General features: G+C 49.9%; 46 protein-coding genes (2 of these 46 running past the window's edge). 27 read left to right on the top strand and 19 right to left on the bottom strand.

From position 1 onward, the window contains the following. The 4 genes in view from H8L47_RS05550 to H8L47_RS05565 are tightly spaced (at most 10 nt apart) and all read right to left on the bottom strand, a layout consistent with a single transcriptional unit that may run on beyond the window. Positions 1-656 carry the 5' portion of an FAD-dependent monooxygenase gene (locus H8L47_RS05550; RefSeq protein WP_186952228.1) on the bottom strand. It extends 526 nt beyond the left edge of the window, so 656 of the gene's 1,182 nt are visible here — the first part of the coding sequence; it begins with the start codon at positions 654-656; its stop codon lies off the left edge, out of view. Between the two features lie 10 nt (positions 657-666). Continuing rightward, positions 667-2,025 (bottom strand): Xaa-Pro aminopeptidase, encoded by a 1,359-nt coding sequence (pepP, locus tag H8L47_RS05555; protein ID WP_186952229.1) that lies wholly within the window; start codon positions 2,023-2,025, stop codon positions 667-669. Positions 2,026-2,027: 2 nt separating this feature from the next. After that, entirely contained in the window at positions 2,028-2,741 is a 714-nt protein-coding gene (murU, locus tag H8L47_RS05560) for an N-acetylmuramate alpha-1-phosphate uridylyltransferase MurU (RefSeq protein WP_186952230.1), read from the bottom strand. A 9-nt stretch (positions 2,742-2,750) separates the two neighbouring features. Further along, on the bottom strand, positions 2,751-3,815 hold the full coding sequence (locus tag H8L47_RS05565) for an aminoglycoside phosphotransferase family protein (RefSeq protein ID WP_186952231.1): 1,065 nt from the start codon (positions 3,813-3,815) through the stop codon (positions 2,751-2,753). A gap of 132 nt (positions 3,816-3,947) precedes the next feature. On the opposite strand from H8L47_RS05565, the gene H8L47_RS05570 reads away from it, so the two are divergent. The 4 genes from H8L47_RS05570 (at position 3,948) to rsmA (ending at position 9,661) form a co-directional block, all read left to right on the top strand. Further along, entirely contained in the window at positions 3,948-6,296 is a 2,349-nt protein-coding gene (locus tag H8L47_RS05570; RefSeq protein ID WP_186952232.1) for an LPS-assembly protein LptD, read from the top strand. Between the two features lie 148 nt (positions 6,297-6,444). After that, positions 6,445-7,839: a peptidylprolyl isomerase gene (locus H8L47_RS05575; protein WP_186952233.1), complete on the top strand. Its 1,395-nt coding sequence runs from the start codon at positions 6,445-6,447 to the stop codon at positions 7,837-7,839. Further along, a complete protein-coding gene (pdxA, locus tag H8L47_RS05580; RefSeq protein WP_186952234.1) occupies positions 7,839-8,882 on the top strand; it encodes a 4-hydroxythreonine-4-phosphate dehydrogenase PdxA in 1,044 nt (347 codons plus the stop codon). Before H8L47_RS05575 ends, pdxA begins: the two co-directional genes overlap by 1 nt. After that, positions 8,879-9,661, top strand: a complete 783-nt coding sequence (gene rsmA / locus H8L47_RS05585) for a 16S rRNA (adenine(1518)-N(6)/adenine(1519)-N(6))-dimethyltransferase RsmA (RefSeq protein ID WP_186952235.1) — start codon at positions 8,879-8,881, stop codon at positions 9,659-9,661. Before pdxA ends, rsmA begins: the two co-directional genes overlap by 4 nt. A gap of 3 nt (positions 9,662-9,664) precedes the next feature. On the opposite strand, the gene H8L47_RS05590 is transcribed toward rsmA, so the two are convergent. Next, complete coding sequence (locus tag H8L47_RS05590) at positions 9,665-10,105, bottom strand: response regulator (protein WP_222616422.1); 441 nt, start codon at positions 10,103-10,105, stop codon at positions 9,665-9,667. Positions 10,106-10,321: 216 nt separating this feature from the next. Between H8L47_RS05590 and pgi the strand changes: the two genes are divergently transcribed. Next, positions 10,322-11,968, top strand: coding sequence for a glucose-6-phosphate isomerase (gene pgi, locus H8L47_RS05595; RefSeq protein ID WP_186952237.1), 1,647 nt, complete (start codon positions 10,322-10,324; stop codon positions 11,966-11,968). A 272-nt stretch (positions 11,969-12,240) separates the two neighbouring features. On the opposite strand, the gene H8L47_RS05600 is transcribed toward pgi, so the two are convergent. Together H8L47_RS05600 and H8L47_RS05605 are read right to left on the bottom strand one after the other, a co-directional pair. Then, the gene (locus H8L47_RS05600; protein ID WP_186952238.1) at positions 12,241-12,660 is read right to left on the bottom strand and encodes a VOC family protein; all 420 of its coding nucleotides are present in this window, start codon (positions 12,658-12,660) and stop codon (positions 12,241-12,243) included. Positions 12,661-12,746: 86 nt separating this feature from the next. After that, the gene (locus H8L47_RS05605; RefSeq protein WP_329605432.1) at positions 12,747-15,116 is read right to left on the bottom strand and encodes a GspE/PulE family protein; all 2,370 of its coding nucleotides are present in this window, start codon (positions 15,114-15,116) and stop codon (positions 12,747-12,749) included. A 331-nt stretch (positions 15,117-15,447) separates the two neighbouring features. Here H8L47_RS05605 and H8L47_RS05610 point away from each other — a divergent pair, with 331 nt between their 5' ends. The 3 genes from H8L47_RS05610 to H8L47_RS05620 all read left to right on the top strand — a co-directional run bounded on the left by H8L47_RS05610 (position 15,448) and on the right by H8L47_RS05620 (position 20,316). Continuing rightward, positions 15,448-16,212, top strand: a complete 765-nt coding sequence (locus H8L47_RS05610) for a 3',5'-cyclic-nucleotide phosphodiesterase (RefSeq protein ID WP_186952239.1) — start codon at positions 15,448-15,450, stop codon at positions 16,210-16,212. A gap of 107 nt (positions 16,213-16,319) precedes the next feature. Continuing rightward, entirely contained in the window at positions 16,320-17,960 is a 1,641-nt protein-coding gene (locus H8L47_RS05615; protein ID WP_186952240.1) for a GAF and HD-GYP domain-containing protein, read from the top strand. An 88-nt stretch (positions 17,961-18,048) separates the two neighbouring features. After that, positions 18,049-20,316 (top strand): CHASE2 domain-containing protein, encoded by a 2,268-nt coding sequence (locus H8L47_RS05620; protein ID WP_230413603.1) that lies wholly within the window; start codon positions 18,049-18,051, stop codon positions 20,314-20,316. Between the two features lie 23 nt (positions 20,317-20,339). On the opposite strand, the gene H8L47_RS05625 is transcribed toward H8L47_RS05620, so the two are convergent. After that, on the bottom strand, positions 20,340-21,593 hold the full coding sequence (locus H8L47_RS05625) for a benzoate/H(+) symporter BenE family transporter (protein ID WP_186952241.1): 1,254 nt from the start codon (positions 21,591-21,593) through the stop codon (positions 20,340-20,342). An 88-nt stretch (positions 21,594-21,681) separates the two neighbouring features. Between H8L47_RS05625 and H8L47_RS05630 the strand changes: the two genes are divergently transcribed. Further along, positions 21,682-23,118, top strand: coding sequence for an aminotransferase-like domain-containing protein (locus tag H8L47_RS05630; RefSeq protein WP_186952242.1), 1,437 nt, complete (start codon positions 21,682-21,684; stop codon positions 23,116-23,118). Between the two features lie 44 nt (positions 23,119-23,162). Here H8L47_RS05630 and H8L47_RS05635 read toward each other — a convergent pair whose 3' ends face one another. Both H8L47_RS05635 and H8L47_RS05640 read right to left on the bottom strand, forming a co-directional pair. Beyond that, a complete protein-coding gene (locus H8L47_RS05635; RefSeq protein WP_186952243.1) occupies positions 23,163-23,789 on the bottom strand; it encodes a zinc metalloprotease in 627 nt (208 codons plus the stop codon). Between the two features lie 30 nt (positions 23,790-23,819). Then, a complete protein-coding gene (locus H8L47_RS05640; protein WP_230413604.1) occupies positions 23,820-24,749 on the bottom strand; it encodes a LysR family transcriptional regulator in 930 nt (309 codons plus the stop codon). 152 nt (positions 24,750-24,901) lie between these two features. Here H8L47_RS05640 and H8L47_RS05645 point away from each other — a divergent pair, with 152 nt between their 5' ends. The 4 genes from H8L47_RS05645 to H8L47_RS05660 all read left to right on the top strand — a co-directional run bounded on the left by H8L47_RS05645 (position 24,902) and on the right by H8L47_RS05660 (position 29,140). Beyond that, entirely contained in the window at positions 24,902-25,741 is an 840-nt protein-coding gene (locus H8L47_RS05645; RefSeq protein WP_186952245.1) for a phytanoyl-CoA dioxygenase family protein, read from the top strand. A gap of 7 nt (positions 25,742-25,748) precedes the next feature. Next, entirely contained in the window at positions 25,749-26,579 is an 831-nt protein-coding gene (locus tag H8L47_RS05650; RefSeq protein WP_230413605.1) for a sugar phosphate isomerase/epimerase family protein, read from the top strand. Positions 26,580-26,697: 118 nt separating this feature from the next. After that, positions 26,698-27,837, top strand: coding sequence for a hypothetical protein (locus tag H8L47_RS05655; RefSeq protein ID WP_186952246.1), 1,140 nt, complete (start codon positions 26,698-26,700; stop codon positions 27,835-27,837). Positions 27,838-28,039: 202 nt separating this feature from the next. Beyond that, entirely contained in the window at positions 28,040-29,140 is a 1,101-nt protein-coding gene (locus tag H8L47_RS05660; protein ID WP_186952247.1) for a hypothetical protein, read from the top strand. A gap of 29 nt (positions 29,141-29,169) precedes the next feature. Here the strand turns inward: H8L47_RS05660 and H8L47_RS05665 are convergent, their stop codons facing one another. From H8L47_RS05665 to H8L47_RS05675, 3 genes are all read right to left on the bottom strand, one after another. Then, positions 29,170-30,375 carry a hypothetical protein gene (locus tag H8L47_RS05665; RefSeq protein ID WP_186952248.1) on the bottom strand — a complete coding sequence of 402 codons (1,206 nt, stop codon included), beginning with the start codon at positions 30,373-30,375 and terminating at the stop codon, positions 29,170-29,172. A 100-nt stretch (positions 30,376-30,475) separates the two neighbouring features. Then, positions 30,476-31,033, bottom strand: coding sequence for a 2OG-Fe(II) oxygenase (locus H8L47_RS05670; protein ID WP_186952249.1), 558 nt, complete (start codon positions 31,031-31,033; stop codon positions 30,476-30,478). A gap of 73 nt (positions 31,034-31,106) precedes the next feature. Further along, entirely contained in the window at positions 31,107-31,784 is a 678-nt protein-coding gene (locus H8L47_RS05675; RefSeq protein ID WP_186952250.1) for a DarT1-associated NADAR antitoxin family protein, read from the bottom strand. A gap of 208 nt (positions 31,785-31,992) precedes the next feature. Between H8L47_RS05675 and H8L47_RS05680 the strand changes: the two genes are divergently transcribed. The 3 genes from H8L47_RS05680 (at position 31,993) to H8L47_RS05690 (ending at position 37,052) form a co-directional block, all read left to right on the top strand. Then, positions 31,993-32,745, top strand: a complete 753-nt coding sequence (locus H8L47_RS05680) for an NUDIX hydrolase (protein WP_186952251.1) — start codon at positions 31,993-31,995, stop codon at positions 32,743-32,745. 261 nt (positions 32,746-33,006) lie between these two features. Next, positions 33,007-35,958 carry a LodA/GoxA family CTQ-dependent oxidase gene (locus tag H8L47_RS05685; RefSeq protein ID WP_186952252.1) on the top strand — a complete coding sequence of 984 codons (2,952 nt, stop codon included), beginning with the start codon at positions 33,007-33,009 and terminating at the stop codon, positions 35,956-35,958. Between the two features lie 2 nt (positions 35,959-35,960). Continuing rightward, the gene (locus H8L47_RS05690; protein ID WP_186952253.1) at positions 35,961-37,052 is read left to right on the top strand and encodes a tryptophan 7-halogenase; all 1,092 of its coding nucleotides are present in this window, start codon (positions 35,961-35,963) and stop codon (positions 37,050-37,052) included. Between the two features lie 49 nt (positions 37,053-37,101). Here the strand turns inward: H8L47_RS05690 and H8L47_RS05695 are convergent, their stop codons facing one another. The 3 genes from H8L47_RS05695 to H8L47_RS05705 all read right to left on the bottom strand — a co-directional run bounded on the left by H8L47_RS05695 (position 37,102) and on the right by H8L47_RS05705 (position 41,963). Beyond that, positions 37,102-38,295 carry a trans-sulfuration enzyme family protein gene (locus tag H8L47_RS05695; RefSeq protein WP_186952254.1) on the bottom strand — a complete coding sequence of 398 codons (1,194 nt, stop codon included), beginning with the start codon at positions 38,293-38,295 and terminating at the stop codon, positions 37,102-37,104. Next, on the bottom strand, positions 38,292-39,677 hold the full coding sequence (locus H8L47_RS05700) for a pyridoxal-phosphate dependent enzyme (RefSeq protein ID WP_186952255.1): 1,386 nt from the start codon (positions 39,675-39,677) through the stop codon (positions 38,292-38,294). The genes H8L47_RS05695 and H8L47_RS05700 overlap by 4 nt, the downstream gene beginning before the upstream one ends. Before the next feature lie 963 nt (positions 39,678-40,640). Then, complete coding sequence (locus H8L47_RS05705; RefSeq protein ID WP_186952256.1) at positions 40,641-41,963, bottom strand: MFS transporter; 1,323 nt, start codon at positions 41,961-41,963, stop codon at positions 40,641-40,643. Positions 41,964-42,853: 890 nt separating this feature from the next. Between H8L47_RS05705 and H8L47_RS05710 the strand changes: the two genes are divergently transcribed. Together H8L47_RS05710 and H8L47_RS29665 are read left to right on the top strand one after the other, a co-directional pair. Next, the gene (locus tag H8L47_RS05710) at positions 42,854-44,191 is read left to right on the top strand and encodes a GH1 family beta-glucosidase (RefSeq protein WP_186952257.1); all 1,338 of its coding nucleotides are present in this window, start codon (positions 42,854-42,856) and stop codon (positions 44,189-44,191) included. A gap of 98 nt (positions 44,192-44,289) precedes the next feature. Beyond that, positions 44,290-45,033 carry a DUF6882 domain-containing protein gene (locus tag H8L47_RS29665; RefSeq protein ID WP_230413606.1) on the top strand — a complete coding sequence of 248 codons (744 nt, stop codon included), beginning with the start codon at positions 44,290-44,292 and terminating at the stop codon, positions 45,031-45,033. A 57-nt stretch (positions 45,034-45,090) separates the two neighbouring features. On the opposite strand, the gene H8L47_RS05720 is transcribed toward H8L47_RS29665, so the two are convergent. Together H8L47_RS05720 and H8L47_RS05725 are read right to left on the bottom strand one after the other, a co-directional pair. After that, positions 45,091-45,567, bottom strand: coding sequence for a cache domain-containing protein (locus tag H8L47_RS05720; RefSeq protein ID WP_186952258.1), 477 nt, complete (start codon positions 45,565-45,567; stop codon positions 45,091-45,093). A gap of 213 nt (positions 45,568-45,780) precedes the next feature. Then, positions 45,781-48,210 (bottom strand): TonB-dependent receptor, encoded by a 2,430-nt coding sequence (locus H8L47_RS05725; protein WP_186952259.1) that lies wholly within the window; start codon positions 48,208-48,210, stop codon positions 45,781-45,783. A gap of 396 nt (positions 48,211-48,606) precedes the next feature. On the opposite strand from H8L47_RS05725, the gene H8L47_RS05730 reads away from it, so the two are divergent. Together H8L47_RS05730 and H8L47_RS05735 are read left to right on the top strand one after the other, a co-directional pair. After that, the gene (locus H8L47_RS05730; RefSeq protein ID WP_186952260.1) at positions 48,607-50,187 is read left to right on the top strand and encodes a tryptophan halogenase family protein; all 1,581 of its coding nucleotides are present in this window, start codon (positions 48,607-48,609) and stop codon (positions 50,185-50,187) included. Positions 50,188-50,332: 145 nt separating this feature from the next. Continuing rightward, entirely contained in the window at positions 50,333-51,355 is a 1,023-nt protein-coding gene (locus H8L47_RS05735) for a LacI family DNA-binding transcriptional regulator (RefSeq protein ID WP_186952261.1), read from the top strand. Between the two features lie 119 nt (positions 51,356-51,474). On the opposite strand, the gene H8L47_RS05740 is transcribed toward H8L47_RS05735, so the two are convergent. Continuing rightward, positions 51,475-52,425: a phospholipase A gene (locus H8L47_RS05740; protein WP_230413607.1), complete on the bottom strand. Its 951-nt coding sequence runs from the start codon at positions 52,423-52,425 to the stop codon at positions 51,475-51,477. A 382-nt stretch (positions 52,426-52,807) separates the two neighbouring features. Here H8L47_RS05740 and H8L47_RS05745 point away from each other — a divergent pair, with 382 nt between their 5' ends. From H8L47_RS05745 to H8L47_RS05775, 7 genes are all read left to right on the top strand, one after another. Beyond that, complete coding sequence (locus H8L47_RS05745) at positions 52,808-53,212, top strand: DUF2946 domain-containing protein (RefSeq protein WP_268978038.1); 405 nt, start codon at positions 52,808-52,810, stop codon at positions 53,210-53,212. A 263-nt stretch (positions 53,213-53,475) separates the two neighbouring features. Then, on the top strand, positions 53,476-53,688 hold the full coding sequence (locus tag H8L47_RS05750) for a hypothetical protein (protein ID WP_186952263.1): 213 nt from the start codon (positions 53,476-53,478) through the stop codon (positions 53,686-53,688). 141 nt (positions 53,689-53,829) lie between these two features. Further along, entirely contained in the window at positions 53,830-54,756 is a 927-nt protein-coding gene (locus tag H8L47_RS05755; protein ID WP_222616424.1) for a porin family protein, read from the top strand. Between the two features lie 9 nt (positions 54,757-54,765). Then, positions 54,766-55,716: an MbnP family copper-binding protein gene (locus H8L47_RS05760; RefSeq protein WP_186952265.1), complete on the top strand. Its 951-nt coding sequence runs from the start codon at positions 54,766-54,768 to the stop codon at positions 55,714-55,716. Continuing rightward, a complete protein-coding gene (locus H8L47_RS05765) occupies positions 55,716-56,888 on the top strand; it encodes a methanobactin export MATE transporter MbnM (protein ID WP_186952266.1) in 1,173 nt (390 codons plus the stop codon). The genes H8L47_RS05760 and H8L47_RS05765 overlap by 1 nt, the downstream gene beginning before the upstream one ends. A gap of 17 nt (positions 56,889-56,905) precedes the next feature. Continuing rightward, positions 56,906-57,367: a copper uptake system-associated protein gene (locus H8L47_RS05770; RefSeq protein WP_186952267.1), complete on the top strand. Its 462-nt coding sequence runs from the start codon at positions 56,906-56,908 to the stop codon at positions 57,365-57,367. A gap of 57 nt (positions 57,368-57,424) precedes the next feature. Then, positions 57,425-57,671, top strand: partial view of a TonB-dependent receptor gene (locus tag H8L47_RS05775; protein ID WP_230413608.1) — the beginning only. Its footprint extends 1,673 nt past the window's final position; only the first 247 of its 1,920 coding nucleotides appear in the window; it begins with the start codon at positions 57,425-57,427; its stop codon lies beyond the right edge, outside the window.

Consider the following 57,671-nt stretch of genomic DNA (forward strand, 5'->3'; position numbering starts at 1 on the left):
TCTTCTTGCGGTAACAGAGCCAGCGGACCTTGCTCTGTGAAACGCTCAAAGGCGCGTCCGGCTATCTGGGCATCCGTATTCACATGGGCGATGATGGCAGTCTGCTGGTAATCATGACGCTGGCTACGCTGTTCCTGATCACCAAAAGTGCCACCCTCTGCCTGTATGACGATGCTGGCACTGATGTGGCTGATTTCTTCCGTCCCCGCTTTACATAAAGTGAGGCGCACATGGTCGTCGGCCTCTTCCAGGGCGGTGACGTTCATTGGCCTTTGAATATGTACTCCACTGCGGCTGATGGCTGCTTGAAGTGGCTTTATGATATCGCCATAGCGTGCGACATAACCCAGGTCAGGTACGGCATAGTCTGCAGCCCGCATCAGGCTGCGGCCAAAATGGCCACGGCGTGAAACATGGATTTCCTGGATGGCAGTTGACTTGACTGGCCATGTACCAGCGGCTTGCAGGATTTGCCTGCTGCCATAAGAAATAGCGATGGAACGGGCATCCTGTTCTGCCTGCTCAGCGGTCTTGGCATCGTAGAGTGCAATGCGTTCAGCCGCATAACCCTGCTGATACAGCAATAAAGCCAGCACCTGGCCTACCGGGCCTGCGCCACAAATCGCGATATCGACATCATTGATAGTGTGAGTCATCTTTTGCGCCCTAAGGCTTGGCCATTTCTGTTTCTATCTCTGCTACAGTTTTTGGTGTATCGCGGCTGAGGTTCACATGACCATCTGCTGTGATCAGGATATCATCTTCTATGCGTATGCCTATGTTCCAGTATTCCTGCGGCACATTTTCAGCAGGGCGAACATAGATGCCCGGTTCTATGGTGATGACCATGCCTGGTTGCAGTTGGCGATATGGCCGGGTATCTTCAGTTTTTTCAGCTACCGTGGACGCTCTATAGTCACCAACATCATGTACATCCAGCCCCAGCCAGTGGCCAGTGCCATGCATATAGAACTGGCGGAAAACCGCGTTGGCGATAGCATCATCAAGACTGCCGACCTTGTTTCTATCCAGCAAACCGGTATCAAGCATACCTTGGGCCAGCACGCGTACCGCAGCATTGTGACCGTCCATATACACAGAACCAGGGCGCGCGCATTCCAGTGCTGCTTGCTGTGATGCCAGTACGATTTCATACAGGCGTTTTTGCGCAGGGCTGAACTTGCCATTGGCGGGGAAAGTGCGAGTGATGTCTGAGGCGTAACTATCGAATTCACAACCAGCATCGATCAACACCAGGTCACCATCCTTGATCTGTGCGTGATTGCTCTGGTAATGCAGTATACAGGCATTGGCACCTGTGGCGACGATGGAACCATAGGCTGGTGCCTGCGCGCCATTGCGACGGAATTCATATAGCAGCTCAGCCTCCAGCTCATATTCAAATTTGCCCGGCTTGGTACTGCGCATGGCGCGTGTATGAGCTGCAGCAGAAATGCTGGCGGCACGCTGCATCAGGGCGATTTCTGTTGCATCCTTGAACAGGCGCATTTCATCGATCAGCTCGCGCACATCCACGCTAATGGAAGGTGCCTTGATGCCACTGCGGCCCTTATCGCGCACGGCTTGCAGGCTTTGTTGTACCTGGCTGTCGATATGCGGTTCCTGTGCGGCGCTGTAAAACAATGTGCGTGCATCACTGAGCAATTCAGGCAATTTTTCTGCCAGGCTGGCGATAGGGTAGGCCGCATCAAAAGCAAATTCTTGGGCGGCTGCCTCTGGGCCAAAACGAAAGCCATCCCAGATTTCACGCTCAGGATTTTTTTCGCGGCAAAACAGAATCGACTCTTGTTTGTCCTCAGTGGTGACCAGCACGATCACCGCTTCAGGCTCGTTGAACCCAGATAAATAGTAAAAATAACTGTCGTGACGGAAGGGGAAGTGATTGTCACTATTGCGTATCCATTCGCGCGCCGTTGGTATGACAGCTACACCACCACCTCGTGCCTGCATCTGCGCCATCAATTGCTGGCGGCGCGCAAAATAGTTGGTGGTGTTGATGCTCATGCTTATCCTTTGAAGTTCAATGGCGCGTTCAGCGCTTCAATTTGATCAGGTGTGCCCAGATTATGCCATTCGCCACGGTACAGTTCGCCACCGACCCGGCCTGCATCTATGTATTCACGCAGCAAGGGCCCAAGCTTTGCGTGATCACCTGGGCGTATGGAGGAAAACATTTCCGGACGATACACGCCGATATTGCCAAAGGTGTGGCGTGGTGTGCCTTCATTCGACAGGCCCATGAGTGTCAGGGCAAAATCACCCGTCGGATGAAAGCTGGGGTTCTTCACCATATACAACCAGGCAATATCGCGCTCATGTTCTGCATGCGGATTACCCCAGGGATCATTTTCTTCCAGGGTATTGAGGCATTCAGCAAAATTGAAGTGGGGAATATAGATGTCACCAGACACGACAATGAATGGATCATCGCCCAGCAAGTGCAGGGCTTTGGCGATGCCACCGGCAGTTTCCAGCGCCTGTTCTTCGGCTGAATATTGTATCTTTGCGCCAAAGCGTGAACCGTCACCCAGAGCATCTTCTATCATATGACCAAGGTGGGCATGATTGATGACCATCTCAGTGATACCAGCCTTGACCAGGTTCAGGATATGCCAGACGATCAGCGGCCTGCCGCGTACTTTGAGTAAAGGCTTGGGACAGGCATCAGTCAGGGGACGCATACGTTCGCCGCGCCCGGCGGCAAGTAACATGGCTTTCATGACCCAGCCTTAGAAGGTATAGCCAACTTGCGGCGCATTGTCTTGCAACTCGTCCAGCAGGCGCAATAGTGGGATCAGTTCCTTGTAGCGATGTGAAGTTTTGCGCACATATTCCATGACGGTCGGGATATCGGCGATGTAATGATGCTTGCCATCACGATGCGACAGACGCGCGAAGATGCCGAGGATTTTGAGATGACGCTGCAAGCCCATCCATTCAAAATCGCGGTAAAAGCTATCGATGTCCGGAGCTACCGGCAGGCCTGCGCGTCTGGCTTTTTCCCAGTAACGTATGGCCCAGTCAAGGACGATTTCTTCATCCCATTGCACATAAGCGTCGCGCAACAACGACACCAGGTCATAGGTAATGGGGCCATACACGGCATCCTGGAAATCGATGATGCCAGGATTGCCCTTGTCCATCCACATCAGGTTGCGTGAATGATAATCGCGGTGCACATACACTTGCGGCTGTGCCAGTGCACTTGCTAGCAAATGGTCAAATACTTTGTTTAGTGTGGCCTCCTGGGCATCCGTCAGGGTTACACCCAGGTGTTGGCCGATATACCATTCCATGAAGATATTCAATTCACGTTGCAGGAAGGCTCTATCGTATTCCGGCAAGACATCGGCCTGGCTTTGCGCTTGTAGCAAGATCAGGCTGTCTATGGCATCCATATACAGTTTGTGTGAATTATCACTATTCAAGATCTGGCCATAAGTATTCATGCCCAGATCGGTCACCAGCATGAAACCCTGCTCAAGATCGTGTGCCAGTACTTCGGGTACAGTCAGATTGATACTTTTCAATAAGTTTGCCATCTTGATAAAGGCAGCGCTATTCTCTGTCGCGGGTGGCGCATCAACGGCAATGAGGCTGTTACCGTCTTCAGTGTCAATTCTGTAATATTGGCGAAAGCTGGCGTCGGCAGAGGCAGTACGCATGCTGTCATGCTTCAGGGAGTGGCCGGTTAAGCCAGCAAGCCAGATTTGTAGCGACTGTTTGCGTTGTTCTTTTTCGGGGGAGATCGCTGCAGATGCTGCAGAATTTCCTGGGATTGCTGTAGAAGACATGTATAAATTTTAATGAAAGTTAGTTTGTCTGCATACTTCAAGTGGTTTTGCCAGCATTTAACCTATAATAGGCGACTGATTTCTGGCATATTGTCTGTATGATATCGTCCAGCATTGTTGGCAAAACGCTTAATGACCACTGAATTCATGCGCAGGAAACCCGTATTATCTCACTCACCGCTGTTGTTTCCTACTATCCCGGCGATTCTGGTGTCGGTTTTGGTGCCTGCCTACTTTTCTCAGGCGATGGCCCAGACTGTTACCAGCGATGCGCCAGATGACAATCAGGTACAAACTCAGCTAAAACAACTGCCAGATGACAAATCGACTCAAGAACCCAAAGAGGGCAAAGAAGCTAAAGAGGCTGCGCTCAGCCAGAAGCAACTGGAAAAGCTGAGCGAAAAGCAAAAGCAGGACGACAAGAATGCGCCAGTCACTATCACGGCTGAGAAATTCACAGGCAGGCCTGAGCGCTATATCAAGTTCGAACATAATGTCGAGGTTGTCAAAGGCGGCACCCGCATCAATGCAGACGAAGCCACGTACCGCAACCTGGAAGATGAAGTCGACGCCAGTGGCAAGATACGCATGCAACGCTATGGCGATTGCTATACCGGTGATGCCCTGCGTATGCAACTCGATGCCAGCGCCGGGTATGTCAGCAATCCTGTCTATAAACTCTTGCGCAATAATGCCCAGGGCCATGCTGCCCGCATTGATTTTCAGGATGAAGAGCGTTCCATCATTACACGCGGCACCTATAGCACCTGTGAAGGCTTGAACCCGGACTGGTATCTGGAATCCGACACCCTGAACCTGGACACCGGGCTGGACCGCGGCGTGGCAGGTAAGTCTGTCTTGTATTTCAAGGGTGTACCCATCCTTGCAACACCTTCGCTGACATTTCCGTTGTCGGGTGCTCGTCACTCCGGTTTTTTGCCGCCGATCTTGGGCGCTTCATCCAAAGGTGGGCCAGAGCTGACCTTACCGTACTATTTTAATATTGCCCCTAACCGTGACTTGACGGTTTACCCCAAAATGATCGCCAGACGCGGCCTGCAACTGGGTTTGGAAGGGCGTTATCTGGGTGAGACCTACTCAGGTGAAACCAGTGTAGAAGGCTTGTGGAACGACAGGGTAAGCAATAGCAACCGCTATGCGGTGGCTTCGATACATCAACAGCAACTTTTGCCACAGATGGTCTTGTCCTGGAATATCAATTCCGCTTCGGATGATGATTATCCCGCCGATTTTTCGCGCACCATCACCAAGACTGCCCAACGCTTGCTATTGCGTGAAGCCAGTCTGACTTATTATGGCTCGTTCTGGAACCTGGGCCTGAGAACGTCGAATTATCAGGTCTTGCAAGATCTGGCTGCGCCAATTGCCCGTCCTTACGACCGTTTGCCGCAATTGCAATTGCATGCAGAGCAGCATGATGTCGGCGGAGTGGACTGGTCACTGGATAGCATACTGACACGTTTCTGGCATCCTACCCTGGTGCGTGGTGATCGTATGGTCTTTAATCCCCAGGTTTCTTTGCCTCTGGTGCAGGCGGGCGCTTTTGTTATTCCTAAAGTGTCTTTACATGCTACCAATTATCATCTGGTGAACCCCGGACCTGGCAAGGAAACGGATTTTCACCGGGTAGTGCCGACATTCTCAGTCGATAGTGGTCTGGTATTCGAGCGCAAGACGACGATGTTCAACAAGGAATTGACGCAAACCCTGGAACCTAGACTGTTCTATGTGAATACACCTTACCGTGATCAGTCGCGCATGCCGAATTTTGATAGTGCGGTGGCTGACTTTAACTTTGCCCAGATTTTTAGTGAAAACCGCTTTACCGGCCAGGACAGGATAGGGGATTCAAACCAGATAACTGCCGCCTTGATTTCACGTTTTATCGAAGGCAATGGTGATGAAAGCCTGAAACTGGCGATTGGTCAGCGTTTCTATTTCAATACGCAAAAAGTGACGCTTGATAATACCGCCAGCAATAGCCGTTCTGACTTGTTATTGGCGGCGACGGGCAAACTTTCCTCTACGCTGAGTGGGGAGATGGCCTTGCAACTCAGCCAGACAGACAGGCAGTCCGTACGTGCCAACTACGGCATACACTGGCAGCCAGCACCGAAAAAAGTCTTGAATCTGGAATATCGTTACCAGCGCAATAGTCTGGAACAAATCGATGTGTCAGCACAATGGCCGATGGCAGACCGCTGGTATATGGTGGGCAGAAGCAATTACTCCATGATGGATAAAAAAATGGTGGATGGTTTGCTTGGCTTTGAATACAAGGCCGATTGCTGGTCCTTGCGCTTTCTCGCGCAACGTTTTGCCACCACCAGTATCAGTAATACATCCGGTTTCTCGGTACAACTGGAATTGAATGGCTTGGCCAGACTGGGCTTCGGTGCAAACCCACTGGATGCCTTGAGGAAAAATATTTCAGGCTACCAGTCTGGTAACGAGCGTTAGCTCGTTGCTGGTGAAAAATAATTTGCTGTATTAACAATAGCCATGTTCGCGCCCGCTGTTTGTGAAACGGGAACGAACGTGTATATTGCAACTTTTGCCCGTTTTGTAGCTCTATATCGGGAATGGCTTAACAGGATTTTGGACCAATATGCGACCTTTATTGCAAATGAAACAAAGTAACTTACTTACTAACTTACTTACCAAGTTATTCACTGCACTGGCAGTTTCCGCCGGTTTGCTCATCAGCGCAACAGCCTGGTCACAAGTCAAACTCAGCCCTGTAGTTCCGCCCAAAACGCAAAGCTCGGCACAAGTGGTGAATAGCATCATTGTGGTTGTGAATGATGAAGTCATTACACGCCAGGAATTGAATGAACAAATACGGGTAGTAGAAATGAGCCTGAAAAAGCAGGGTACGCCTTTGCCTGATCGTGCTGCCTTGCAAAAGCAATTGCTGGAACGCATGATTATTGACCGCGCCCAAATGCAACTTGCCAAAGAAAATGGCATGCGTGTAGACGATGTCATGCTGGACCGTACCATGTTGCGTCTGGCTGAGCAAAACAAAATGTCCTTGCAAGAGTTCCGTAATCAGATCGAGCGTGAAGGCACTTCCTATGCGAAGTTCCGTGAAGAGATTCGCGACGACATCCTCAAGCAGCGCATACGCGAGCGTGAAGTCGACAGCAAAATACAAGTATCTGAAACAGAAATCGATAATTACCTGGCGGCAGATGCCAGCAACAAAACTGCCAAGCAAGAGTTGAATCTGGCACATATTTTGATCAGCATTCCTGAAAAGGCCTCTGCTGAGCAAATTGCGGCACGTCGCCAGCGCGCTGAAGAAGTAATTGGTAAACTGCGCTCTGGCGCTGACTTTGGCAAAACTGCAGTAACATACTCAGATAGCTCAGAAGCCTTGAAAGGCGGCGACATAGGCTGGCGTGAACAAGACCGCTTGCCGCAATTGTTTGTTGATGCCATCAGCAAAGTCAAGGTTGGTGAATACTCTGACATCGTACGCAGCCCGAATGGCTTTCATATCGTCAAGGTCAATGGTAAGCGTGCTGCTAACGACAGCAAGGCTGCCGCTGCTGAGCAGCAAAGCCGTGCGCGCCATATTTTGCTGAAAGTCAGCCAGATCGTGACCTTGGAAGAGGCACGCCAGAAATTACTGGATTTCAAGAAAAAAATAGAAGCCAAGGAAGCCACGTTTGAAGACTTGGCCAAGGCGCATTCTGCAGACGGTTCAGCTTCCAAAGGTGGCGACCTTGGATGGTTGTATCCAAATACAACTTTGCCAGAATTTGAGCAAGCCATGGATAAACTGGCAATCAACCAGATCAGTGAGCCTGTCGTCACGCAATTTGGTGTCCATCTGATCCAGGTCACTGAGCGCAAGACTGATGAACTGTCCAAAGACAGGCAGCGCATGGCTGCCCGTCAGGCCGTGCGTGAACGCAAATCGGATGAAGCCTTGCAAGACTGGCTGCGCGAAATCCGTGACCGCGCCTATGTTGATTTCCGCCTGGAAGAAAAATAATGCCACAGCCCAGTTTGCCGGTCATCGCGGTAACCGTAGGCGAACCGGCCGGCATAGGGCCTGAAATTGCGATACGGGCTGCCTGGCAGTTAAGACATGAAGTCAGGTCAGTGTTGATAGGCGACACCGCTTATCTGTCCATGCTGGCAGCCGAGCTGGACCCTGCCATCAGTATGATGGGCGTGTCCCTGCAGGCCTTGCGTCATCAGGGCCTGCCTGCCTCTGGCAACGAGCGCCTGACTATCATTGATTGCCCCTTGAATGCCTTTGTCATTGCCGGTCAGCTGGACCCGCGTAATGGCCGTGCCGTTTTACAGACTCTGGATGTGGCAATTGAAAGTGTGCAGCGCAAATGGTGTGAGGCGGTTGTCACGGCACCATTGCAAAAAAGCACCATCAATGATGCCGGTGTCTCTTTCAGCGGTCATACTGAGTATTTCGCCGAAAAAACCTATACTGGCCGTGTCGTCATGATGCTCGCCAGCGAAGCCAATGCGCAACTGCCGCAAGCTTTGCGGGTAGCGCTGGCAACCACCCACCTGCCACTGCGCAAGGTCGCCGAAGCGATACAATTTGATGACTTATGGAAAACCATAGAAATCATCCATGCCGACTTGCGCAGCAAGTTTGGCATAGAAAATCCACGCATCCTGGTAGCGGGCCTGAACCCGCATGCGGGTGAGAACGGTTATCTGGGCATGGAAGAAATCGAAGTCATCACGCCCGTCATTAAAAAGGCGCAAGTGGCTGGCATGCAAGTCAGCGGTCCTTATCCTGCCGATACCCTGTTCCAGCAAAAATACCTGGAGCAGGCAGACTGTATATTGGCCATGTACCATGATCAGGGTTTGCCTGTGCTTAAGCATGCGAGTTTTGGGCTGGGTGTGAATATCACCCTTGGTCTCCCATTGATACGCACCTCGGTCGATCATGGCACTGCCCTTGACCTGGCAGCCAAGGGGACTGGTCACGCAGATATCAGCAGTATGCTGGTGGCTATACGTTGTGCCGCCAGCATGGTCAACAAGCAAGAAATACTATGAAACATATCCCTCGTAAACGATTTGGCCAGAATTTCCTGACCGATGAACTGGTCTTGAGCAATATCACGCGCGTCATCAATCCGCGCCCTGGCCAGGCCATGGTGGAAATTGGCCCGGGCCTGGCAGCCATGACACGCCAGTTGCTGGACGGCTTGACGCAATTGCATGTGGTTGAGCTCGACAGGGACCTGGTGGCCCGCCTGAAGAAAAATTTTTCGCCAGAAAAACTCATCGTGCATGAGGGCGATGCTCTGCAATTTGATTTTGCCTCCATCCCCGTGCCTGAAGGTCAAAAGCTGCGTGTCGTAGGAAACTTGCCTTACAACATCTCCAGCCCTTTGTTATTCCATCTGGCCGAGATCGCGCCGCTTGTGGAAGACCAGCATTTCATGCTGCAAAAAGAAGTTGTCGAGCGCATGGTCGCTGATCCTGGCAGCAAGACCTATGGCCGTCTGTCTGTCATGCTGCAAGTACGCTATCACATGGAATTGATGTTCATTGTGCCGCCAGAAGCCTTTGACCCGCCACCGCGGGTGGAATCTGCCATCGTGCGCATGATACCCAAGCCGGGCGCAGTGCCTTGCGATATCAGGAAACTGGAAGAAGTCGTCACCAAGGCCTTTTCCCAGAGACGCAAGGTAGTGCGTAATTGCGTTGCCGGACTGTTGTCTGAAGCCGACTTGCTGGCCTGTGGTGTGGACCCTCAATTGCGGCCTGAAACCATCCCCCTGGACGCCTATGTTGCCATGGCAAACTTGTTAAGTGGACGTTCTGCCTGATGCTTAAATTAGCCCGGAGTTCTTCCAGGCTTTCCTGCGATCTATCATGGTTTTCAACTGCTTTTGGGATTTGTTGACGGCATAATGCATGGATTGCAGCAGGGTGGCGGGGTTGAAGGGCTTGACAATAAAGCCGTTGGCCCCGGCCTTGATGGCCTTGACCACTGTATCCCGGTTATTGCTTCCAGTGACCATCAGGACGACGGTTTCGGGTGACACACTCTTGATATGCTCAAGAATTTCCAGACCACTGATATCAGGCATCATGACGTCCAGGCAAACAATCTCGGGTATGGTTTTTTCAAGCCAGTCTAGCGCGATGACACCGCTTGAAGCTTCGCCGATTACATTAAATGCTTCGCTGTTGAGGATATGACGCAGCATGGAACGACTGATATCGTTATCGTCCACGATCAAGATGCCTAAGTCACGTCTGTCTAACATGTTCATCGGTTTCCCCCTGTTTCTCGGAGTTACGTGTGCTTCAGTGCCTTGTTGTTTTCTGTTTCAATTTTTGTTAACCATAATTCCAGATGAGTTTTTTGTCTGCAAAAATCTGAATAACGTGGTTAATGTTTATTTTAGCAATAAATATGCTGACTGCATGCACAATTGAGTAGCCTATAATCAGCGGTAATAGAATTACCACATGGACAGAATATGAACATTACCCTGACCCCCGAATGGAAAGCTCTGCTGGCTCATCAGCAAAGATTGGAACAGCAGCACCTGCGTGATTTGTTTGCAGCCGATAGTGACAGGTTCAGGCATTTTTCGGTAGAGCTGGATGGCTTGCTGGTGGATTATTCCAAACAGCGCATAGACCAGCCAACGCTGGATAGCCTGATGTCCCTGGCGCGTCTGTCCAAAGTGGAAAGCTGGCGTGATCGCATGTTTGCTGGTGAAAAAATCAATATTAGTGAAGACCGCGCCGTCTTGCATACAGCATTGCGACATACCGATTTCACGCCCTTCCCGAACGAAGCAGAAGATGTCATGCCCAAAGTCAGGGCAGTGCGCAAACAGATGCGTGACATCGTCGAACGGGTACGCAGTGGCTTGTGGCGCGGCTTCAAGGGTGATGCGATACAGACTGTGGTCAACATAGGCATAGGTGGCTCAGACCTTGGCCCCAAGCTGGCGACGCGTGCCCTGTCGGCCTTCCAGCATCCTGGTCTGGCCTTTTACTATGTCTCGAACCTCGATAGTGCCCACCTGGCCCCCTTGCTGGAAAAGCTGGACCCGCGCACTACCTTGTTCATCGTTGCCTCAAAAACTTTTACTACGCAAGAAACCAGCATCAATGCCCAGACTGCGCGTACCTGGCTGATGGCAGCGGCGATGGAAGAGTGGGCCATCAGCAAGCATTTCATTGCAGTCACTTCCAGCCCTGGCAAAGCACATGAATTCGGCATCCCTGACGCGAATATTCTGGAAATCTGGGACTGGGTAGGCGGTCGTTATTCGCTATGGTCAGCGGTTGGTCTGTCGGTTGCCCTGGCGATAGGCATGAATGGTTTTGAGCGTCTGCTGGCCGGTGCTGAAACCATGGACAAGCATTTCTGCAACTCGCCGCTGGAAAAAAACTTGCCGGTACTGCTGGCCCTGATCTCGATCTGGAATACCAATTTTCTCGGGGCAGAAACCACGGCCATCTTGCCGTATAACGAGTCGATACGCCATCTGCCTGCCTTTTTACAACAGTTGGAGATGGAATCGAATGGCAAGACTGTAGGTCGTGATGGTGAAGCCCTCACTTGCCGCGCCAATCCCATTGTCTGGGGGGAGATAGGTGTGAATGGCCAGCATGCCTTCTTTCAGCTCCTGCACCAGGGCGGCTGGCTCATCCCCTGCGATTTTGTGGTGGCAGCTTCCAGTGATTATCCCTTGCCAGGTCACCAGGCACCTCTGTTGGCAAACTGCCTGGCCCAGAGTGCGGCCCTGGCCTTTGGCAAGACTGAGGCGCAGGCGCGTGACGAATTGTCGCAAGCAGGCCTCAGTGATGTGCATATCGGCAAACTATTGCCGCACAAGGTCTTTGCGGGCAATCAGCCATCCACCACCATACTCATGCCCAGTTTGGATCCTTTCCAGTTAGGCATGTTGCTGGCTTTATATGAACACAAGGTGTTTGTGCAGGGCGTGATCTGGGGTATCAACTCATTTGACCAGTGGGGTGTGGAGCTGGGCAAGCAACTGGCTAACCGCCTCTTGCCAGCGATTTTAGGTAACCAGGATTATGATTCGCATTTGGACACATCGACTAGCGGCCTGATTGCTTATTTTCGCAGGCATGGACATGTGTAAGGCTGTAAAGTGATTGAAAGAAATAGTTAAAACTCCTCGAAAGCATATTGTCAAAGTTGACGCAAAGAATCTTGCTTGATATAAAGAAACTTCTTAAATCAATTCAGGATGCGCCTATGTGGACAGGAATTTTGGGTGTTGTTTCAGTCGTCATCGTAGTGACCATGGTTGTATTGATACGTGCCATGAATAAAGAAGCGCGCCGCTCTGATCACCAGAATTGAATCAAAAAACGCAGACCAGGGTCTGCGTTTTTTTTATGCACAGGCTGATTACCAGCTACCTGTGTTTGGCATTGAGGCCCAGGGCTCAGCAGGTGCCAGCGGCTCACCCTGCTGCAGCAATTCTATCGAGACATTGTCGGGTGAACGTACGAAAGCCATATGACCATCGCGTGGCGGGCGGTTGATAGTGACACCGTGATCAGCCAGGCGTTGGCATAACTGGTAGATGTTTTCGACGCGGTAAGCCAGGTGGCCAAAATTGCGGCCGCCGGTATATTCTTCTGGATCCCAGTTATAGGTCAGCTCTACCTGAGCATCATGGTCGCCTGGTGCTGCCAGATACACCAGGGTAAACCGGCCTTTGGGATATTCTTTCTGGTGTACCAGTTCCAGTCCAAGTGCATCTCGGTAAAAACGCAGGGAAGCCTCAAGATCGGTGACGCGCACCATGGTGTGCAGATATTTCATGTTTGCTTTCAAAAAAATCCTGCCATGGAGTCGTATCTCCGTGACAGTACAGAAAATACCAGGATTCTAGCTGAATTTTCGAAATGCTATTTTATGCAGACTATTCTGATTTGCTTCATATCCGTAATCCCCGACAAGACTTTTTCTATGCCATCCATTTTCAGGGTCAGCATGCCATCTGCCAGCGCGGCAGTCAGCAGTTCGGAAACGCGGGCATGGTCTTGTATGAGTTTTTTGATGGTGTCATTGGCAACCATGAGTTCATGTAAACCGACCCGGCCTTTATAGCCTTTCGAGCAATGTTCACAGCCTACCGCTTTGTATAGAGTGAATTTACCAGTGTTGTCTGCGTACTGGCTTTGCCAGGTTGTGAACACTTTTTTCTTGGCTTCCACCGGGTTTTTGAGAAACAGCTCGGTATTCAGCAATTCCTGGCAGTATTCGTCCAGCAAAGCTACCAATTCTTCTTTCTCAGGATGGTAGACCAGTTTGCATTTGCCACACAGACGCTTGGTCAAGCGTTGGGCCAGGATGCCGAGCAAGGCATCCGCAAAATTGAAAGGGTCCATACCCATGTCGAGCAAGCGGACGATGGATTCTGGCGCGCTATTGGTATGCAGGGTGGCGAACACCAAGTGACCTGTCAGTGAAGCTTCCAGACCGATAGACACTGTTTCCTTGTCGCGCATTTCACCGACCATGATGATGTCAGGGTCAGCCCGCAAAAACGCCCGCATGACAGTGGCAAAGTCCATGCCAGCCTTGCGGTTGACCTGTACCTGGCGCAAGCCTCTTTGGGTGATTTCCACCGGATCTTCGGCTGTCCAGATCTTTGTCTCTGGCGTGTTCAAATGACTTAATACTGAGTGGAGGGTGGTGGTCTTGCCAGAACCGGTGGGGCCGCAAACAAAAAACAGACCATAGGGTTTGCTGACCACATTTTTCAGGCGTTCCAGGTTGTAGGGCAACACACCCAGTTTATCGATGGGAATAGGTTCTCCCGCTGCCAGAATACGCATAACGACATCTTCCATGCCGCCCGAAGAGGGGATGGTGGCAACACGCAGCTCTATATCAAAGGGCCCATATTTCTTGAACTTGATCTTGCCATCCTGGGGTTTGCGGCGTTCAGAAATATCCAGGTCACACATAATCTTGATACGTGCCAGCAGCGCGCTGCGGTAACTTGCCGGTATTTCGATGTAGGGCGACAAGGTACCATCCTTGCGGAAACGTATCAGGGTTTTCTCTTTGCCTGGTCGAGGTTCTATATGGATGTCAGAAGCACCTTGCTGATAGGCGTCGATGATGATTTTGTTGATCAGTTTGACCAACTCGTTTTCAACCGCAGCCGATACCTCGACGACGGCCTGGCCAGCATGTTCTTCATCTTCGTCTTCCATGCCAGACAGCAGTTCATCGACAGAACCGCCATCGTTGGCACTACCAAAGAACTGGTCTATGGTCTGGCGGAATTCTTTCTTGGTGGTGACCCGGTAATGGATTTTTGAAGTGGCAAAGACATGGTTGACGACATGGGTGGTATTGGTATGCTCAGGGTCTATCGCCAAGACTGTCAATCCATTCTGGTCTTCCATGATGGGCAGCCAGGAATTTTGTTCCACATATTGGCGCTTGAGTCTTTTGACCAGGTCAATCGGGATGATGCGCTCAGGCTTGTATTCTTCATATGGCACATTGAAATACTTGGACAAGGCTTGTCCAAGTATGCTTCGCTGTACCTTGAATTCATCTATCAACACATCTTCCAGGTCCAGCAGATTGCGGCGTGCCGAGCGGACAGCCAGTTCCAGTTCAGGAGCAGAGAGTATGGCTTCGGAGACCAGGAAATCAAATTTGGTGCGTGGTGTGTTGGTAGGTAACACCTTGCTCTTTTGTGAAAACGCAACAGCCAGGGTTTCGCACAGGGCTTGTACACCTTCTGCAGCGATGGCAGTAAAGGCATTGCCCAGGCGATGATTAATGAATTGGACGACACCCAGCAATTCCTTGCTGTGCGCATCAATGATCGGCGCCACCAGCATTTGCTTGGTGCGGTATCCAGTGCGCTGATCGACCGCCCGCTGGAACTTCAGGGTGGGGGAATGCGAGCGCAGCTCATCATCATCATAGACGTCGTGCAGGCTGATCATGGTCTTGGTCAGGGCGACATGGCCAGCAATACTTTGGTCAGAAATAGATAAGCGCAAGTCTTTGAACGAGTTCAGACCAGTCTTGATTTTGGAAATTAGGGTGATTTTATCCTGCGCGACCACGTAGATAGTCAGGCGGTCACATTCGAACAGATTGCAAATGTCCGGCGAGACGTCCAACATGATCTGGTCCAATGCATCGGCACCATGGATTTTATTCGTCAAGGCTTGCAAGTTTTTAAAAAATTGCAGCCTGTGATCGAGGTTTTCTTTGGAAGAATTTGCGACTTGAGCAGTTACCACGATTCTTTTTCCTTGAGCCGTTGTGTGTCTCACACAGAAATTATCAGCTTATTCTCAACTAAAGCGGTGGAGTGATTGCAAGATACTGTAAATTAGTGTTCTCTTGAGTCAATTTTTACAAAAATGTATCATGGAAATTGAATGTCTGACCAGATAGTCAACTCTTTATAGCGCAAAGCTGCAATTTAGCCTATCTTCAGGAGACATGCATGCGAAGAAGGCTCGTGTTTCTGGAGAAAATGGTAAGCTAGTCCTGAGATTTATGCCTGCAAGGTGTTAATCTAAAGATAACAAAGCCCTGGCTTTTCAGCGGCGCACTATTTCTGTATTTATGAACTTACAAATTCTTGGTTGTGCAGGCGGCATCGGTGGTAGCGGACCCTACACAACCAGCATGTTAATTGATGACGATGTCCTGCTGGACGCAGGCACAGGCTTGTCGCTGCTCAGCCTGGAGCAATTGGCGGCTATAGATCACGTTTTTATCAGCCATAGTCATCTCGACCATGTTGCGGGCCTGGCTTTGCTTATGGATGCAGTGTTTGGCAAGCGCAGCAAACCTGTTACGGTACATGCCTCGGCAGAAGTCTTGCATGCCTTGAAAACTCATGTATTCAACTGGATCATCTGGCCAGATTTCAACACTTTGCCCAATGCAGAGCAGCCATCCATGCAATACCATGAAATGCCAGCAGGTAGCAGCCTGACACTGGGTAGCAGGGAGTTTACCTCGCATGCGGTGAATCACACTTCTGGTTCTGTTGGCTACTTGGTACGTGAACGAGGGAGGGGTTTCTTGTTCACTGGTGACATGGCAAGCACGCCAGCATTATGGCAAGACCTTGCCGGGAAGTCTGGCCTGGACATGGTTATTGTTGATTGCTCTTTCCCCAATGCAGAGGCAGAGTTGGCCTTGATTTCCAAGCATTTTTGTCCGGCTTCATTGATAGATGACATAGCCGCCGTGCCTGTTCATGTCAGATTCTTCATCTATCATCTGAAGCCAGGGCAAGAAGCACAAATCATGGCAGAACTGGGGCAGAGCAAGGACAGGATTTTTAAAGCCCTGCAAACGGGTGAGCAGTTCAAATTTTGAAATTCAGTATCTAAAGTCATACACTGTTCATGTTGCGCACGCAAACTGGCGCAGTGATGAATCAAGGCGGCGTAGCATATATTTGGAACGATCTGGAGAAGGTGACTATGACTGCACTAAGCAGTAGCGAAATTGCACAAAGACTGGAAAAGCTGACCGAGCTTAGTCTGGAACTGAGCAGTAATCACGACACACCTTTATTGCTGGAAAACATACTGCGTTCGGCAAAAAGTATTACTTATGCCGACGGTGGCACTTTGTACCGCACTAGCCAGGACAAACAAAGCCTGTGCTTCAATATCTCTTTGAATGATACCCTGAATATGTACCAGGGTGGGGTCAAGGGGCAGACAGTTGATATACCCAATATTCCCCTGATCGACACGAACGGCAATAAGAATTTGAATGCAGTGGCAGCATATGCTGCCAACTACAAACTGTCCGTGAATATCCAGGATGTGTATACCGTCGGTGTTTTCAATTTTTCAGGCACGCGCAATTTTGACCTGCAATTTAATTACAAGACCAAATCCCTGCTGACCGTGCCCATGCATGATCATGAAGGGGAGCTGATAGGTGTGCTGCAACTCATCAATGCTACCGACCCAGAAAATGGTGAGCCCCGCCCGTTTAGCGAAACTGACCAGCGATTCATCGAAGCACTGGCTTCACAGGCTGCCATCGCCCTGACCAACCAGCAATTGATATCGCAACTTGAAAACCTGTTCGTCTCGCTGGTACATTTGATCAATATTGGCATCGATGAAAAATCACCACACACTGGCAGGCATTGCCAGCATGTGCCAGAACTGACCATGTTGCTGGCCAATGCAGTGCATGAAACCCGTGAAGGACCGCTCGCCCATTTTTCCATGACCGACAAAGACCGCAAGGAATTGTGGATGGCTGGCATCCTGCATGACTGCGGCAAGATTTCGACCCCTGTGCATGTCGTAGAAAAATCCACCAAGCTGGAAACCATTTTTGACCGGATACAATTGCTCGATACCCGTTTTGAAGTTCTGAAGCGAGATGCAGAGATCAGGGTTTGGAAGAGTAAGTGCGCTTTATACCAGGCCAGCATCAACAATGAAAATCTGATCGCCGAACTGGAGCAAGGCTTGCAGGCAGAGTTGGCTAAAATTGAAGATGCCAGAAATTTTTTACGCAAATTGAATATAGGCTCAGAAAGAACCAGCCCGGAAGACTTGCAGCGCGTGGCCGATGTCGCTACATGGCAATGGACCGATGCTGATGGTGACGTGCAGCCTTTCCTGAGTGCGAATGAGGTCGAAAACCTGTCAGTGCGCGCAGGTACTCTGAATGCGCAAGAGCGCGCTATCATCAATAACCATATTTCCACCACCATCAAGATGCTGGAAGCCTTGCCCTGGCCCAAGCATTTGCAGAATGTGCCTGAATACGCTGGCGGCCATCATGAACGTATGGACGGAAAAGGTTACCCACGTGGCCTGCGCGGTGAGCAAATGTCTGTGCAAGCCAAGATCATGGCGATAGCCGACATCTTTGAAGCGCTGACTGCAAAAGACCGCCCTTACAAGGATGGCAAGACCCTGACAGAATCACTGCACATCCTGGGCAGCTTTGCACTGAATGGCCATATTGATCCAGACTTGTTCAATATCTTCGTCAGGAAAAAAGTTTATCTGACTTATGCCGAGCGATTCATGGACAAGAGTCAGATTGATGATGTCGATCTGAGCAAGGTGCCAGGTTACAAGGCGTAGCGATACTTGAGCTAACTCGCGCTTGCTTCTGACGGGAATTAGCTTCATCAATATCTGCGCTTGATACAAAAGTCATATGGGAGGTAACTTGCGTAGGTATCTCAATAAAATGGTGCGTTGGCTGGCCTGTCTGGCCTTGACCTTTGTCGCGGTGTTGCAGGCAAATGCCATATTCCCCGTGACCCTGGTCGACAGAGTCGATAATTTTATCTATGACATGCGCATGCGTGTGCAGCCTACCAGGCTCAATAATGACATCGTCATCGTCAATATTGATGAAAAAAGCCTCAAGGAATATGGGCAATGGCCATGGAAGCGCAACACTCTGGCAAGTTTGTTGGAAAGACTGACAGATGATTATCATGTCAGGGCCGTGGGCGTAGACGCCGTTTTTCCTGAACCTGATGGCAGTTCCGGGCTGGATGTTTTGGAAGACCTGGCAAAGAAGGAACTAAAAGATGATCAACACTTTCTGAATCAAATGGGCGGTCTTAGGACGCAACTGAATTTCGATGATCGTTTGGCGAAAACTTTGAATGGACGCCCCATCGTACTTGGTTTCGCTTTGTCAAATGAGCTTGATGATCTCTCCAAAGGCTTATTGCCCAATCCGGCCTTTACCGATGCAGAACTCGGTGGCCGCCACCTTGAATCAGCTCTGTATACCAAGTACACAAGCAATCTTCCGGTCTTGCAAAGAGCGGCTATCGCAGGTGGCTTCTTTAATCCGTCTCCTGATTCTGATGGTGTCATTCGTCGTATACCTTTGCTGGCAAAATTCGGAACCGGCTACTACGAATCGCTTTCCCTGGCCACAGCCAGAGTCGCACTCAATGCCAGTAAAGTGAAACCAGTTTTCCTGCAGTCGGATGGTGTGAATTCCCAAAGTTATTTGAATGAATATGGCAGTATCGAAGCAATCAAACTCAATTCTTCTCCTAATCTCACCGTTCCTTTAGAGCCTCTGCTAACTGCATTGATACAGTACAAGAGCAAGGGTGGCCCGCGCGGTGGTGGCTTTGTCTATGTGTCCGCCGCCGATGTGCTAAAGAAAAATCTGCCCGAAAACAAGCTGGCGAATAAAATTATCCTGATAGGTACGACATCTGCAGGTTTGAAGGATTTGCGTACAGCACCTGTGGGCCTGGACTTTCCCGGAGTGGAGATGCATGCCAATGTGATTGCTTCGATACTCGACGGTGACTTCAAACAGCGACCGGATACCAGCCGTGCATTTGAAGTGATGCAGATTATCTTATTGGGATTGCTGTTGACATTTGCATTGACCAGATTCAAGGCGCTGGCGGCCATCTTCTTTACTTCGCTCACTTATATCGCTGTTATTAGTTTCAATTACTGGATGTACCAGTCCTTTAATCTGGTACTGCCACTCGCGTCTGCACTGTTGTTGATATCCGCCTTGTTCGTCTTTAACCTCGCATGGGGTTATCTGGTTGAATCCAGAAAACTGCGCGGTGTAGTCAGACGTTTCGGTGAATATGTCGCACCTGAACTGGTTGCCGTCATGGCAGAGGAGCCTGACAGCTATACCATGGAAGGTGAAATTCGTGAGCTGACTGTGATGTTCTCCGACGTGCGTGGTTTCACGACTATTTCCGAAAGCATGAGTGCTGCGGACTTGCGAGAATATATCAATATCTACCTGACCGCGATGTCAGAAGAAATACGTGGTAATCGCGGCACCCTGGATAAATACATAGGTGACTGCGTCATGGCTTTTTGGGGTGCACCCGTGCGTCTGGACGACCATGCAAGGCTTGCCGTGGCCAGCGCATTGAAAATGCAGACCATCGCGCAAGGCCTGAGTGAAGACTTTGTCAAGCGCGGCTGGCCTGAGCTGAAGATAGGAGTGGGCTTGAATACCGGTGAAGTGCGCGTAGGTGACATGGGTTCCAAGATCAGACTGGCTTATACAGTCATGGGTGATGCGGTGAACCTGTCTTCACGCCTGGAAGGAATTACCAAGGCTTATGGGGTAGGCATCGTGGTTGGTGAGGCGACAAAAACTGCTGCGCCAGAATTTGCTTATCGTGAGCTGGACAGGGTCAGGGTCAAAGGCAAGACCAGGCCCATCTCCATCTTTGAACCTATTGCCAACATAACTAGCATCGACGATGCCCAGTCTGCCTTGTTGGAGCTCTGGCATCAGGCACTTGATGATTTCCGTGCCCAGCAATGGGATGCTGCCGAAAAATCTTTCCTGTCGTATCTGGAAGTCCGTGCAGAAGACCTGGCTGCCCAGGAATTTCTGGAACGTATCACCCACTATCGGCAGAACCCGCTGCCTGCTGACTGGGATGGCGTCGCCACCTTTGTTAGCAAGTTCAGCGAATAAGTGTAGCGAATAAGTCTAGCGCCTTATTTGGACTTTACCCGCAGCAGATAGTAACTGATAACGCCCAGGACTATGCCCCAGCAGGCAGAACCCAGGCCCAGCAAACTGATATTCGATGCCGTGACGATAAAGGTGATCAGTGCAGCTTCACGTTCCGTCGTTTCCTGCATCGCATTCACCAGTCCATTCTGAATTGCACCCAGCAGCGCCAGACCAGCCACCGTGGTGACCAGTGCATGTGGCAAATGCAGGAATAGGGCAGTCAGGGAACCTGCAAAGCTACCTATCAATAAATAAAATCCACCGCAGGCTACACCGGCAACCCAGCGTTTTTCTGGTTGCTGGTGCGCTTCTGGGCCTGTGCAAATCGCTGCAGTAATCGCCGCCAGATTGACACCATGTGAGCCAAATGGTGCCAGCAATATACTGACAAAACCGGTAGCACTGACCAGCTTGCTGGTTGGCGCCTGTTCGTAACCCGCAGCGCGCATGACAGCCACGCCCGGTACTTGCTGGCCAGTCAGACATAGCAGTGCCAATGGCAAGCCCAAGCTGATGATGGCGCTTAAAGAAAATTCAGGCGCTGTCCAGACCGGCATCGTCAAACCCAGTTGCACCGCAATAGCTTGGCCTTGATTGCTGTCACCCCAGCCCAGAACACTCCAGAGCATGACACCACTCAGCAAGGTCAGGACGATGGCATAGCGGGCGCTGCGGCGCTTGAATATCAGGTAAGCCGCAAACATGGCAGTCACCAGCCAGGGTGCACCTGCCACCTCGCTGCGGGCATTGGCAAATACATCGACGCCAAAGCGAAACAGGATACCCGCCAGCATAGCCGCACACAGGCTCCTGGGTATTTTTCCCATCAGTTTTTCAAAGATTCCGGTAACGCCTATCAGCCATATCGCTGCCGCCGCGACCAGGTAGGCACCTATGGCCTGGTGATAAGGCACAGTGGCCAGACCAGTCACCAGCAAGGCGGCACCCGGCGTGTTCCAGGCACAGATCACCGGTATCTTGTGTCGCCAGCTCATCCAGACACCCACCAGACCAGACCCTATGGAAATCGCCCATATCCATGAACTAGTCTGCGCAGTCGTGAGTTTTGCGCTTTGTGCTGCCTGCAAGACCAGCAGCATGGGCCCGGCATACGAGATCAGGACGGCAATTAACCCGGCCAGCACGGCAGGAAAAAAATCAGCCGCTGTGGCGGCAAAACCCGGCTTGATGGCATTTTCCGGGGCAAGGAGAGGGGTAGAGTGTGGTGTATTCATGCGCCTAGTCTAGTTCAGTGCAGGCTGGCATTTACTTACAGTGTTGATCTGTCTTATGCTATACAGATTCACATTCAAGGTATCTGTTATGCAGCACAGTTACAGGCAACTGGCCGACGCCATCGGTGCAGATATCCGGGCCAGCCGCTATCAGGTAGGGGAGCGGCTACCATCGGTGCGCCTGATTGCAGAGACGCATAATGTCAGTGTTTCAACTGCGATACGCTGTTTTCGTTATCTGGAAAGCCAGGGACTGGTAGAAGCGCGCAACAAGTCTGGCATGTATGTCGCAGACTGGAAAGCCAGGCAAGCGACAAGCACAGTTACACAGAAAAAAAGCAGTCAGGCAGCACCGGCAGTTGAGTACGACAAGCTCATGTCCCTGCAGCACAGGATGACTGAACTGTATTCACTGACGGCGCAACCCTTGCAGTTGGGTTTGCATCTGGCCAGCGCAGCGCCAGAATGGTATCCCTGTGAAGCCCTGGCAAAAATCGCCCAGCGCCTGCTGCGGCAAGACCCCATGTTAATTGGCGTCTATCCCGGCGGTACTGGTTTGCCAGCCTTGAAAACCAGCCTTATACACTGGCTGAAAAACGCGGGCATGGATTTACAGGCCAACGATTTGCTCATCACCAATGGCAGCACAGAAGCCTTGAGTGTAGCCCTGCGTGCGGTTGCGCAGCCCGGTGATGCTGTCATTGTTGAGTCTCCCGTGTATTTTGGCTTGCTGCAAATGCTGGAGAACCTGGGCATCAAGGCCATAGAAATACCCTGCGTGCCAGGGCAAGGCATCAGCCTGGAAGCACTGGAATATGCACTCGAACATCAGGGCACAGTACGCGCCGTCGTCGCCATGCCCAATTTCCAGAATCCCCTGGGTTGCGCCATGCCGGAGAAAAACAAGAAGCGCCTGCTGCGTCTGGCTGAACAATATGACCTGGCCTTGATAGAAGACGATGTTTTTGGCGACCTTTCGCATCAGCAGGAGAGACCACAAGCCATCAAGGCCTGGGATAAACAGGGCAGGGTGATTTATTGCGGCTCTTGCAGCAAAAGTCTGGCCCCGGCATTTCGCATAGGCTGGATCGCAGGAGGGCGTTATCAGGCCAGGATCAATTCTTTAAAGCTTAGCGCCTCCTTGATCACGCCCTTGTTTGAACAGGCAGTATTGGCCGAGTTTATTCATTCGGGTGCCTTGCCTTCTCATTTGCGTAAATTGCGCGAACGCCTGGCGGCGAATATCCCGCTGGCGACTGCTGCCATAACACGATATTTCCCACTGGGTACGCAAGTCATCAGCCCTGCTGGCGGCTGGTGGCTATGGCTGGAATTGCCTGAACATGTGGATAGCCTGGCTTTGCTGCGTCGGGCAGTAGCGCAAGGCATTGCCTTTACGCCCGGCAGCCTGTTTTCTGGCTCCGGAAAATACGCAAATTATCTGCGCATGAATATAGGGCGACCCTGGGGGAGGGACATAGAGAAGGGGATTCAAGTGCTTGGAGAGCTCATCTCGGAAACATAAGAATTTGCTTGTCCGATCCGGGGATATTGATGATGTATTAAGATTTATTTTTTGAGCCGGTCAAACAAATCCTGGGCTATCTTGTTTGCTTTCTCTGCATCTGCCGTTTTGTTTTTTGATCGGGAACGGCGATTTATAAGGGACATGAATTGCAGTTTCTGGAGACGGAATTTTTTTAAAACAATGGGAATAATGCGCCAGGCAATGTACCCATCCAACGGTTTCACAGGAATTAAATTGATGACAAGGATAAGCAAGTTTGTACGTATCAATACATCAAATATCGGCGAGAGGAGGTATGTCAGAACAGGTGAATATAATTTGAGCAGATACTGAGTAGCAAGGGCAAAAACAAGCAGGCATAGTTGTCCAATGACACCGCCCCAGGCAATCAATATATCTTCAGTCTCGTAATAAGGTGTGTCATGCTGGCACTCGCCATGCATAACAAATAAGCGAATCGCATGCACTCTGGTTTTTGTATATCTTGCCGCAATTGCATGTCCAAGTTCATGCAGCAACAAAATAGTGGCAAAACAGAAAAAAGTCGGAACAACCCAGATAAGACTGGAACCTTGCAGTAAATACCATGGGAACCAGAGCAAAATGGTCCAGTGCGCGTAGATTGGAATGCTCTTCCAATGTGCAAATTTCCAAAATCCAGATTCCATTTTCCGGCCCATTTTAATTGAGTCAGAATTCTACAACAACCCGGCTGAGCTTAGCGCGACATCCCATTCCGGCACAGGCTGATACTCTTCCACCAGAAAATCAATCAGCGCCCTCACCTTGGCGCTGACCTTGCGGGTAGCCGGGTAAAGCGCGGTAAAGTCATTCAAAGGCAAGTTCCAATCGGACAACACCGTTACCAGCCGACCTTCGAGTAAATCACGCCATGCCAGAAAAGTCGTGTCATACACTATACCCAAACCACGCAGGGCAGCCTGGTGCAAGACCTTGCCATTGTTTGAGGCAAAGCCGGGTGTGATATCGACCGCCAGGGTTTCACCGTCCCGTTCAAAATGCCAGGTATTACCCTGGGTAAGATGGCTGAAATGCAGGCAGCGGTGCCGGTTCAATTCTGTCGGGTGTGCTGGCATGTCATGCTTTGCCAGATAAGCCGGGCTGGCGCAGAGCAGGCCGCGGCAAGGGGCCAGTCTGCGTGCATGCAAGCCGGGGCTGTCAGGTATGCCACCTACCCGTATGCTGAGGTCAAAGCCATGCTTGAACGGGTCTAGCAGATTGTCATCCACATGCAGGGTAGGCTGAAGCATGGGGTGGAGCAGGGTAAAGCGTGCCAGGGCATCGGCCAGCCATTCGCTGCCAAAACTGCTGGGTGCCTGTATGCGTATGCCACCGGCCAGCTCATTGCCCGCCTGACTGACCACCAGCCGTGCCTGCCGCGCATGTTCCACACTGGCGCTGCAAGGCTCCAGATAAGCCTGGCCAAGTTCGGTCAGGCTGACTTCGCGGGTAGATCTGTGCAACAGGCGCGCGCCCAGTTCAGCTTCCAGTTGCATGATGTGCTTGCTAACCATGGCGCGGCTGATACCCAGATGCCGTCCGGCAGCGCTAAAGCTGCGTTGCCTTGCTACTTCGACAAAAATTTCCATTGCTTTTAACTGGTCCATTCAAGCATTGTCTTCATTTTGGATACAATCTGTCAACCATTGTTGGTATTGTGCGCTACAAATAGAGTTCGCTACACTTGATGCATATCAAGCTAAAACCTCACTACAAGTGATTGCTTTTCGCTTCCCCGTATTTACATCCAGGAGTCATCATGCTCAGCACAGAACAAATTGCACAGTTTCAGCAAGACGGTTATGTCATCGTCCCAAATTTCAAAAGCGCAGATGAAATCGCCGCCTTGCGCGAGCGTGCGGCCAAGATCGTCGATGAATTTGATCCAGCTTCCTCTAAAACCATCTTCACGACCAAAGAACAAGAAAAGAAGGTTGATCATTACTTTTTGAACTCTGCCAATAACATCAGCTGTTTTTTTGAAGAAGAAGCCTTTGATGAGCAAGGCAATCTGCGTCAGGCCAAGTCTTTGTCCATCAACAAAATAGGCCATGCCATCCATGATCTTGATCCAGTTTTCAGTACATTCTCGCGCGGTGCTGCGCTGGCAAAAGTGGCGGAACAACTGGGCTTGCAGAAGCCGCAGATTTATCAATCCATGTACATCTTCAAGCAACCTGGCATAGGCGGCGAAGTGCGCTGGCACCAGGATGCGACTTATTTTGAAACTGATCCCGTCAGCGTCACCACCTTCTGGTTTGCGCTGGAAGATGCGACCCTGGAAAATGGTTGCCTGTGGGCAGAACCAGGTGGGCATCGCACACCCATGCGTGAACGCTTCGTGCGTGAAGGCGATCATGTAAGAGTAGAAAAACTCGACAGCATGCCCTGGCCTGATGACAGTACAGCCGTGCCGCTGGAAGTCAAGGCAGGCAGCCTGGTGTGCTTCCATGGCTTGCTGCCACATTACAGTGCACCGAATCGCTCGGCAGTCTCTCGCCATGCCTACACCTTGCATGTGACGGATGGAACGACCAATTATTCGCCACAAAACTGGATACAGCGCGATGCCAGTTTCCCGGTGCTTGGTTTTGTTTGAGTAGCCCATGATGAAATCAGAATTATTGATCTTCGCCCCGCACTGGGGCAGTGCTCACCTGAGCCGTGAAATTTTCATTGGCAAGGTGCTGGAAGCCGGGTTTGATGGCATAGAAATGTCACTGCCCATGGATGTGGCTGAACGCGATGCCTGGACTAGCGCAATTGACTATGCAGGGCTTAAGCTTATCGCCCAGCAATGGGAAACTGTTTTTCACAGTGATTTTGCCGCGCACAAGCAAGCTCTGGGTGACTTGCTACGCAATGCTTGCGCGGCAAAACCCCTGTTCGTGAATACCCATACTGGCAAAGATTTTTACAGCCAGGCGCAAAATAATGAATTGCTGGATCTGGCTAACGAGATATCCGCTGACACCGGTGTCGCCATCGTTCATGAAATCCACCGCAGTCGCTTCAGTGGGCATCCCATGTTGCTCTTGCCTTATCTTGAGCAGCGCTCGCAACTGGCCTTGAATGCAGACCTCTCACACTGGTGCTGCGCCTGTGAATCCCTGCTTGAAGACCAGGCGCATATGCTGGAAAAAGTATTCCCTCATGTACGCCACATCCATGCCCGCGTCGGCCATAGTCAGGGGCCGCAAGTCAATGATTTCCGCGCACCTGAACATGCAGCGGCCTTGAAACAACATCTGTCCTGGTGGGATGCCATCATCAGCCAGCAGCGTGCGTCAGGCAAACAGCAGATCACATTGACACCAGAGTTTGGACCATCACCTTATACGCAAAGCCTGCCTTACACAAATCAGGTCGTATCAGATGCCTGGGAATTGAATGTGGCGATGATGAAATTGCTGCGTGAACGCTATGCAGAGAAATGAAAGCCCTGCTCCTGCTCTGACGCGCAGACAGGAGAGGTTTGATTGTCTTCGATTGTTTTTGTTGTAAGGTTTGCAAATTTTTATTTATACTATGCCCACATTAATTTAGGGCTAGTGCATGTTAGAGCAACAACAAAAATATACTTTTGTCCGCAGCATGAGCTCCTTGTCAAAGCGGGAAAAGTGGATACTGCTTGTTCCAGTGTCACTGTTGTTGCCAGTTTTCATCTGGGCGGGCTATTGGGAATGGTTTCAACCTGCAGACTGGAAAAAAATTCTGGAATCAGGCAAGGTCTGGCAAAAAACTCTTCCCATGATCGTACCTCTCGGGCTGTTTGTTATTGTTCAAGGGGGAATCCAGTGGGTTCACCGTTCATCGAAGCTTGTTATTGATGACACAGGGGTGTTTCTGGAGTGGCCATCATATTCTGTATTTGCAAAATGGAAGTTCCTTCAAAAGAGGTTGGCGTGGGCTGACGTAAAAAGTGCGCGCTATGTGCTCAGTTATCGAGGCGTAGTATTTTTTTCGACAACAAATTCAATTCTTTGGACGATAAGGCTTAAAGACTGGAAATTGTCCAGCGTTGAACCCTCGCAATATGCAATAAAGCCTGCGGAGATAGATTTGCTCGGCGTTTTCCGCGAGTTGGATATTTTCGAGGATGCATCTAAAGATCCAGGGCAGTTCGACTTAATGAAGCATCCGGTAACGAGAAGCATATTGTTGGGAATTTGTGCTCTCCTTGTCTATTGTTTTTTCGATTCCATCATGCAGCAAGAAGGCTGGGCATTTTTTAATATCGACTATTTACTTCCCCATGTTATTTTTGCTGCTCTTGCCACGATCGTGCTGGCCTGGGCGGCTTCAGCGGCTAATAAGCGACTGCCGCCACCCAAGGGGATTACTGCGTTTTTGGTAGTGCTTGCCAGTTTTTCGTTTCTTGTCACTAGCTATGTTGCAGGTATCCGAATTAACCAGTTTGCTGGCGGTCCTTTAATCTCTGCTGAATATCATAGAGATGACAGGTGTGAAAATTTAATTCCCGTAGAAAAGAGTTTGCCTGTTGTCGAATATACCCATAAGACCAAGGATTATTGGTGCAGCAGGGAGGTTGATGAATTCCAGACCGTTAAAGTTCGCAAAGGTCTGTTTGGTCACTATCAATTTGATCTTAGCGAACAGACCCAGGCAATTCGCACCTATAAGAAAAACCCCACTGCCACTAACGTGCCTCCCGCCAGTAGCAAATCACACTAACTCTAAATTTCGTACCTTCACCATACACGCAAAGCCTGCCTTACACAAATCAGGTCGTATCAGATGCCTGGGAATTGAATGTGGCGATGATGCAGTTGCTGCGTTCACGTTATCAAAAATGAATTAAATTTGAGGAAAGTATCTATCTCTGGCATCATGCGTTCATTGCTAATTTGAATGTGGATTTCAGTAGATAGATATTATGCTAAATGTACCTGAAACTCGTGTATTTGCCTGGAAGAAGCACCGATACTCCTCAATTGAGTATTTACTGCTCTCCACGCTTTTCTTAAGCATACTGGCAGTGATTTTTTGGATGGTGTATTGGGATTTACTCAAGTTAGCAGATTTTAAAAAGCTCGTATCTGCGCAGTCATTTCCCTGGCTTCATTTCATTGTCTTCGTAGTTATGATAGTGTCAAATTTTGCCATCCATAAGTTTAACCGTTCTGCCAGGCTATATATTGATGACTCCGGGGTGCGCCTAAAGCTTCCACCAGATAGTGGCCTGGCAACTCTGAGTTTTCTTGAAAGAGAGCTCCTTTGGAGTGAACTGAAAGACGCCACCTATATGGCAAGCTTTAAGATCATTCAGTTACGTCCAAATTACGCTGCACGTCCCTTTAGTATCAGAGTTCAAGATTGGCAGTTACAAAACACGAATGGGAATTTGACTGGCGGTGATGCAGAGTCCGATGTCATGAAGGTTTTTCGTGAACTTGGGATTTTTGAAAAATTTCCAAAGAATAGTCGGCTTGAGGCAAGTGACTTTGATTTGATGAAGCACCCTGCAACCAAGAAGGTGTTGCTAGGAATGGCTGGATTGGTCGTATACGGTTTCCTGGACGCGATGCTTCAGCATGAGGGTTATGCTTTTTTTAATCTTGAATATTGTTTGCCGCATATCATTTCAGGCTCGTCAGTGACGTTAATTCTGGTTTATTGCTTGTTAAAGGCGCGTAGTCGTGACTTCATACCATCAGGTATCATCGGGGTTCTGGCCGTGATGGGCGGGATTGCATTTGGTATTGCCAGTTATGTCGCTGGTATTCGTATCAACCAACTCGCAGGTGGACCATTGCTGGAAGCAAGATATCATCGCGATGCAGGTTGCGAGAATTTGTTACCCGAAGATACCAGTCTTCCTGTTGTTGAATACACCCACATGACCAGGGATTACTGGTGCAGCAAGACTGCTGATGAAGTCCTGAGCATCAAGGTGCGCAAGGGACTGTTTGGCTTGTATCAGTTTGATCTGAGAGAACACACGCAGGCGATTCGCGATTATCGGCAAAAACATTAATGCGGGTTGCCAGACTGATTTCTGCTTGTTCAATCTTCAAAAGCAAAGCGGAACTCGCCTGGTGGTAGCATTAATTTAGGTACAGCTTTGCCTGCCTCCACGATCACTACATCTGCTGGCACGCCATCTGCCGGCTCTTGTTTGTGATAAGCATAGATCAGGCGTCGTCCTGTAGCAGGTAGTAATTCTTTTGGAATATCCCTGGCTGTAAATCCCGCCAGTGTAGTCAGCCAGCTGGCTCTGCCAGTTGCAGGGCTGTTGGAATAGGCCGGGTAGATGACTTGCATATCGACCAGCTTATTATTGATGCCCAGTTTTAAATAATGTTGGCTGTCAGACTTGAGCACAAACGGTTTTTCCTGCTTCATTTTGGCAAGGGCAGCTTTATACAAATTGCTTTCCCGTTTTGTATCAACATGTTCATACATGGCCGTTTGGTCTACCGTCAATGGATTGATGCCCGTCAGTCTTTTTAACTGCGCTGCCATTTTGGATTTATCATCATCTGTCTCAGCTATGGGAAATTCATAGGCATGGCTATAGCCTACATAGATAAAGACTTTTGCCTTTGGGTCTTGCCTGAATATTTTTTGCACCAGGTTTTTTGCCATTCCTGATTCACGCGGCCCATCGACTGGTTCATAGCTGACAAACTTCCATTGATCCTGCATGGTATCGCGCAAGAAATTGGCATACGTGGATTCTTTAGTTAAAATACCCGCCTTTTCGCCGACGTATTGTTTTTGCAAAGGGAAGTCGTCATACATACTGAAGGCCTCACAGGCCAGGTAGGTATAACCTGCTTTCTTCAATTCCCGTGCCAGTTTCATTGCAAATGCTCTATGCATGGGCACATGATGCGCTTCGTTTAAAACGACTACCTGTGTTTTCTTTGCTTCACGGACGATAGCAGCAATAGCGTCTTCAGCTATTGCATGATTGATGCTGTCAAATTCGCTCTTTGTTGCCGGAACATCTTCGTCGGGCATGCGATTGAACGCCGTAACTGCACCGTCGCCATCGGCAACCATGGAACGCACTAATGCTAAAGCTCCATATTTGGAATTGAGCACCGCACGTTTGGCTTTATCATCAGGATAAGTTCTGGACTGTGCTTCCAGTAGTCCCGTCTCTGCTTCTTTGAGTTGCTTCAGCCTTGTCGTATGTGCGCTTGGTGCTTCGGTGCTGCCAGCATGGGCGCAGATATGGACTAAGCAAGCTAATGCAACTAACAACTTGAGACTGAATTGACTAAGCATGCCTTGCAAGCCCTTACGAAAAAAATAGAAGATGCCCCGTAATCTCTACTTGATGCAAAGTGATGCATCATTTCACTTACTGGGAGTTCGCTATATTCTTGTACATCACATCTGTACGCAAGACATATTTCACACCACTCTCTACAGGAGCACCCTGGTGCAACATCATATGCGGAAAAACCAGCGCCATGCCTTTTTCAGGCTGTATGGTTTCCCAGCGAAATGAAGTACTGCCACCAGTGTAGTCGCCATTAAGATAAATCAGCAGGGTCAAAAAACTGACCTCATCTTCAGTGCGTGCAAAGTTTCCATCCTTATGCCATTTGAAGTATTGACCAGGCTCATAGCGGTAGAAACGAAAGCGTTCATTCAAACCCAGCAAAGTCCATTCCTTCAATTCCGCGGGCAGGAATAGTTTTGCTCTTTCAAAGATAGCCGCAGCCAGAGGTTTGTCATCAAAGATGACGCGGTCATTATTGCGCACATCCTTATACATGCGCATGCCTGTGCCAGTTTGTATCATGGCTTCTTCATAGCCCATTTGTTCACTGGTAAAAATCATGCGTTCGCATTCGTCTTCAGTGATAAAATTTTTGATGCCGAATACGCCTGCACCGTAGTTATTAAGTTCCATTTTTTTACTCGCTTTGTTGAGCCAGTATCAATCCTGGCATTTCTTCGTTTCCTGTTCTGGTAAGACAAATAGTTCAAGTGCGGTCATTGCCGACGTCTACTGCTCTGAGGGCTGAAAGATAATTTTTTTGATCTTGAATTATTTCATCTTTAAGCAATCCTCTTGCTGATAGGGATACATAAAGCGCCGCCGCATAAGCCTGACATTTAATTGAACGCTCAGGATTGAATGCAATGTCTGAGAACGCTTGATAAGTTAGCACTTGTTCAGCCAGTTCAGGTTTTTTATGAAGAGCATTGATGTAAAGCCAGTCATAAAATGCTGTTTTTGGTTCCAATTCCCACTCGCTATTAAAAAATCGAAATTTAACCAGACGTCCATGTTCATTTAATCTCTCGTCTCGTTTTGCATCAATGGATTTTGCATTGAGTAAATCTACAAAAGGACCGCCATGTTCAAAGACTTTACTGGATTGAAAAGCACATTCAAGACTGAATTCCTGGCCATACTTTTCTGTCTTCATCATCAGATTAAATGCACTAAGCTTTACGCCGAGTTCGTCCGGTGATTTGCTGGAAATGTCGAGAATTTTACTCAACTTCAATTCCTTTTTTGCTGCCTCATGTAGTGATGCAATGGACTTTTGCGATTGAACTTTCGCCATTCCTGGAAACCATTGAAAATCAATTTTGCATGTGGTAACCAACAGTTTTCCATTCAGGTTTGGTGAAAAAACAGGCCTGGATGCCATCTGCTATTCCTTTTTAGTGTCAATGATTAAGCCAAGCCTACGGTTTTTCGGAGGTATTGATGAACTGTGCTCCATTTATATCCACTATAGAATACTTAATTGTTAAATGCAACTAACTTTGTTGTCTATTTTTACTAAGTTAGTTGTTAATTTGTACTAAATCCAGCTATCGCTTACAATGGGAGCATTGAACACTCAGGGGACAAGCATGGCGACTGCTAAGCAAAGCGAAAAGGATTTTCTGCGGAACTACAACATTCATGACTACGATGTTCCTTTGACCAGTGTAGATCTGGTGATCTTCACGATCAGGGACCAGGCCTTGCAAGTATTGGTGGTCAAGCGGGGTGATCATCCTTGCAAGGGGCAATGGAGTTTGCCTGGTGGCTTTATTGATATCCACAATGATGTCGATCTTGATGGCGCGGCCCTGCGCAAGCTCAAGGAAAAAACTGGAGTGGAAGCGCCTTATCTTGAGCAATTGCAGGGTTTTGGCAGCCGTAACCGTGATCCGCGTGGCTGGTCTACTACCTTTGCATATTTTGCCCTGATTTCTTCTGACCGCATCACGCTCAGCCATGGTGGCAATGCCGATGCGGTGCGCTGGTGCCCGGTTGAATCGGACGAGGGCTTGCCCAAGCTGGCCTTTGATCATGCGCAGATACTCGATGTTGCAGTCCAGCGCCTGCGCAACAAGGTGGAATACACATCTCTGCCAGCTCATCTGCTGCCTGAAGAATTCACGTTGTCTGAACTGCAGCGTGTGTATCAGGTGTTGCTGGGGCGTCTGGTCGATAAGAGTGCATTTCGCAAGCGCATCAGGGAAGGCGACTTTCTGGAAGAGTTGCCAGGCAAGTGGCGCCTGGGTAGTAATCGCCCTGCGCAGTTGTATGGCTTGCGCAAGGGGCAGGGTACGGTTTATTTCAATCGCCTCATGACGGGTGAAGTCGGGGCCAAATAGCTTTTCCTCCATCTTTGGTTTGGGGCGTTTTGAGTTAATGCCCCAAACCAACATCGTCAAGTTTTGTCAAAAGTGCACATCTGCTCGCATATAAACTTGACGAATATTTAATATTATCAAATAATCATCCTGCATTCCTGATTTTCATGTTTGCTGGGCACGCCTTGTCGTACGCGTCCGGCGAATGTCCGCATCAATAATACGCACCCGTCAAAGCTAAAGCTAACAAGTGCGCATTCAGTTTAAAAAGGGAGACAGTGTATGAGTAAAGATCAAGACCCCATTCCACCATGCTTTGACCAGGCCAATCAGGCACCTGAGCGCCTGACCGAGATGTTCGTCGGAATAGCGCAAGAAAATCGCATCAAGCTGGGCCAGCGACCGGCAGAGCGTGCGGTGTTCCGCAAATTACATGGAGTGGCCAGCGCCAGGCTGGTCATGGAAAAGAAAATACCCGCCAAACTCAAAGTCGGTGTTTTTGCCCATGACAGTTTGGATGCCTGGGTCAGGTTTTCAAGCGACACTACGCCGACTTCGCCGGACCTGTATTCAACTCTGGGCATAGGCATCAAACTGTTTGGCGTGCCTGGCCCCAAGGCGCTTGGTGATGATGGCGATACGGCTGATTTCATCATGCAAAACTTTCCTATTTTCTTTGTCGATAATGCCAAGGAGATGGTGGAGTTTACTTATGCCGGTGTGGTTGCACAGGATTATCCCGGTTACCTGAAAAAACATCCCAAGACAAAAAAAATACTGGACCAGATGGAAAAAGTCGAGGGCAGCACCCTGACCACGACTTACTGGGCCATCCTGCCTTTCCATGCAGGGAAAAATGACTATGTCAAATACCGCCTGGAGCCAGTGACACCGCCAGAGAATGTGCCAAATGATGAACGCGATTATCTGGCAGTCGATATGTGCAATCGCCTGGCCAAGCGTGAGTATCAATTCCGTTTCATGGTACAACTGCGTACCAATCCCAAGACCATGCCGCTGGATGAAGCAACGGTGGAATGGCCGGAATCTGAAAGCCCTTTCATCCATGTCGCAACGTTGATCTTGCCGCAGCAAGATATCAGCGTGCGTGGTCAGTCTGAATATGGACAGGGCCTGGCCTTCAATATCTGGCGCGTGCCGCCTGTGCAAGCACCGGTAGGTTCTATCGCTGAGGCGCGCAAAGTCGTGTATGCAGCAGGTGCAGATGCCAGACATGAAGCCAATGGTCAGAGTTTGCAAGACCCGCGTGAGCCACGCACCCCAACTGCGGGCTGCCCCTTTCACGCAGCAGCGCAGGCAAAAGCAGAACCCGTAGTCAAAGATACCTGCATCGTCAAGGCTGTAATTTACCCCTCCATAGGCGTTGCGCGTGTAGGCAGCAGTGAGAAGGAATGGTTTTTGGGGCCTGAAGTGCCTTACCCAAAACCAGAGGACCCAGGCTATTATCGCGACGCCCACAAAAAACTCAAGCGCCAGGGTGCCAGGTTCCGCGTATATGGCGTGAATGCCAAGGGAGAGATCGTCAAGGAGCTCAATGCCGATAATGCCAAGGTAGAGTGGCAGGTACAATTGGCCAATACCAAGTCAGCCTGGTATGGTTTTCAACTGGCGCTGGATATTCCTGAAGCAGCATCGGCACCTCCAAGCACCTTGCGTAATGCTGTCGTCACCGACAGGGATATGCTGTCAATCACGCCCAAGCAAAGAAAAGTCAGCGGCAAAAAAGCCAAGCCTCAGCGCTTTGATGATGGCAAGTTCATGGGCGAGCCTGTGTATCTGGGGGAGGCATTTACTGATAAGCAAGGTCGTCTGATTGTGCTGGGTGGTCATGGCGTTTCCGCCTCCTATGACAACAGCCGCGCCATCACCTTCGCCAATAATGAAGGCTGGCATGACGACACTTCTGATGGCCCCATCAATGCCAAGGTCGTCTATGAAGGGCTGGAGCTGATGGTGGAGCCAGCTTGGGTCGTCGTTGCACCACCCAATTATGCGCCGCAGAGAAAATCAGTGCGAACCATGTGGGACTTGATGCGCGACGTTGCCATCACCGCTGGTACTTTGCCTAAGCCAAAACGCCCCAGCTTCACCTTCGACATCCTGCCCCTGTTTGAACGTCTGAATGGTTTGCAGTGGGTGAATGCCGGTTTCTCGGCAGGCTTTGGCTGGAAGGGCGCTATCGATCTGACCAGTGCTGATGCGCTGTCGCGCCTGGCCAGCAACAACACAGCCTATGTAGAATTGCGCCGTACCATCGCCAACCAGTTCCGCAACTATGAAGTTGATGCCTGGTCACCCAAGCCCTGGCCATGGTTGTATGGCGATGCCATGGCGATACCCGCTACGCAAACGCCAAGGCAAAATGCCTCGCTGACGGCAACCCAGCTGGCGATGCTGATGGAGTGGGCAGAAGGTAATTTTGTTGAAGACTTTGACCCAGAGCGCAAACATGCGACAAGCATAGATGAAGTGCCATTAGAGCAGCAGGGCGATACTCTGACACAGGCAGCGCTGGATTTTTGCCTGGCTGATGCCTTCCATCCCGGTTGCGAAATGACCTGGCCAGTACGTGCCAGCACCATGTATATGGCACCTTTCCGCTTTGCCCATGCGCTCGATGGCTGGATTGCACCTGGCCTGGGTGAGATACTGACCAGCGATGGCGTCACCATACCAAACGGCCCCTTGTACGGCCAGCAGGCTGGCGGCATTACCCGCTGGATGGCAGTGCCATGGCAGACAGATACGGCAAGCTGCCGCTCGGGTTACGATAAGTCTTACGACCCTTATGTACCCAGCTTCTGGCCAGCCCGCGTGCCTAACCAGGTCCTGACCAAGCAAAACTATGACGTCGTCATGGATGAGAAAAAGCCGCTAGGTGAAAGGCTGGCCGCATTTGCCAACCGTGCCTCGTGGATCAATCCATTGGGCAGCACCAGCTATACCGACCAGATCAATAATATGATCCATCATTTTGATCATCTTGGTGTGGTGGAGGTGCATCCCGGTCCGAGTGATCATCAACACTTTCCTGCTGAACTTGAAGTGGAAGATCAGCATATTCCTATCGCCGATATGCCAGCGCCCAATGCCAAACATGCGCAACATGATGAATATGCCAGGGTAGGTGCGGCAGAGGTAGTGAATGCTGAATCTGTCGATATCATGACGATAGAAAAAGTACGTCGCTTCCCACGGGGTCTGCATCGTTAAACATGGAAACGCTGCATGTAGATGCATTGGTACTAGGGGCAGGGCCTGCGGGCTCTGCCTTTGCCTTGAACCTGGCACCGTTTCAAAAAGTGGTCATGCTGGAAGCATCGCCGCCAGCAGCCATGCGCATAGGTGAATCCCTGCCAGCCGCAACCGGAAAGCTGCTGGCTGACATGGGCTTATACGAAGCGTTTTTGCAGCAAGGCCATCAGCCTGCACATCTGAATATCAGTCACTGGGGCAGTGATATGGCGACCGAGCAAGATGCCATGCGCAATCTCGATGGTCATGGCTGGTATCTGGATCGTCACCGTTTTGATTGCTGGCTGCAGGATGTCGCGCAAGAACGTGGTGCGGCTTTGCTGAGGCAAAGCAAACTGCTGTCTTTTGCACCTGCAAAAAGCAATCCAGAATATTGGGATGTAGTAATCTCCGTACAGGGCAAGATGGTGCAGGTAGAAACCAAAATGCTGATCGATGCCAGCGGCAGAAAATCACTGTTGACGCGGCAACTAGGCATTGCCCGTAAAGCGACGGATAAACTGGTGTGCAGCTGGCTGGTGGGCAAGGATACTGATCCTAGCGCAGGCTCCAGCCACATCAGTGCCGAAGCTGGAGGCTGGTGGTATAGCTCATCCCTGCCAGGGCAGGGCCGCATTGTGGCGTTTTATACCGATGCCGATTTGCCAGAAGCGAATGCCTGCAATCATCAGCAAGGGCTATTGCAGCGATTGAAGCGGAATACGCAATTGTCTGCCTGTCTTGATGAACATGGTTTTGTACCAGGACAGCAGCATGGATATTGTGCTGCCCACACTGCAGCGCTGGAGCAGTTTGCTGGGCCCAACTGGCTGGCAGTTGGTGATGCTGCGCTAAGCTTTGACCCTCTGTCTTCACAAGGTATTTTCAATGCCTTGTACACAGGCCTGGCAGCGGCGGAAGCGGCGTCTCATTATGACGCAGACGCGCAAGCTGCTTATGTGGCTGAGCTAGCTTCGATAAAAGCGGCATATCTGCATCATTTGAATATTTGGTACCAGCAGGAGCAACGCTGGGCAGATCAATCGTTTTGGCAACGGCGGGTTGCTTCTTGAATTTACTGCCTCTGGTTTGCCAGACCAGAGGCTTTAGTTCAACACTACATCAAACCGCATTCAGCGCAGACTGCAAATCCTGCCTCAAATCTTCCACATCTTCTATGCCTACCGACAGGCGTATGAATGAATCAGTGATACCCAGCTTGGCTCTTTGTTCTGCCGGGATCGTTGCATGCGTCATGATGGCCGGATGTTCTATCAGGCTCTCGACACCGCCCAGGCTTTCGGCCAGGGCGAATACTTCGCAACGTTCCAGGAAGCGGCGTGCGCCTGCCAGGTCGGTATCAAGTTCTATCGAAATAATCCCACCAAAGCCATCCATCTGTTGCTTGGCCAGTTCATGTTGCGGGTGGCTTTCCAGACCTGGATAATACACTTTCCTGACCTTGGGCTGCTGTTCCAGCCAGCGTGCCAGATCCAGGCCATTCGAGTTATGACGTTCGACACGGATATTGAGTGTCTTGATACCACGCAAGGCGAGGAAGCTATCGAAGGGGCTGGCTATTGCACCAACGGAATTTTGCAAGAAGCCCAGACGCTCACGCCAATCAGCCTGATGGGCTTCGCCGCCAACGATGGCAATACCACCGATGATATCGGAGTGCCCATTCAGGTATTTGGTCATCGAATGCACGACAATATCAAAACCCAGTTCCAGTGGACGTTGTACCTTGGGGCTGGCAAAAGTATTGTCAGCTACGGCGATGATGTTGTGCTCGCGGCAGATCTTGGCGATGGCGCGCAGGTCTGCCAGTTTCAGCATGGGGTTAGTGGGTGTTTCTACCCACAGCATCTTGGTGTCTGGGCGTATCGCGGCCAGCACTTCTTCTGGCTTGGTCATGTCCACGTAGGTGAATTGCAAGCCAGCACTGCGTTTGCGCACGCGTTCAAACAGGCGATAGCTACCGCCATACATATCATCACCGGCGATGATGTGGGCACCGCTATCAACGATTTCCAGCACAGTGGCAATCGCTGCCAAGCCAGAAGCAAAGGCAAATGCCTGCGCGCCGCCTTCCAGGTCAGCTACTACACGTTCCAGCGCCCAGCGGGTGGGATTGTGTGAGCGGCCATAGTCCAGGCCCTTGTGTACGCCTGGGCTCTCCTGCACGAAGGTAGATGTTGCATAGATGGGTGGCATGATGGCACCCGTGGTCGGGTCGGGGAACTGCCCGGCGTGGATGACACGCGTGCCAAAGGCTTGCGGATGGGTAGGCTTCTTGTATTCGGGATAGCTCATGAAAGTGTCCTGCGCATATGGTTGAGGAGATCAAAGCGGGTAATCAGGCCATAAAACTGCTTTTCCGGTTTGTTGGCTGCAATGATGGCGACCAGGCCGCTGTCCAGTGTTGCGCGTAATGCAGTGAGGCTGGCATCCGGTGCCAGGGTTTCTATCTGGCTGGTCATGGTGTCTTCTACGGCACTGCGGAAGAGGCTGGCATCGGCAGATACTTTCAACAGGAGGTCTGATTCATCAATGATACCGATAATCGCGCCATCGCGTATGACCGGCAGTTGCGAGATATCAGCACTGCGCATACGGTTGAACGCTACCATCAGGGTGTCACTGGCATTCACGCTGATGACGCCGCCTTCATCAAAGCGGCGGCTGATGATGTCCCGCAGATCATTGTAGTTTTTACGCTTGAGCAAACCCTGGTCCGTCATCCAGTTGTCGTTATACACTTTGGACAGATAGCGTGTGCCAGTATCGCAGACAAAGGTGACGACGCGCTTGGGCGTGGTCTGGGCTCGGCAGTAGCGCAGGGCGGCAGCGAGCAGGGTCCCGGTTGAAGAACCGGCCAGAATGCCTTCTGCACGCAGCAGTTCACGTGCGGTACCAAAGCTTTCAGCATCATCGATGGTGTAGGCATGCTTGACCGAAGTGAAGTCGGCGATGCCTGGGATGAAGTCTTCACCTATACCTTCGACCGCCCAGGAGCCGCTGACTTCATTAACATAGCCTGTCTCTATGTACTCTGCCAGTATCGAGCCTTTTGGGTCGGCCAGCACAAATTCCAACTCAGGTCGCACCTTGTTGAAATAACGTGTCAGGCCCGTCAGCGTGCCGGCAGAACCGACGCCAACGACGATGGCATCGACTTTGTGGTCAGTCTGCGCCCAGATTTCCGGACCTGTCGTGGTTTCATGCGCGAGTGGGTTGGCTGGATTATTGAACTGGTCAGCAAAGAAGGAACCGGGAATTTCGCTGGCCAGGCGAGCCGCATAGTCCTGGTAATACTCGGGGTGACCCTTGCCTACATCAGAGCGGGTGATGTGGACTTCTGCACCCATGGCTTTCAGATGCAGGATTTTTTCTGTGGACATCTTGTCTGGTACGACCAGCACCACGCGATAACCCTTGGCGCGCGCCACCAGTGCCAGGCCCAAACCAGTATTCCCAGCCGTTGCCTCGATTACGGTGCCGCTAGCTTGCAGGCGGCCTTCGCGTTCTGCTGTTTCTATCATTGACCTGCCTATGCGGTCCTTGATGGAGCCGCCTGGGTTTTGTGATTCCAGTTTGAGGAATAATTCACATAGCCCTGTGTCAAAGCGGGTAACCTTGACCATAGGCGTATTGCCAATCAGCGCAAGTACTGCGGGATCAGTTTGTTTTGTCATCTTAGTGTGCTCCTGGGTGCATACAATATGTTGCGACAGGTTTAGCATTTGTTTATGAGGCAGCTATGCTAGCGATTTCATCTCCTGAGACTAAGGAATTTTTCCGACTAAGAATAGTTGGAAAATAATTTACTTGCATTTGGGTAATGCTATTTTGAGGTCAAAGTGGCAAGTATGGGGGGAGTATAGCTATAGTTTGGCAAATTGCTGGGGTATATGCGGTTTGCTTATATCAAAGCCTTGAGTATTTGTATTTGGCGTAGATTCTTTATTGAGGCACTGAGGATTTACTGTAGTTTTATGTTATTCGTCAAATCGCTCTGATATGAAGTTGGAGGGTGTCTGGCTTTGGTGGGTGGATTGATCAGTGCATAACGGCAATCTATATAACGTCATTCCAGCGTGTTTTTGGCTGGAATCCAGTGGCGTTATTAGTGTACCGAGAGGTCTATAAATTTCAGGCTTGAGGGAGTTTATGGATTAGATTTTTAAAATCCGCATTCGTAATTTACGATTGCAGGCCGGTGGTAGACCGGCAGCTACACACCTTTTTGCTTCGCCAAAAAGTTGTGCCAAAAAGGCGACCCAGGCGTCGCTGCCCCTGCGGGGTTCCCTTTGCTGCATGACAAAAAATGGGAAAGTCCGAAAACTCGCTACGCTCAAACATCGGACTTTCTATTTCCATTTTCTGTCATGCAGCAAAGGCATCGACACATGGGAACTGCGAACTTCAAAAGCAACCGCAACACCAGGATCAACCGCAACACCAGCGCGACCTTGATTTATATTTCTTTGATACTGGTGAAGAGTCTATATAAAATGAATTTGTTCGCAGTATCCAAAGCCCGCAAAAATAAATGCCGCGCAAGGCGGCATTGAAAGTGGGGGACTTGTTACGTTAAAGCGTGAACGGTTGGGACGAGCCGCCTTTATTTTATTGTGTGCTGCGTGTCAGTTTTCTGTTTATCCTTCTTTTTGATGAAAGGGGGCAAACCAGCATACCGCAAATGAGGGGATGGTGGCCAGCATGACGAAGATGAAATAATTTGTATACCCCAGCAATTGCTGCAGGTGGCCACTGATGACGCCGGTAACCATCATGCACAGACCCATAAGACCGGTTCCAAAGGCGTAGTGTGTTGTCGTGTATTTGCCGGGCGCGAGTTGCTGCATCAGGTAAATCATGAAGCCGACTGAGCCGAAGCCAAAGAAGAATTTTTCGATAGCAACACCAGCGGTGATCAGCCACAGGCTTTCAGGCTGGAAGATGCTCATCACCAAAAAGCTGGCATTCGGGATGTTCACTGCACAGCAGAGTATGAACAAGGTGGGCTGCAAACCACGCTTGGCGACAAACCAGCCACCGAGCAAGGAACCAAGCAGGACTGCGATCAGGCCGTATGTACCATAGGTCAGACCCAGCATTTCATTGGATAGACCCAGGCCACCTTTGCTGATGGGATCGACCATGAAGAAGGGGCCGATTTTTTCAAGGAAACCTATGCTGAGACGGAACAGAAAGGCAAAAGCGATCATCAGCCAGACATCAGGTTTCTGGAAGAAAGTAGTAAAAGAATCGCGCAAGATGAATAAGGCATCATTCACATTCGCAGGAGTGTTTTCCGCTTTCGCGCCATCAGGCATGGTGCGTAAATGCCAGGCCGTCATGAGGGCGATGATACCTGCCACGATCAGGAAAATCACGCGCCAGGCATCCATCCAGTCGGCACCGAACACCTTGGGGTCATGATGAAAGACGTCGGTATGCAATTTGCCACTCAAATAGACCAGGCCACCAGCCGCAACAATGGGACCTATATTCCAGCTAAGACTCTGGATGCCACAATACAGCGACTGTGTCTTGCTATCGAGCGAGGTGACATACACGCCATCAGCAGCGATATCCATCGTTGCACCAAGGAATGAAATAACGCAGAACAGACTCATCAGTATCAGCATGTAGTTCGGCAAGGACATGACCAGGGCGACACCGACAAAACCGACGGCAATGATCAACTGCGTGCAAATGACAAAGAATTTCTTGGTCTTGTACATTTCCACAAAAGAAGCGAACAAGGGTTTGATGGTGTAAGCGAGGATAAGGTAACTCGCATATTCAGCGGCCTTGCCGTTATCCATGCCCATGTTCTTGAACATGATGGCGCTGACGTTGGTCAGCATCATATAAGCCAATGCCATCGTAAAGTAAGTCGTCGGCACCCAGAACAGAGGGGATTTCCTGGCCGGGTTTGCTGATGGGTTGGCGATTTCTGTTTCGGTAATCATGGGCTGCACGCTTCTTTTCAAGTGGGCGGCACGCCTGCATGTCTTCATTATTGCATCGCCCCAATTGTTGCGTTGCATAGCTTATGACGCTTATTTGCAGGTCTGCTTATTCCAGCTCATCTTTGTAGATATGCTGACCAAGTTTTTCTCGCAAAAGAGCTGCGCAGGCTGTCTCGTTAATTGGTTTATTTGAGTTTTAATTCGAATCAGTACTCATTGTTATGAAAACCTTTTCAAGCGCAGAATAGCATGAAAATAAAAAAGCGGAACACTTCATTAACAAAAAAATTTATGGGCATGTGGAGGATTTACGCAATGCTAGAGCATTTGAAGCCGGGAAAACAGCCGTGCTTGCTGGGAGAATTCTCCAGGAGTAAAGCTTTAGATGTTGAGTCGAAATCATGTTGAAAACGAGGCAAAGTCAGGGCCTGGCTTGAACTAGATGATGCAATTGAATGAAACTCATTTCAGAATGAACTGTGAAGCAATATTGAAAATAACATTTGTGAGAAGCTTTGATTTTTCACGAAAGTCCAGAATCTCCCATTGCAAAAAGAAGTAAATTGAAAGTCGAAGACGTTGACAGCTTAAATGTGCGGTGATAAATTCCGGGATGTGAAAACGTTTTCAAAAATAGGGTAAAAAAACGCTTGATGTGATTTTTCCAGTGATCAGGCCCAAATTTGGATTTGGCGACTGACAAATGACCTGGTAGCGAATTTTCGCCCAAGATTGAAAACGATTTCATTGTGCACGCGTATTTCATTGAATATGCTCAGCTGAGCGTTGTACTGGATGTCGTAAAAGGAGTGATAGCCAGCCTTTGACAATGAAGCGTCGCGATATATAAGAAACATGAATGTTTACAGCGAACCTATCCACACTAGACCATGACAAATCCATCAGCGATGCCCGTGTTTCCACCTGCCTTTACCTGGGGCGTTGCCACCAGTGCTTATCAGATAGAAGGGGCGGCAGATGTCGATGGCCGCGGGCCATCGATCTGGGATACCTTTACCCATACCCCTGGCACCATCATTGATGGCAGCACTGGTGACGTTGCTTGCGATCATTACCATCGCTATGCAGAGGACGTGGGCATTATTGCTGGTCTGGGACTGAAGGCATACCGTTTTTCAGTATCCTGGTCACGTGTGCAGCCTCTGGGTTATGGTGACTGGAATGAGCAAGGCTTTGAGTTTTATTCCAGTTTGCTGGATAAACTAGAGGAGCACGGCATAGCTGCCCATCTGACTTTATACCACTGGGATTTGCCTCAGGGCTTGCAGGATCTGGGTGGCTGGTTGAATCGCGAGACCTGTTTGCGCTTTGCCGAATATGCAGCAGAAGTAGCGCGTCGCTTTGGTTATCGCCTGGCCAGTATCGCCACCCATAATGAACCATGGTGCACCGCCAATCTTGGTTATGGTAATGCCCAGTTTGCGCCGGGTGTGGCTGACACTGCTCTGGCGATACAGGTGTCGCATCATCTTCTGCTCTCGCACGGTATGGCCCTGCAAGCCATGCGAGCGATCAATTGCCCGGCTAAACTGGGCATAGTTCTGAATCAATGGCCCGCCATGCCAGCGACTGAGTCGCAGGCAGATATAGCCCAGGCCGAGTGGGAATATGCGCGTTCAGTGCAATGGTTCATGGACCCACTATTTATAGGCACTTATCCGCAAAAAGCGCTGGACCGCATGGATCTGAGCAAATTTCATGTGCATGCAGAAGATATGGATGTGATTCGCCAGCCTCTGGATTTTCTCGGTGTGAATTACTATTTCCGTGCTTTCGTCAGTACCGATAATCCACCCAGGCAGCCAGAAGCTTTGTTGGGTTTTAGCGATATGGGATGGGAAATTTATCCTGCAGGCATGACTGATTTGTTATTGAAGCTGCACGCCGAATATCCCTCATTACCACCAATTTACATTACTGAAAATGGGATGGCTGTTGCCGACATTCTGGAAGATGGCAAAGTCCATGATGAGCATCGTATCCAGTATTTGCAACTGCACTTGCAAGCGATGCATGATGCAATAGCCGGGGGCGTCGATGTGCAAGGCTATTTTTACTGGAGCCTGCTGGATAATTTTGAATGGAACTCAGGCTATGCCAAACGCTTTGGCCTGGTTTATCTGGATTATGCGACGCAACAACGTACCTTGAAAGACAGCGCTCACTGGTACAGGGATTTTGTCAGGGCGCAGTTACTCAGAGAGTGACTATCAAAGCCGTCATACCAAAGTCTGGGCCTGTAAAGAGAGCATAGCCAAAATTGCATAATCCTGCTAACTTTTAGCCTTTGAACAGAAATGGCTGAATGAGCATGGATGAAGAGTTTGACGAGCTGACTTGTGCGCAGCATGGCAAGGTATATACAACTTATGTATGTGAGCATTTGATCTCAGATCCTGTACAGAAATGGCATTCGGATTATCCAGATGCTGAGAATCACTGGCCCGATGCCTGGTGTGAGGCTTGCAACGCACATTATCAGGCCGAGGGGGAATGGAATGAGCACAATGAAGACCTGGTGCCTATCAACTTGCTCTGCCATGTCTGTTATGAAGAGTTGCGTTCAGCCAGCCTTGCACGCTTAACAGGTGCCGACTACGATGCCTGGGATAATTTTGTTGATGCCTGCTTTAAGGAATTGCAAGATAAGTCAGGGTTGCTGAATCAGGAATTCTCCCTGGGTTCTCATCAACGCTATGACTGGGACCAGGAAACGGGTGAGCTGGTATTTTCCAATGATGGCGTACCAGCTGTGATTGCCAAGATAGATTTCATCGGTTCCTATTCATCGAAGACAAATACCTGGCTTTGGAGCTGGGCCAATTTTCATTTACTGGAAGGTATGCGAGTACGTGTAGCTGCGGTACGTGATTATGGGGAGTCGCACGACTATCCCTGGCTGACTACATCGAAATGGGAGGCAGAAGAAGGTGATGCCTGGGATATGGCTGCAGTTGCTGCTCATGTGCTACAGGCCAAAGGTGTTTATCGCAGCCCACGCGAGGGTGGTGCCGGCTTTTTACTGATACGCGAAATTTCAAGAGCTTAGGAACTGGCTTGCTTTTCGCTGAGGCGCATTGCTGGCTGCGCCTCAGCGAATTGCATTCTATTTGTAGATGCCACAACCTATCAAGACATCGCCTACACGTTCAATATAGGTCGATTTGGGTTCCATCATCTTGGTGCCAGGGTTAGGCCATTTATAGTCTACCCAGCCGTTCCCGGCCTTGCTGTTGGCAACATCCAGGAAACTTTTCACAATGGGTATGCCATCGGCGTCTTTTAATTCAAGTAAATTTTTACCTATCATCTTGGTATTCGCACCATGGGCGCGGTTAATGCCGTCGCCATTGGTGTTGTAGACAAACACGTATAAATCTTTGACGACAAATTGGCCGGTGGGATTATTAAATTCTGCATAGGCTTTGTCCTTGCCATTTTCTTTCAAGTAGGCGGCGGCTCTTTTCACCAATGCAATCGCTTCATCGGCGCTGCCTTTGTCTGCGGCGAAAGAGACTTGACTCAGGGCCAACATGGAAACTCCGGCAACTGCAAGCATGGATTTGATAAATATTCTTCGCATCTCGATCTCCTGTTATTAAAAAGTACATGGCAAGGGAAGTCTTTTGGTGCTTGACCAGAATTCATTCTAATGTTGAATTTACATAATGCAATGTTTGTAATTTGCATATATGTTAAACAATGCTAAAACGCTGTTTTCAAACTGACAAACAAAAAAGCCCGGACCATTCGCATGGTCAGGGCTCGTTACAGATTTATGTGATGCGGTCAGATTCTAGAAATCAACCCCAACATTGACGCCAAAAGTACGTGGTGGCAAATACTGGGCTTGCCAGGGACCATTGGCATTCATGGCGCTGGTTTTGACTTTGTTATCACCAACATTGCGGACAAAGAAGTCTGCATACCAGGCAGTTTTTCCGGCAGATTGATAGCGCATACCAAGATCTGCGCGGGCATAGGCTTCCTGCTTGTCCCCATCTCCGTAATTGAAGACACTTAACCATGTGTCTGTCTCATAATGCAGGCTGATACGCGGAGTCAAGCTGCCTTGATTCAGATGGAAGGTATGCTGATACAAGACCTGAGCCGAGAACTTGGGTGTATGAGGCATGGTATTGCCGGATACATCCAGGCAATTGCTGATACCAGGGACTTTGCAAGCTGGGAGTGCATAGTCGTTCGAGCCGCCGATCAGGTTGCCCAGCGTTGCCTTGGCGATGGAAACTGTCAGTTGCAGTTTGTCATCCTTGCTGAGTTTTGCTGCCAGTTCGGATTCAAAACCATAAATCGTTGCGCCATCTGCATTCGAGGTTTGCAGGCCACGGGTGCCGTCTGGCGCAGTGACTGGTGCGCTGAACTGGAAGTCCTTGAACTTGCCGTAGTACAGGGCGTTATTCCACCTGACAGCGCCGCCCATCAAAGTGCTCTTGGAACCGAGCTCAAAGTTGGTCAGGGTTTCTGGGCCGTAGGTTTTACCGCCATCTTGCAAGCCGCCAGATTTGTAGCCAGTGGAGATGCTCCCGTAGACCATATTGTCTTTGTCGATGTCATGCGAGATGCGTAACAAGCCTGTCACCTTGTTGCCACTATAGCTGCCATCATTGAAAGAATACGGCGCGAAGTTGGAATTGGCAGAGGCTGGATTGACGTTCGGTGTAATAGCCGCCTGGCTCAGCTCAGGCTTGCCAGAGAATCCGTAGCCGCGACCATCGACATTCGTGCGTTTGTCCTGGGTGTAACGCAGGCCGCCAGTGATATGCGTATCATTGCTGACATTCCAGGTTGCCTGACCAAACGCTGCTGCTGTTTCCACTGTTTCTTTAGGCTGGATGAAAGAACCTTGCCAGCCTACCGTGCCCTGGTATGTACCGTTCAGAATAGGGATGTCGAAACGGATATCATTGGTTTCAGAACCATAGTACAACCCGAGTTGCCAATCCACGTCACGCGTGCTTGTGGATTGCAGTTCTACTTCATGACTGAAGTTTTTATAGTTGGAAGAAACAGTATTATTTGCCTGCATGCTGCCACCAGAGGTAAAGCTGGTAGGTACATTGGCACCACCATCCTGGTCAAAGCGGGAAGAGCCACTGAACTTGGAATAGCCACCGATGTAAGTCAGTTGCATGTTCTTGTCGATGGCATATTCTATGCGGCCACGGATGGCATCGCTATTGCGCTCAGTGAAGGGTGCTGTGTCTATCAAGGCTGACCAGTGGCTTTGTCCAGCGCGAGGTGCTTGCAGCAGGTTCATTGATGGCGTGCCTCGGTCTATGAATTTCTCATAAGACAGATCGATCTTGGTGGCGGCGTTTGGTTTCCATAACATGCTGATACGGGCAGCGGTCTGGTCTTGCGCACCATATTTGGGGCCGTCCTGCACAAATAGGGCATAGTTGATAGGCTGGAAGGGGACTACTGTGCCGCCGTTCTTGAGGTAAGTGGCAAACGCAGCTTTCTGGCTATCGATGGACAGCATGCTCGGCGCCTGATAATCGACATAGCCATCATGTTTCTCATGCGCATAGGCAAAGCGTAGCGCCATTTCATTGCTGACCGGGATGTTGAATGCGCCACGGGTACCAAAGCGCTTGTAGCTGCCCAGGCCACCTTCTACCGAGCCAGAACTATCACCGATTTTTGGCTTGGCGGTTTGCATGTTGACTGCACCAACTGTGGCATTACGCCCCCACAAAGTACCTTGTGGCCCGCGCAATACTTCTATGCCCTCCAGATCAAACAGCAGAGATGTTGCGCCTTCAGGGCGGGGTGCGTAGATGCCGTCGATGAACAGCGCAACCTCGGGATCGGCATACTCAGTTTTCGCGCTGTCGTTACCGATACCACGCATGGTCATGGTGATGACGCCGTGATCACCCTGGCCGGTAGCCTGGAATCCAGGCACCAGATTGACCACGTCCTGTATGTTTTGTACATGGGCGTCTTCCAGTGCTGCGGCATTGATAGAGGTGATTGCTATCGGGGTTTTTTGCAATGAAGTGGCTCGCTTCGTGCCGGTGACGATAACTTCAGAAATGGTCGTGCTTTCGCTATTTGCCTTGGTTTGGCTGGCGGTGCTTGGTGCTGGAGTTGGCGCTTGTGTTTGTGCGTGGGCAGCACCCATGCTGGTGATCAGGGTAATGATCGCCAGTTGTATGGGGGTGATCGCGACTTTACCAGTCGCAAGATTGCGGATTTTCATATGTCTCCTGTTACAGGTTGGATTGGTTTTTTTGCTCTGATTAAACCATGACGTTTTTATGAAAACGTTTTCTTATATGTGTTTCATTGATTTTTCTTGAAACCGATTTCATAATACATAAATTCTGATTTCCATGTCAAACATAAAATGATAACGTTTTCAGAATGTTGTAATATAAATGAAACTACAACAAAAAAGTGTCAAAGCGGTGACGCCCAGATTTGCCGGCAGCTTGAAATTTTTGCTGACAAATCAAGTCGCTTCGGTAGGGAGTGTAGGGATGAATTTTGCGCTATCAGACCAGTGAGGATGCGGCAGGTAGTCATTCCCAGGACACATCCTGAATGCCACACTATGTATGCCTTGACTGTAGTGAAACCAGAGGAGCTTGCTCAAATGAAAGCTGTAAAAAGTGTTTTGATCGTAGGTGGGGGAACAGCTGGCTGGCTCACGGCATGTTTCATGGCCAGGCATTTGTCATCCTCCAAATCGGGGGAGGGCATACAGATACGCCTGGTAGAGTCAAAAGACATAGGCATTATCGGAGTTGGTGAGGGCAGTTTTCCCTCCATACGCGGTACTCTGGCAGCGATAGGCATAGATGAGGCGCGTTTCATCAAAGAATGCCATGCTACGTTCAAGCAGGGAATACGCTTTGATCACTGGGTTCGGCCAGCAGGTAGTTCAGGAACGGATCATTACTTTCATCCCTTCAGTCATCCCAGTCAGCGTGGGCCAGAGTTATTGCCCTACTGGCTGAAGGGGCTGGCTGCGCGCAATGGTCAGCAGCCAGCCTTTGCAGAGGCTGTGACCATGCAAAAATGCATAGCAGATGCTTCGCGTGGCCCCAAAAGATTTGCCGATAAGGACTTTTTGGGACCAATGAATTATGCCTATCATTTTGACGCTGGTCGCCTGGCAGCATTGTTGTCAGAGCATGGGCAATCACTTGGTGTACAGCGGATACTGGGAACGGTAGAGCATGTAGAAATAGACGGACAAGGTGCGATTTCCGCTGTGCATACACAAGATGGCCAAGTGCTGGCAGCAGACTTATTCATAGACTGCACTGGTTTTAGTGCACAACTGATAGGCAAAACGCTGGGATCTACATTCAAATCCTTGAATGATGTTCTGTTTGTTGACCGCGCCCTGGCCTTGCAAGTGCCTTATGCAAAGCCTGATACACCAATCCCTTCTTATACCATTTCCAGTGCGCAGGAAGCGGGCTGGATCTGGAACATCGGCTTGCAGCAAAGACGGGGGATAGGTTATGTGTTTTCCAGTCGTCATACGGACGAAAAGAGGGCGGAACAAGTCTTGCGTCAATACATAGGTCCGGCTGCTGACGGAATGACTCCCAGGTTGTTGAAGCTCAACGTAGGTTACCGTGAAACTCAATGGGTCAAAAACTGTGTGGCCATAGGGCTATCAGGTGGTTTCATTGAGCCGCTGGAATCATCCGGCATAGGCCTGATAGAAACAGCGGCGTATTTGCTGACCTACCTGTTTCCTTTTAACGGTGAGTTTGATGCGGTGGCAACCCAATTCAATCAACATATGAAAGCGCGGTATGAGCGCATTGTTGATTTTGTCAAAATGCACTTCAGCCTGAGCCAAAGAACTGATTCCGCATTCTGGCGTGACAACAGGGATGCAGCCTCTATACCTGAGAGCCTGCAAGAAAAGCTGAGGATGTGGAGCTGCCGCCCGCCACATCGCATGGACTTTATTGCCGACCTAGAAATGTATCCGCCATCAAGCTGGCAATTCGTTTTGTATGGAATGGAGTTTCAGACCGATATGGCGAACAATAAATTTCTGTATTCGCAAGAGCGGGAGGCTGTTCAGGAATTTCAGATGATTGCCCAGATGGCCCAGCGCGCGCTGGCTGATTTGCCTGACCATAGAAAACTGGTGGAACACCTGTGCAAGGCGGCGTCTCCAATACCCTCTGCGCTGGCAAGACGGGCTTGATCGCCATTCCATACTATGACTCTCTGGCAGACAGTGGAAAACCAAAGCGCACATACAAAAATCCATGATATGCTCATTGTGAAAAGCTTTTCACTAAATTGTGAATACTGAGTATTAATAATTACCCAGCTTGGGAAGGCATTGTGTGGTTGACAGAACGAAAAGAAAAAACGAGCCAGTCACTTTATTAGATGTTGCGCGTGAAGCAGGGGTGTCACCCAGCACGGTATCGCGCATACTGAATGGCACGGCCAAGGTCTCGGATGACAAACGCAAGGCAGTGGAAACCGCCATTGCAGAAATGAAGTTTGAGCCTAATCAGTTGGCGCAAGGCCTGAAAAGTGGCCGCTCCATGACGATAGGCATCGTGGTGCAGGATATCGCCAGCCCCTTCTTTGATGAAACCCTGCATGGCGTGGACGATGGCCTGAAAGGGACCGGTTATGCTTCGGTCATCGTCAGTGGGCACTGGAATGCTGAAGAAGAGGCGGCGCGCATCAAGCTGTTGCTGGCGCGCAAAGTGGATGGCATTATCCTCTTGTCGGGTCGTATCGCTGACAAGAAAGTGCTGGAATTTGCTCTTGATAAACCTATAGTCGCTACAGGCCGCAGCTTGCATAGCAAGACGGCAGTTGGCTTTAAACTTGATAATGTCCACGGTGCTTACCTGGCAACCCGGCATTTGATAGAACTGGGTCACAGGCGCATCGCCTTTGTCACCGGGCCAGCAAATAATGCTGATGCTGCTGAACGGCAAGAGGGTTATCAAAAAGCATTGCACGAAGCCAATATCCCATTTGAGAAAAGCTTGGTAGCTGAAGGAAATTTCCATGAAGCCAGTGGCTTGCTGGCAATTAACCGCTTGCTGGAAACCCAGCAACAATTCAGCGCGGTGTTTGCCGCCAACGATCTTTCTGCCTATGGGGTCAGGCTGGGCCTGTACCGCAAGGGTATACGCGTGCCCGAAGATATCTCCCTGATAGGTTTCGATGACTTGCCCAGCTCTTTATATACAACGCCACCCCTTACTACTATCCACCAGCCCCTGTATGACATGGGTCTGCTTGCGACCAAGACCTTGCTGGGCCTGATAGCGGGTAACGAAGTCGATACGACTTTGCCTGGTCTGGAACTGATTGCCAGGGAAACTACCAGACGGATGCGTTAAGGAAGTTGTGCTGGGCATGTCTTTGCGCCTGTAACACATGTAAAAGATATGCCTGCATGTCTGCTCATCTGTAAATAATGTACAGCCATGCAGGCACAATTAGACCGCCATCAAAGCAATCAAAAATCAACCATGAATCCCGCACCTATTGATTTTTGCGAATGATTATAGTCAATCAGGCTCTGGCCATATCCCGAGAATATTTGGAAATAAGCCTTTAAATTGGTAGTAATAGGCATCGCGAGGCTGGCCTGCAATGCACCATGGCCGGTATTGAAATTGCGGCGTGCAGTCAGGGAAAATTCGCGGCCGCCTTTTTCGCGATATGTGGCATGTATGTCGCCATGCCCCATGTAATCAATGATATCGATATTGTCGTTATCTGACCTGGCGTTATCTAGACGACGCCAGACTCTTGTGCCGAATGAAAAATTGCCGTGTTCAACACCCAGCTCAGCATAGATGCGGTTCCAGCTGCGTGATAAGGTCGAGGTCTGACCATTAGACTGATGTACCAGGCCAAAATTAAGGTATCGGATATTGAGATCACCTATGCCTTTATTGATCGGGATCATTGCCATGACTTCTGGCTGGTAATTGGTCTCGCGGAAAGGGCTGGATGCACTGCGGTTATATGCCTGCCAAAAACTTTGCTGGGTGTAGGCCACCCACACATCAACAGGCGAGCTACCCACTTCTTCAGCCAGTTTCATTTTCATGCTCAGTTGATAAGTCAATTCCACATGCTTGGATTTGACGCCGGCAGGCGTGAATTTCTTGAACGGCTCGTCGTTCGAAGCATTGCTATAATTTGCCAACAGCAGATAATTATCATGATGAGGCCGAAACACGAATTTGCCGCGCTTGGATGCTGCATCGAGTTCCCAGCGTTGCACCATGCGCGACATTTCGGGTGCGGTTTCTGTCGGCTGTTCAGGCGCCACGGTCTCTTGGAGAGCTTCTGCCTTGGCAATTGGCTTTTCAGCCTCCACTGGGGTAGGGGCCTTGGCTAAAGCATCAAAGCAACTGAGACGGACACTTGCATCGCCCAGCACGGAACAACGCAGCATCTGTTGTTCTATGTCGCTAGCCTGGGCCTGGCCAAATAACGCAGGCGAAAGTATGAAAAGAGGTAATATTATTTTTTTGAGGTGGGCGGGCATAAGTACTTTAACTGTCAAGATGCGGGTCGGTAGCGCATCGCGTGGTTAAGCTAACCAGTCGATGTGTTTGGTTTTTTTGTTGGCAAGGATAAGCGGGCTTCATTAAGTCGTATGTTCGGTAGCGAACATAAGGCATCTCTGATTAAGTTCAATTTCTTAAAATTAGTTCTCTGAAAATCAATAACGTGCGAATAGCGAACCGGACTTAATAAGAGGTTCCTTAATCAGGGATTCCCTAAATTCAAAACAAAATTTTTCATTAGCGGGCAGTTTGGTTATAATCCGGTCTATGCGAATTTTCCACAGACTCCGGCAACTGACCATATGGCTGGCATGCTTTGCCATGCTGTTCAATGGCATTGCTCCGTCTATGGCAAATGCCATGACTCCGTCAAAGGTCAAAGCAGGTTTTATCGAAATTTGCAGTGCCGAAGGTAATAAACTATTCGAAATTGCGACGGGCAAGTTCATCAAGGCGGATCCTGACTCTGAGAATCAGAAATCCAAAAGTGCAAAAGTACATTGTGCAAATTGCCTGCCGCAAGCTGATCATCACTTCCTGCCTCCATCGAGCCCCCAGGATGTCGCCAGCACGAAATTGAGCGAAGCATTCCCTTCACTCTTCTACCAATCCCCGCAAACACTTTTCTCCTGGGCGAGTGCGCAGCCGCGCGCGCCACCTGCACTTTCCTGATCTTCGCTTGGCTCTCCAGTCACGCTGCGCTGTGGTGCAGGTGAGCTCTATGGCGTTCGGGAAAAAATCACAAAACCAGTTTGCCACTCACCGTTGCATTCAATTGCAAGGCGATTTGCCGCTTGCTTTTCGCCTCGGTGAAATACAAAGGCGGTAAGCAAATTGTATTTTGCATTGCCAGTGTGTCGCATTGCGGCGCTTGACCTCGATTAAATCTTAGTACGCTTCATTCAAACCATCATTCCATTCTGAGTGAGGAAAAAATGCAAGTAGAAAAAAGCAAGTTGGTTACAACTTTTGCAATTGTTCGTAGTTTCAACGTGGCAGCGATTTGCGCGCTGGCAATCTGGAACGCCTACGCCTTTTATTTGAACCAGGCTATGCAACAAACTCCAGGCTTGCGGCCGGTCGAGTTGCAACTTGTATCGGTGGCTGCGACTGACACGAGCCAAAGTTATCAACCAGAACAGAAATAGCAAGGCCGTATCTACCTCACTCCAGATGTCTTGAGAATGTCTCATGCAATTTGACCAAGAAAACAAGTACGCCTACGGCGTGAAAAGAAAATGAAGAAAATCAATCAACAGTCCCCATTGCGGCTCGCTTTTTTGCTAGCAATGACAATGCAAGTGATCAGCTTCTCAAACCCTGCTTTAGCCTCATGCGGCGCCAGTTTTTGCCTGGTCAATACCGACTGGGCAGTTCAGGGAGCATGGCTGGATCACGGTAATCGCTTTGATTTGCGCTATGAGCAAGTCAGGCAGGATCATTTGATGAGTGGCTCACGAAAACTTGCTGCCAACGAAGTCGATCAAAGAAACCGCGAAATAGAAACCATTAGTCGCCGCTGGCTACTCAATGTAGATCATGGCATCAATGAAAATTGGGGGATTTCAGCTTCCGTTCCGTTTATTGATCGCCGTCATTTGCACACAGAATCAGGTGCGCCAGTTACCTGGAATTTTCGCCAGATTGGTGACGCCAAAATATCCGCCCGCTACCAGACAGCCTTGCAAGACGCTGCTACTGGCGGGGCGTCTGTCTTCGGATCGAATATTGGCTTGAAACTGGCCACAGGAAAAACTGATATTGCAAATAATACCGGCACCAAAGCGGAGCGCAGTTTACAACCAGGGTCAGGAACGACAGATCTTGTCGCGAGTGCCTATTACCGCCGTGTGCTGCCTGATTTGACCAGCAGTTGGTTCATCCAGGCGAATGTGGAAGCGCCACTGAGTGAAAAAGATGGCTACAAGCCAGGCAAGAAATTTGGTGTTGATGTGGGTGTACGCACAGAATGGAATAGCAATTTTTCACCTATGCTGCAACTCAATTTCCAGAGCCGGGAGCGAGACTCCGGGCTCAATGCCGAACCCGAAAATTCGGGTGGTGACAGCCTTTCCATCAGCCCTGGCCTGGGCTACAAATTGGCCGGACAGGTTAACGTTTATGGATTTTTGCAAATTCCTCTGCGTCAACGAGTAAATGGTGAACAACTCAGCCCCAAGTGGGCTGCAACCATTGGCATTCAATCTAAATTCTAAGGACTACATATGAAAACTATACAGCAGACAGCTATTCCCTTTTCCATCATCGCCTCCGCACTGGTACTCACAGCTTGTGGCGGTTCTGGAAGTTCCAATACAGCGAGCGCGCCTGTTTATCCGGCAACCATGCCGGTGAGTATCAGTTTCGAATTGCTTGCTAACGGGACTGCTGTTAAATGTGGCACACCCATCAGCGGTATGGGTAGCAAAGCTACCACGGCGGATTTGAAGGATGCCCGTTTCTACGTCTCCAACGTCAATCTGATCGACACCAATGACAAACTGGTTCCGGTGAATTTGTCAGCTAACGACTGGCAAAATGATCAAGTCAGTTTGATCAGCTTTATAGACGGCACAGGTGCTGCCTGCGGTGGTACTGCACTACCCACAAATACCACATTGACTGGTACTGTGCCTGGCGCTGCATACAAAGGCATCTCTTATGAAATTGGCGTACCAGAAGCGCTCAATCACACTGACTATGCCACTGCCGCAAAACCCATGAATGTTGCGGCCATGGCCTGGAGCTGGACTTCTGGTCGCAAGTTTCTGAAGTTGGAATTGAATCCGCAAGGTGGTGTCAACGTAGTCCGTACCAACACGACGACCAATCCGCCAACCACCACGACCAGCAATGCCGCGACCTGGAATGTTCATCTCGGTTCTGGCGGCTGTACAACTAATGCAACGACAGGCGCCTATAGCTGCACAAATGCCAATCGCATGCAGGTCAAGCTTGCTAATTTTAATTACAGTACGCAAAAAATATCGTTGGATTTGAATGCCTTGTTTGCAGGGAGTGACCTGACTAGCGATACAGCAGGCGCTGCGGGCTGCATGTCTGGTACGACTGACACTGAATGCAAGGCCATATTTGAGGGGCTCAAGATTGACCTTCCATCTGGCAAACCAGCAACGGCTGGCGTACAGTCGATCTTTGTTGCTCGCAATAAGTGATGTACTTGCTTAGCCGATATGGTGCCACTTGCGCAACAATCTTTGCCGCCAGCTTGCTGGTGGCGGCTTGTGGTGCTGGTGGTAGCGGCGGAGGCGGCCCCTCCGCAACACATAATCATGGTACAGCCACGACACCTGCCCTGAACGGTTTTCCTGCGCCCGTCGTATCTGCCAGTAACTCATCGACCGAAGAAAAGATTGCATTGGGAAGGCATTTGTTTTATGAGCCACGTCTTTCTGGCAACGGTACGCAGTCTTGTGCAACCTGTCATCATCAAGACAAGGCATTTACTGACGGGCGTGCACTGGCCATAGGATCAACGGGTGAAACGCATCCAAGAAATGCGCAGGGTTTAGCCAACGTCGTGTATCACGCCACACTCACCTGGGCTAACCCGGCACTGACAGAACTGGAAAGGCAAATGGAAGTGCCGATGTTTGGCGAGAACCCTGTCGAAATGGGGATCAATGACAAAAACCGGGCAGAGGTGCTGAATCGCTTCAAGCAGGATGCAACTTATGCCAATTTGTTCAAGGCCGCATTTCCAAAAGATAGCGACCCTGTCAGCTATGCCAATATTATTGCAGCCATCTCCACTTTTGAGCGGACTTTGATTTCCAGTGATTCGAAATATGACCAATTCCTGCGTAAGGAAGCGAGTCTGAACGAATCTGAGCTGCGCGGCATGAATCTTTTCATGGGTGAGAAAGCCGAATGTTTTCATTGTCATGGCAGTTTCAATTTCAATGATCAAACCCGTTTTCAAGGGCTGGCCCAGGTCGATACGCCTTTCCACAATACTGGTTTATACAACATCGACGGTAAAGGTGGCTTCCCGTTCCCTAACCGTGGCTTGTTTGAATTTACTTCAAGGCCAGCAGACATGGGCGCTTTCCGCGCGCCAAGCTTGCGTAATGTTGCTGTGACTGGCCCTTACATGCATGACGGTTCCATCATGAGCTTAAAGGAAGTGCTGGACTTCTACGCCGCAGGTGGCCGCCAGATTACCAGTGGTATCTACGCCGGGGACGGCAGAACGAACCCCTATAAAAGCGACTTGATCACGCGCATTAGTCTGACAGAACAGGAAAAAATTGATCTGATCAATTTTCTGGGGACTTTGACGGATGAGAAGTTCCTGAAAAATCCCAAGTTTTCTAATCCACATTAATCAAGTATGGACTCGCTATGAACACTACATCATGCCGGAAGAAAATTGTCGCTTGCGCACTGACGCTATTTGTTTTGACGTCTGGCCAGGTCAGGGCCGCTGTAGAGAGCGGGGCTGAACAAAAAGCTATCCAGATGCTGATTTCCCATCAGTTCGACCAGCCTGGCAACAAGGTCGACACTGCACCAATCGCCGTTGTCAACGATGTCGCCATTGCCGACTGGATACAGGCAGACAGAGGTGGACGTGCCTTGCTACGCCGCTTCAAAGGAAAGTGGGAAATCATTGTGTGCGGTGGCGATGGTCTCAAAGATATCAATGCGCTTAAAGATGCTGGCATACCAGAGAGCACAGCAAAGGCACTGGTCAGTCAATTGAACAAAGCTGAGCAAGGCGTCAGTCCGGACAAGATCAAGAAGTTTGGCTTGTTTGGCAGCAATGTCAACCTGCAAAGTAGCTCCCACAGTGGTAAGCATTAATAAACAAGTGATGAATTTTGGCGCTTACCGACTTTTTTTACTATCTACCAGATCAACATGATGAAATTCAAACACCACACACTGGCAACTGCCATCCTGATAGCATTTAGCGGCAACGCGCAGTCCCAAATTGCCAACGTCCCAGCCGTAGTGATTACTGCCAGACCAGTGATAGAAGAAGTGAGGCTTGATGCCTATTCGAGTACCGCAGCTTTCGTCACCGAAGAACAATTACGCGATCAGAATGCAGTTGATCTTGCGTCGGCATTACGACGTACGCCCGGCGTACAAATTTCCCGATACA

The sequence above is a fragment of the Undibacterium umbellatum genome (assembly GCF_014284125.1).
Lineage (GTDB): Bacteria > Pseudomonadota > Gammaproteobacteria > Burkholderiales > Burkholderiaceae_D > Undibacterium > Undibacterium umbellatum.

Coding starts and splice junctions, on each gene's coding strand:
- pepP (WP_186952229.1), bottom strand. CDS start 2,025: ATGAGCATCAACACCACCAACTATTTTGCGCGCCGCCAGCAATTGATG.
- H8L47_RS05590 (WP_222616422.1), bottom strand. CDS start 10,105: ATGTTAGACAGACGTGACTTAGGCATCTTGATCGTGGACGATAACGAT.
- murU (WP_186952230.1), bottom strand. CDS start 2,741: ATGAAAGCCATGTTACTTGCCGCCGGGCGCGGCGAACGTATGCGTCCC.
- H8L47_RS05640 (WP_230413604.1), bottom strand. CDS start 24,749: ATGGACCAGTTAAAAGCAATGGAAATTTTTGTCGAAGTAGCAAGGCAA.
- H8L47_RS05760 (WP_186952265.1), top strand. CDS start 54,766: ATGAAAACTATACAGCAGACAGCTATTCCCTTTTCCATCATCGCCTCC.
- H8L47_RS05565 (WP_186952231.1), bottom strand. CDS start 3,815: ATGTCTTCTACAGCAATCCCAGGAAATTCTGCAGCATCTGCAGCGATC.
- H8L47_RS05765 (WP_186952266.1), top strand. CDS start 55,716: ATGTACTTGCTTAGCCGATATGGTGCCACTTGCGCAACAATCTTTGCC.
- H8L47_RS05625 (WP_186952241.1), bottom strand. CDS start 21,593: ATGAATACACCACACTCTACCCCTCTCCTTGCCCCGGAAAATGCCATC.
- H8L47_RS05630 (WP_186952242.1), top strand. CDS start 21,682: ATGCAGCACAGTTACAGGCAACTGGCCGACGCCATCGGTGCAGATATC.
- H8L47_RS05705 (WP_186952256.1), bottom strand. CDS start 41,963: ATGATTACCGAAACAGAAATCGCCAACCCATCAGCAAACCCGGCCAGG.
- H8L47_RS05690 (WP_186952253.1), top strand. CDS start 35,961: ATGGAAACGCTGCATGTAGATGCATTGGTACTAGGGGCAGGGCCTGCG.
- H8L47_RS05650 (WP_230413605.1), top strand. CDS start 25,749: ATGATGAAATCAGAATTATTGATCTTCGCCCCGCACTGGGGCAGTGCT.
- pdxA (WP_186952234.1), top strand. CDS start 7,839: ATGCCACAGCCCAGTTTGCCGGTCATCGCGGTAACCGTAGGCGAACCG.
- H8L47_RS05635 (WP_186952243.1), bottom strand. CDS start 23,789: ATGGAATCTGGATTTTGGAAATTTGCACATTGGAAGAGCATTCCAATC.
- H8L47_RS05720 (WP_186952258.1), bottom strand. CDS start 45,567: ATGCGAAGAATATTTATCAAATCCATGCTTGCAGTTGCCGGAGTTTCC.
- rsmA (WP_186952235.1), top strand. CDS start 8,879: ATGAAACATATCCCTCGTAAACGATTTGGCCAGAATTTCCTGACCGAT.
- H8L47_RS05770 (WP_186952267.1), top strand. CDS start 56,906: ATGAACACTACATCATGCCGGAAGAAAATTGTCGCTTGCGCACTGACG.
- H8L47_RS05645 (WP_186952245.1), top strand. CDS start 24,902: ATGCTCAGCACAGAACAAATTGCACAGTTTCAGCAAGACGGTTATGTC.
- H8L47_RS05725 (WP_186952259.1), bottom strand. CDS start 48,210: ATGAAAATCCGCAATCTTGCGACTGGTAAAGTCGCGATCACCCCCATA.
- H8L47_RS05655 (WP_186952246.1), top strand. CDS start 26,698: ATGTTAGAGCAACAACAAAAATATACTTTTGTCCGCAGCATGAGCTCC.
- H8L47_RS05685 (WP_186952252.1), top strand. CDS start 33,007: ATGAGTAAAGATCAAGACCCCATTCCACCATGCTTTGACCAGGCCAAT.
- H8L47_RS05570 (WP_186952232.1), top strand. CDS start 3,948: ATGACCACTGAATTCATGCGCAGGAAACCCGTATTATCTCACTCACCG.
- H8L47_RS05750 (WP_186952263.1), top strand. CDS start 53,476: ATGCAAGTAGAAAAAAGCAAGTTGGTTACAACTTTTGCAATTGTTCGT.
- H8L47_RS05740 (WP_230413607.1), bottom strand. CDS start 52,425: ATGCTGCGTTGTTCCGTGCTGGGCGATGCAAGTGTCCGTCTCAGTTGC.
- H8L47_RS29665 (WP_230413606.1), top strand. CDS start 44,290: ATGAGCATGGATGAAGAGTTTGACGAGCTGACTTGTGCGCAGCATGGC.
- H8L47_RS05730 (WP_186952260.1), top strand. CDS start 48,607: ATGAAAGCTGTAAAAAGTGTTTTGATCGTAGGTGGGGGAACAGCTGGC.
- H8L47_RS05755 (WP_222616424.1), top strand. CDS start 53,830: ATGACAATGCAAGTGATCAGCTTCTCAAACCCTGCTTTAGCCTCATGC.
- H8L47_RS05600 (WP_186952238.1), bottom strand. CDS start 12,660: ATGAAATATCTGCACACCATGGTGCGCGTCACCGATCTTGAGGCTTCC.
- pgi (WP_186952237.1), top strand. CDS start 10,322: ATGAACATTACCCTGACCCCCGAATGGAAAGCTCTGCTGGCTCATCAG.
- H8L47_RS05670 (WP_186952249.1), bottom strand. CDS start 31,033: ATGGAACTTAATAACTACGGTGCAGGCGTATTCGGCATCAAAAATTTT.
- H8L47_RS05610 (WP_186952239.1), top strand. CDS start 15,448: ATGAACTTACAAATTCTTGGTTGTGCAGGCGGCATCGGTGGTAGCGGA.
- H8L47_RS05710 (WP_186952257.1), top strand. CDS start 42,854: ATGACAAATCCATCAGCGATGCCCGTGTTTCCACCTGCCTTTACCTGG.
- H8L47_RS05675 (WP_186952250.1), bottom strand. CDS start 31,784: ATGGCATCCAGGCCTGTTTTTTCACCAAACCTGAATGGAAAACTGTTG.
- H8L47_RS05745 (WP_268978038.1), top strand. CDS start 52,808: ATGCGAATTTTCCACAGACTCCGGCAACTGACCATATGGCTGGCATGC.
- H8L47_RS05660 (WP_186952247.1), top strand. CDS start 28,040: ATGCTAAATGTACCTGAAACTCGTGTATTTGCCTGGAAGAAGCACCGA.
- H8L47_RS05575 (WP_186952233.1), top strand. CDS start 6,445: ATGCGACCTTTATTGCAAATGAAACAAAGTAACTTACTTACTAACTTA.
- H8L47_RS05695 (WP_186952254.1), bottom strand. CDS start 38,295: ATGAGCTATCCCGAATACAAGAAGCCTACCCATCCGCAAGCCTTTGGC.
- H8L47_RS05680 (WP_186952251.1), top strand. CDS start 31,993: ATGGCGACTGCTAAGCAAAGCGAAAAGGATTTTCTGCGGAACTACAAC.
- H8L47_RS05615 (WP_186952240.1), top strand. CDS start 16,320: ATGACTGCACTAAGCAGTAGCGAAATTGCACAAAGACTGGAAAAGCTG.
- H8L47_RS05700 (WP_186952255.1), bottom strand. CDS start 39,677: ATGACAAAACAAACTGATCCCGCAGTACTTGCGCTGATTGGCAATACG.